The 57249-nt window shown below is 72.1% G+C and carries 48 protein-coding genes and 2 pseudogenes (1 of these 50 only partly in view); 29 read left to right on the top strand and 21 right to left on the bottom strand.

Going from position 1 to position 57249, the window contains the following annotated elements:
• Positions 1 to 123: the start of a DHA2 family efflux MFS transporter permease subunit gene (locus ACW9TB_RS34020; RefSeq protein ID WP_472752215.1), read on the bottom strand. 1335 nt of this gene lie to the left of the window's left edge; the window shows 123 of its 1458 coding nt (coding positions 1-123); its start codon is at positions 121 to 123; its stop codon lies off the left edge, out of view.
• A gap of 170 nt (positions 124 to 293) precedes the next feature.
• On the opposite strand from ACW9TB_RS34020, the gene ACW9TB_RS34015 reads away from it, so the two are divergent.
• The 3 genes from ACW9TB_RS34015 to ACW9TB_RS34005 all read left to right on the top strand — a co-directional run bounded on the left by ACW9TB_RS34015 (position 294) and on the right by ACW9TB_RS34005 (position 3886).
• Positions 294 to 1031 (top strand): TetR/AcrR family transcriptional regulator, encoded by a 738-nt coding sequence (locus ACW9TB_RS34015; RefSeq protein ID WP_472752214.1) that lies wholly within the window; start codon positions 294 to 296, stop codon positions 1029 to 1031.
• A 49-nt stretch (positions 1032 to 1080) separates the two neighbouring features.
• Positions 1081 to 2574, top strand: coding sequence for an MFS transporter (locus ACW9TB_RS34010; protein ID WP_472752213.1), 1494 nt, complete (start codon positions 1081 to 1083; stop codon positions 2572 to 2574).
• Between the two features lie 298 nt (positions 2575 to 2872).
• The gene (locus tag ACW9TB_RS34005) at positions 2873 to 3886 is read left to right on the top strand and encodes an enolase C-terminal domain-like protein (RefSeq protein WP_472752212.1); all 1014 of its coding nucleotides are present in this window, start codon (positions 2873 to 2875) and stop codon (positions 3884 to 3886) included.
• A 99-nt stretch (positions 3887 to 3985) separates the two neighbouring features.
• Here the strand turns inward: ACW9TB_RS34005 and ACW9TB_RS34000 are convergent, their stop codons facing one another.
• Together ACW9TB_RS34000 and ACW9TB_RS33995 are read right to left on the bottom strand one after the other, a co-directional pair.
• The gene (locus tag ACW9TB_RS34000; RefSeq protein ID WP_472752211.1) at positions 3986 to 5455 is read right to left on the bottom strand and encodes an LCP family protein; all 1470 of its coding nucleotides are present in this window, start codon (positions 5453 to 5455) and stop codon (positions 3986 to 3988) included.
• A 261-nt stretch (positions 5456 to 5716) separates the two neighbouring features.
• Entirely contained in the window at positions 5717 to 6829 is a 1113-nt protein-coding gene (locus tag ACW9TB_RS33995; protein WP_472752210.1) for an ABC transporter substrate-binding protein, read from the bottom strand.
• 214 nt (positions 6830 to 7043) lie between these two features.
• Here ACW9TB_RS33995 and ACW9TB_RS33990 point away from each other — a divergent pair, with 214 nt between their 5' ends.
• From ACW9TB_RS33990 to ACW9TB_RS33970, 5 genes are all read left to right on the top strand, one after another.
• On the top strand, positions 7044 to 7982 hold the full coding sequence (locus ACW9TB_RS33990) for an alpha/beta hydrolase (RefSeq protein ID WP_472752209.1): 939 nt from the start codon (positions 7044 to 7046) through the stop codon (positions 7980 to 7982).
• A 100-nt stretch (positions 7983 to 8082) separates the two neighbouring features.
• Positions 8083 to 8703, top strand: a complete 621-nt coding sequence (locus ACW9TB_RS33985; protein ID WP_472752208.1) for an RNA polymerase sigma factor — start codon at positions 8083 to 8085, stop codon at positions 8701 to 8703.
• Complete coding sequence (locus tag ACW9TB_RS33980) at positions 8696 to 9751, top strand: CU044_5270 family protein (RefSeq protein ID WP_472752207.1); 1056 nt, start codon at positions 8696 to 8698, stop codon at positions 9749 to 9751. The genes ACW9TB_RS33985 and ACW9TB_RS33980 overlap by 8 nt, the downstream gene beginning before the upstream one ends.
• A complete protein-coding gene (locus ACW9TB_RS33975) occupies positions 9748 to 10665 on the top strand; it encodes a hypothetical protein (protein WP_472752206.1) in 918 nt (305 codons plus the stop codon). Before ACW9TB_RS33980 ends, ACW9TB_RS33975 begins: the two co-directional genes overlap by 4 nt.
• Before the next feature lie 79 nt (positions 10666 to 10744).
• Entirely contained in the window at positions 10745 to 11494 is a 750-nt protein-coding gene (locus ACW9TB_RS33970) for a S8 family serine peptidase (protein WP_472752205.1), read from the top strand.
• Between the two features lie 85 nt (positions 11495 to 11579).
• Here the strand turns inward: ACW9TB_RS33970 and ACW9TB_RS33965 are convergent, their stop codons facing one another.
• Positions 11580 to 13067, bottom strand: coding sequence for an alpha/beta hydrolase family protein (locus ACW9TB_RS33965; protein ID WP_472752204.1), 1488 nt, complete (start codon positions 13065 to 13067; stop codon positions 11580 to 11582).
• Positions 13068 to 13238: 171 nt separating this feature from the next.
• Here ACW9TB_RS33965 and ACW9TB_RS33960 point away from each other — a divergent pair, with 171 nt between their 5' ends.
• The gene (locus ACW9TB_RS33960; RefSeq protein WP_472752203.1) at positions 13239 to 14366 is read left to right on the top strand and encodes an exonuclease SbcCD subunit D; all 1128 of its coding nucleotides are present in this window, start codon (positions 13239 to 13241) and stop codon (positions 14364 to 14366) included.
• A complete protein-coding gene (locus tag ACW9TB_RS33955; protein ID WP_472752202.1) occupies positions 14367 to 18500 on the top strand; it encodes an AAA family ATPase in 4134 nt (1377 codons plus the stop codon).
• An 81-nt stretch (positions 18501 to 18581) separates the two neighbouring features.
• On the opposite strand, the gene ACW9TB_RS33950 is transcribed toward ACW9TB_RS33955, so the two are convergent.
• Positions 18582 to 19097, bottom strand: a complete 516-nt coding sequence (locus ACW9TB_RS33950) for a MarR family winged helix-turn-helix transcriptional regulator (RefSeq protein WP_472752201.1) — start codon at positions 19095 to 19097, stop codon at positions 18582 to 18584.
• On the opposite strand from ACW9TB_RS33950, the pseudogene ACW9TB_RS33945 reads away from it, so the two are divergent.
• A pseudogene (locus tag ACW9TB_RS33945) lies at positions 19077 to 19952 on the top strand (EamA family transporter); the annotation flags it as partial. The gene ACW9TB_RS33950 and the pseudogene ACW9TB_RS33945 overlap by 21 nt on opposite strands.
• Positions 19953 to 20015: 63 nt before the next feature.
• Here the strand turns inward: ACW9TB_RS33945 and ACW9TB_RS33940 are convergent.
• Positions 20016 to 21059, bottom strand: a complete 1044-nt coding sequence (locus ACW9TB_RS33940; RefSeq protein WP_472752200.1) for a DUF418 domain-containing protein — start codon at positions 21057 to 21059, stop codon at positions 20016 to 20018.
• Positions 21060 to 21568: 509 nt separating this feature from the next.
• Between ACW9TB_RS33940 and ACW9TB_RS33935 the strand changes: the two genes are divergently transcribed.
• From ACW9TB_RS33935 to ACW9TB_RS33920, 4 genes are all read left to right on the top strand, one after another.
• Complete coding sequence (locus ACW9TB_RS33935) at positions 21569 to 22618, top strand: sensor histidine kinase (RefSeq protein ID WP_472752199.1); 1050 nt, start codon at positions 21569 to 21571, stop codon at positions 22616 to 22618.
• 46 nt (positions 22619 to 22664) lie between these two features.
• Complete coding sequence (locus tag ACW9TB_RS33930; protein ID WP_472752198.1) at positions 22665 to 23336, top strand: response regulator; 672 nt, start codon at positions 22665 to 22667, stop codon at positions 23334 to 23336.
• Between the two features lie 106 nt (positions 23337 to 23442).
• Positions 23443 to 24792: a serine/threonine-protein kinase gene (locus ACW9TB_RS33925; protein WP_472752197.1), complete on the top strand. Its 1350-nt coding sequence runs from the start codon at positions 23443 to 23445 to the stop codon at positions 24790 to 24792.
• Between the two features lie 154 nt (positions 24793 to 24946).
• Positions 24947 to 25768, top strand: a complete 822-nt coding sequence (locus ACW9TB_RS33920) for a hypothetical protein (protein ID WP_472752196.1) — start codon at positions 24947 to 24949, stop codon at positions 25766 to 25768.
• 157 nt (positions 25769 to 25925) lie between these two features.
• On the opposite strand, the gene ACW9TB_RS33915 is transcribed toward ACW9TB_RS33920, so the two are convergent.
• Genes ACW9TB_RS33915 through ACW9TB_RS33905 form a run of 3 tightly spaced genes read right to left on the bottom strand, consistent with a single transcriptional unit; the run spans position 25926 to position 27183 of the window.
• Entirely contained in the window at positions 25926 to 26135 is a 210-nt protein-coding gene (locus ACW9TB_RS33915) for a DUF397 domain-containing protein (protein WP_472752195.1), read from the bottom strand.
• Positions 26136 to 26152: 17 nt separating this feature from the next.
• Positions 26153 to 26362 (bottom strand): DUF397 domain-containing protein, encoded by a 210-nt coding sequence (locus tag ACW9TB_RS33910; protein WP_472752194.1) that lies wholly within the window; start codon positions 26360 to 26362, stop codon positions 26153 to 26155.
• A complete protein-coding gene (locus ACW9TB_RS33905) occupies positions 26353 to 27183 on the bottom strand; it encodes a helix-turn-helix domain-containing protein (protein ID WP_472752193.1) in 831 nt (276 codons plus the stop codon). Before ACW9TB_RS33905 ends, ACW9TB_RS33910 begins: the two co-directional genes overlap by 10 nt.
• A gap of 12 nt (positions 27184 to 27195) precedes the next feature.
• On the opposite strand from ACW9TB_RS33905, the gene ACW9TB_RS33900 reads away from it, so the two are divergent.
• From ACW9TB_RS33900 to ACW9TB_RS33885, 4 genes are all read left to right on the top strand, one after another.
• Positions 27196 to 27828, top strand: a complete 633-nt coding sequence (locus tag ACW9TB_RS33900) for an ATP-binding protein (RefSeq protein WP_472752192.1) — start codon at positions 27196 to 27198, stop codon at positions 27826 to 27828.
• A 365-nt stretch (positions 27829 to 28193) separates the two neighbouring features.
• On the top strand, positions 28194 to 28766 hold the full coding sequence (locus ACW9TB_RS33895; RefSeq protein ID WP_472752191.1) for a hypothetical protein: 573 nt from the start codon (positions 28194 to 28196) through the stop codon (positions 28764 to 28766).
• 132 nt (positions 28767 to 28898) lie between these two features.
• Positions 28899 to 29465, top strand: coding sequence for a hypothetical protein (locus ACW9TB_RS33890; RefSeq protein ID WP_472752190.1), 567 nt, complete (start codon positions 28899 to 28901; stop codon positions 29463 to 29465).
• A 410-nt stretch (positions 29466 to 29875) separates the two neighbouring features.
• Entirely contained in the window at positions 29876 to 30841 is a 966-nt protein-coding gene (locus tag ACW9TB_RS33885) for a DNA-3-methyladenine glycosylase family protein (protein ID WP_472752189.1), read from the top strand.
• A gap of 41 nt (positions 30842 to 30882) precedes the next feature.
• Here ACW9TB_RS33885 and ACW9TB_RS33880 read toward each other — a convergent pair whose 3' ends face one another.
• Both ACW9TB_RS33880 and ACW9TB_RS33875 read right to left on the bottom strand, forming a co-directional pair.
• On the bottom strand, positions 30883 to 31299 hold the full coding sequence (locus tag ACW9TB_RS33880) for a VOC family protein (protein WP_472752188.1): 417 nt from the start codon (positions 31297 to 31299) through the stop codon (positions 30883 to 30885).
• A 161-nt stretch (positions 31300 to 31460) separates the two neighbouring features.
• On the bottom strand, positions 31461 to 32354 hold the full coding sequence (locus ACW9TB_RS33875; RefSeq protein WP_472752187.1) for a LysR family transcriptional regulator: 894 nt from the start codon (positions 32352 to 32354) through the stop codon (positions 31461 to 31463).
• A gap of 79 nt (positions 32355 to 32433) precedes the next feature.
• Between ACW9TB_RS33875 and ACW9TB_RS33870 the strand changes: the two genes are divergently transcribed.
• Positions 32434 to 33690, top strand: a complete 1257-nt coding sequence (locus tag ACW9TB_RS33870; RefSeq protein WP_472752186.1) for an MFS transporter — start codon at positions 32434 to 32436, stop codon at positions 33688 to 33690.
• 56 nt (positions 33691 to 33746) lie between these two features.
• On the opposite strand, the gene ACW9TB_RS33865 is transcribed toward ACW9TB_RS33870, so the two are convergent.
• Entirely contained in the window at positions 33747 to 33884 is a 138-nt protein-coding gene (locus ACW9TB_RS33865) for a hypothetical protein (protein WP_472752185.1), read from the bottom strand.
• A gap of 21 nt (positions 33885 to 33905) precedes the next feature.
• Here ACW9TB_RS33865 and ACW9TB_RS33860 point away from each other — a divergent pair, with 21 nt between their 5' ends.
• From ACW9TB_RS33860 to ACW9TB_RS33850, 3 genes are all read left to right on the top strand, one after another.
• Positions 33906 to 34790 (top strand): SDR family oxidoreductase, encoded by an 885-nt coding sequence (locus tag ACW9TB_RS33860; RefSeq protein WP_472752184.1) that lies wholly within the window; start codon positions 33906 to 33908, stop codon positions 34788 to 34790.
• Between the two features lie 58 nt (positions 34791 to 34848).
• A complete protein-coding gene (locus tag ACW9TB_RS33855) occupies positions 34849 to 35724 on the top strand; it encodes an SDR family oxidoreductase (protein WP_472752183.1) in 876 nt (291 codons plus the stop codon).
• Positions 35725 to 35978: 254 nt separating this feature from the next.
• Positions 35979 to 36671: a maleylpyruvate isomerase family mycothiol-dependent enzyme gene (locus ACW9TB_RS33850; RefSeq protein ID WP_472752182.1), complete on the top strand. Its 693-nt coding sequence runs from the start codon at positions 35979 to 35981 to the stop codon at positions 36669 to 36671.
• A 49-nt stretch (positions 36672 to 36720) separates the two neighbouring features.
• Here the strand turns inward: ACW9TB_RS33850 and ACW9TB_RS33845 are convergent.
• Both ACW9TB_RS33845 and ACW9TB_RS33840 read right to left on the bottom strand, forming a co-directional pair.
• A pseudogene (locus ACW9TB_RS33845) lies at positions 36721 to 36882 on the bottom strand (response regulator transcription factor); the annotation flags it as partial.
• A complete protein-coding gene (locus tag ACW9TB_RS33840) occupies positions 36843 to 37907 on the bottom strand; it encodes a LysR family transcriptional regulator (RefSeq protein ID WP_472752181.1) in 1065 nt (354 codons plus the stop codon). The gene ACW9TB_RS33840 and the pseudogene ACW9TB_RS33845, both read right to left, overlap by 40 nt.
• A 71-nt stretch (positions 37908 to 37978) precedes the next feature.
• On the opposite strand from ACW9TB_RS33840, the gene ACW9TB_RS33835 reads away from it, so the two are divergent.
• From ACW9TB_RS33835 to ACW9TB_RS33820, 4 genes are all read left to right on the top strand, one after another.
• A complete protein-coding gene (locus ACW9TB_RS33835) occupies positions 37979 to 38848 on the top strand; it encodes a dihydrodipicolinate synthase family protein (RefSeq protein WP_472752180.1) in 870 nt (289 codons plus the stop codon).
• A gap of 308 nt (positions 38849 to 39156) precedes the next feature.
• The gene (locus tag ACW9TB_RS33830; RefSeq protein ID WP_472752179.1) at positions 39157 to 41151 is read left to right on the top strand and encodes a hypothetical protein; all 1995 of its coding nucleotides are present in this window, start codon (positions 39157 to 39159) and stop codon (positions 41149 to 41151) included.
• Between the two features lie 260 nt (positions 41152 to 41411).
• Positions 41412 to 42014 (top strand): class I SAM-dependent methyltransferase, encoded by a 603-nt coding sequence (locus tag ACW9TB_RS33825; protein ID WP_472752178.1) that lies wholly within the window; start codon positions 41412 to 41414, stop codon positions 42012 to 42014.
• A gap of 104 nt (positions 42015 to 42118) precedes the next feature.
• A complete protein-coding gene (locus tag ACW9TB_RS33820) occupies positions 42119 to 42619 on the top strand; it encodes an NUDIX hydrolase (RefSeq protein WP_472752177.1) in 501 nt (166 codons plus the stop codon).
• A gap of 88 nt (positions 42620 to 42707) precedes the next feature.
• On the opposite strand, the gene ACW9TB_RS33815 is transcribed toward ACW9TB_RS33820, so the two are convergent.
• The 3 genes from ACW9TB_RS33815 to ACW9TB_RS33805 form a co-directional block, all read right to left on the bottom strand.
• Positions 42708 to 44513 (bottom strand): glycoside hydrolase family 99 protein, encoded by a 1806-nt coding sequence (locus ACW9TB_RS33815; protein ID WP_472752176.1) that lies wholly within the window; start codon positions 44511 to 44513, stop codon positions 42708 to 42710.
• 374 nt (positions 44514 to 44887) lie between these two features.
• Positions 44888 to 46108 carry an ROK family transcriptional regulator gene (locus ACW9TB_RS33810; RefSeq protein ID WP_472752175.1) on the bottom strand — a complete coding sequence of 407 codons (1221 nt, stop codon included), beginning with the start codon at positions 46106 to 46108 and terminating at the stop codon, positions 44888 to 44890.
• Positions 46109 to 46659: 551 nt separating this feature from the next.
• A complete protein-coding gene (locus ACW9TB_RS33805) occupies positions 46660 to 47250 on the bottom strand; it encodes a TetR/AcrR family transcriptional regulator (protein ID WP_472752174.1) in 591 nt (196 codons plus the stop codon).
• 116 nt (positions 47251 to 47366) lie between these two features.
• On the opposite strand from ACW9TB_RS33805, the gene ACW9TB_RS33800 reads away from it, so the two are divergent.
• The gene (locus tag ACW9TB_RS33800) at positions 47367 to 48326 is read left to right on the top strand and encodes an NmrA/HSCARG family protein (protein WP_472752173.1); all 960 of its coding nucleotides are present in this window, start codon (positions 47367 to 47369) and stop codon (positions 48324 to 48326) included.
• A gap of 10 nt (positions 48327 to 48336) precedes the next feature.
• Here the strand turns inward: ACW9TB_RS33800 and pdxR are convergent, their stop codons facing one another.
• The 3 genes from pdxR to ACW9TB_RS33785 all read right to left on the bottom strand — a co-directional run bounded on the left by pdxR (position 48337) and on the right by ACW9TB_RS33785 (position 50966).
• Positions 48337 to 49758 carry a MocR-like pyridoxine biosynthesis transcription factor PdxR gene (pdxR, locus tag ACW9TB_RS33795; protein ID WP_472752172.1) on the bottom strand — a complete coding sequence of 474 codons (1422 nt, stop codon included), beginning with the start codon at positions 49756 to 49758 and terminating at the stop codon, positions 48337 to 48339.
• Positions 49759 to 49923: 165 nt separating this feature from the next.
• Positions 49924 to 50772 carry an EamA family transporter gene (locus ACW9TB_RS33790; protein WP_472752171.1) on the bottom strand — a complete coding sequence of 283 codons (849 nt, stop codon included), beginning with the start codon at positions 50770 to 50772 and terminating at the stop codon, positions 49924 to 49926.
• A 5-nt stretch (positions 50773 to 50777) separates the two neighbouring features.
• Positions 50778 to 50966, bottom strand: a complete 189-nt coding sequence (locus ACW9TB_RS33785) for a hypothetical protein (protein ID WP_472752170.1) — start codon at positions 50964 to 50966, stop codon at positions 50778 to 50780.
• Between the two features lie 631 nt (positions 50967 to 51597).
• Between ACW9TB_RS33785 and ACW9TB_RS33780 the strand changes: the two genes are divergently transcribed.
• Positions 51598 to 53721, top strand: a complete 2124-nt coding sequence (locus ACW9TB_RS33780) for an alpha-L-fucosidase (RefSeq protein ID WP_472752169.1) — start codon at positions 51598 to 51600, stop codon at positions 53719 to 53721.
• A gap of 407 nt (positions 53722 to 54128) precedes the next feature.
• Here ACW9TB_RS33780 and ACW9TB_RS33775 read toward each other — a convergent pair whose 3' ends face one another.
• Positions 54129 to 57110: a coiled-coil domain-containing protein gene (locus ACW9TB_RS33775; RefSeq protein ID WP_472752168.1), complete on the bottom strand. Its 2982-nt coding sequence runs from the start codon at positions 57108 to 57110 to the stop codon at positions 54129 to 54131.
• Positions 57111 to 57249 lie beyond the last annotated feature (139 nt).

Below are 57249 nucleotides of genomic sequence, written 5' to 3'. Positions count from 1 at the left end.
CGTGATCATGGCGTCCATCAGGTCCATCACCTCGGCGGCGAGGACCACGAAGAGGGCGGCCCAGCGCCACCGGTACGGCTCCGGGCCGGTGTGCGCGGGGCCGGTCTCGACCGTGTGTGTCACGGGGGACTCCGATCGGGGGTTCGACGTTCGAAGAACGGTGTTCGTCCTTCGCGAACACTGTTTTATATACGAACAATGTTTGCATCAAGTACGTTGTTCGTAAAGACGAACAGTGTTCGCAGAAAGTACAGTGTTCGCGACCGTGATCCGGTGCGGTATAGGATCGGCGCGTGACCGAGATCCCCGTCCCGCCGTGGCGCAAGACCCGCAAGGTGAGCGCTCCGCGAACCGTCCTGAGCAGGGATCTCATCGTCGCCACCGGGCTGCGTCTCATCGACGCCGAGGGGCTGGACGCGCTGAGCATGCGCCGCGTCGCCCAGGAGCTCGGCACCGGCCCCGCCTCGCTCTACGCCCACGTGGCGAACAAGGAGGAGCTGCTCGACCTGATGTACGACGAGGTCGTCAGCGAGATCCACATACCCGAGCCGGAGCCGGAGCGCTGGCTGGAGCAGATCAGGGAGCTGGTCCTCGACGCCTTCCGGGTGTTCAGCGCCCACGCCGACATCGCCAGAGTCGGCCTGGCCGGAATCCCGACCGGGCCCAACGCGCTGCGGGTGGCCGAGGGGCAGCTGGCCATCATGCTCGCGGGCGGTGTGCCGCCCAGGGCCGCCGCCCTGATGATCGACCGCCTCGGTCTGTACGTCTGCTCGGACGCCTACGAGGGCTCGCTCTACGCCAACCGGCAGCGCGGCAGCGGCAAGGACCTGGCGAGCTTCCTGAATGAATTCTTCGGTCAGATCGCCACGTTCTACCGCAGCCTGCCCGTCGACCGGTTCCCCAACATCGTCGCCCAGGTCGACACCTTGATGGCCGCCAACGGCACCGAGCGGTTCGAGTTCGGGCTCGACCTGCTCCTGCGGGGCCTGGCCTCCCACGTCCAGGACGCCGGTCCTACGACCAAGGGCTGATCCGGAGGCCCGATGCGGGTCGCCGCGCGCCCGCCGTACCGTCGATCCCATGACTACCGTGACGATCGAGAAGCCTCCCGCCGGGATATTCGCCCGGAGTCACCGTGCCCTGACGGTCGGGATGGTGGCCCTCATCTCCCTGGCCGCCTTCGAGTACCTCGCGGTGGCCACCGCGATGCCGGTCGTGGCCGACGAGCTGGACGGTCACGCGCTGTACGGGCTGGCGTTCAGCGGGGCGCTGGCGGCCGGGGTGATCGCGACGGTGCTGGGCGGCTGGTGGGGCGACCTCAGGGGGCCGGTCGCGCCGCTCTGGACCGGGGTGGCGATCTTCGGCGTCGGGCTGGTCGTCGCCGGGGTGGCGCCGACGATGGACGTGTTCATCGCGGGCCGGTTCGTCCAGGGCTTCGGCGCGGGCATCCTTCAGGTCTCGATGTACGTGCTGGTCTCGCGGTCCTACCCGGCGGAGCTCCATCCCCGGGTGTTCTCGATCTTCGCGACCGCATGGGTGGTGCCCTCCATGGTGGGACCCGCGATCACCGGCGTCGTGGTGGAGAGCGCGGGCTGGCGCTGGGTCTTCATCGGGGTGACGGCGATCCTCCTCCCGGCGGCGCTGCTGCTCTGGCGCGGGCTCGCCTCCGCGCCGACGACGAAGCCCGACAGGACGGAAAAGCCGGGCGCGGTGCCGGGTGCGGGCGCGGTTTCGGTGGTGGAGGCGGGGTCGCGGGGAGGCGCGGGGTCGGTGATGGGGCCGGGGGCGACGGCGGAGCGGCCGTTCGGTGTCCGTTCCTCGATCGCGCGCCGACTGGGCTGGGCGCTGCTCGTCGCGGCCGGAGCGGCGCTCATGCAGTACGGCGCGTCGGCGCTCACGCAGTCCGGCACCGGGGCGTCCGGCACCGGGTTCGTCCTGCTCGCCGCCGGTCTGGCCATGCTGGTCGCGGCGCTGCCCCGGCTGCTCCCGCCGGGAACCCTGCGCGCGGCCCGCGGCCTGCCCTCGGTGATCTCCCTGCGGGGGATCGCGGCGGGCGCGGCCATCGGCGGCGAGGCGTTCCTGCCGCTGATGCTCAACGAGGAACGCGGCCTGTCGCTGACCATGGCCGGGCTCACCCTGACCGGTGGCGCGCTGAGCTGGTCGTTCGGTTCCTGGGTGGTGGGCCGCAGACGGTTCGACCGGGTCCTGGTGCTGCGTTCCGGCTCGGTGCTGATCGCCGTGGGCCTCGCGCTGATGGGCCTGACCGTCTTCGCCGTCGTCCCGGTCGCCACCGCCTTCCTTGGCGAGATGGCCCTGGGGCTCGGCATGGGCATCGTGTACCCGACGCTGTCGGTGCTCATCCTGGAGCTGTCGCCTCCGGGTGAGGAGGGGGAGAACAGTGCGTCGCTCGGTGTCGCCGAGTCGGTCTACACGGTCGTCGCGGTAGCGGTCACGGGGGTGCTCCTGGCGGCCCTGGGGGCCTCCGTCGCCGTCTACGTCCTCTGCTTCGGGCTGACGGCGCTGATGGCGGCAACCGGAGCCCTGGTCGCCGGACGCGTCCTGCCCAGGATGTGAGCTTTCCTCGTCTCTCCAAGAACCTCCGGGACCTCCAGAGCTTCCAGAACCTTCGGGCCGGGGGCGCCAGGAGTGCCGAGGCCCCGGGGGCGCCGGGGCCTCAGGCCGAATTACCCCTCCGTGCCGGAGGCATTCACGGGCCACCGTGGCACCATGGGAAGAACGCCGTTCTTCGCGGTGTTGAGGGGGGAGTCCCGCCTTCGGGCGGGATTCGCGTTTCCAGGGCCCGGGTTCTCCGAGCCGGGAAAGTCGTCGGAGCCCGGGGTTTCCCGAGGCTCGGAGAGATCGAGGGGGGTCCATGCCGCGCGTCCGTGAGCTTGAGGTGTTCCGGCTGGTCCTGCCGTACGGCAGACGGCCGGAGAGCATCCTCGTCCGGCTCACCGACTACGGCGGCATGACCGGGTGGGGCGAGGTCGTCGACGCCGACCCCAAGACCTGGGTCGCGCTGGAGGAGGGACTCGCGCAGGCGCTGATCGGCGTCGACTGGGAGCATCCCGACGAGCTGGGCCCCGTCCCCGGAGGGTCCGCCGCCGACATGGCCTGCTGGGACCTGTGGACGAAGATGCGCGGGGTGCCGCTGGCCCACGCGCTCGGCGGCACCCGCACCTCCCTCATGGCCACCGTCAGGATCGGCGCCGACCGCAATCTGGAGAGCCTGGTCGCGCGGGTGAACCGGCACGTCTGCGCCGGGTACGCCCACGTCACCCTGGACGTCCACCCCGGCTGGGACATCGAGCCGCTGCGCGCCGTCCGCCAGGCGTACCCCGCGCTGGGCATCGGCGTGGACGCCCTCGGCGCCTACACCGACGTCGACGCCCTGGAGGCGCTGGACGCCTACACGCTCTCCGTCATCGAACGCCCCTTCACCGGCCTCGCGAGTCTCGGCGACCACGCCGACCTGCAGGAGCGCGTCGCCGCCCCGGTGCTGCTCGAGGTCTCCTCGGCCGCCGAGCTGGAGGAGGCCGTCACCGCGAGGGCGGGCCGGGCGCTGCTGCTCCGTCCCGCGGCCCTGGGCTCCCTGCGCGAGGTACGGCGGGTGCACGACCGCGCGGTACGCGCCGGTTGGGAGATCGCCTGCGCCGGGGGCAAGGGCACCGGGCTGGCCCGCGCGGCCACCGTCGCCGCGGCCAGCCTGCCCGGCTGCGGCCTGCCCTGCGACGTGGCCGAGCCGCCGCGCAGCGCGCAGATCGTCGACCCGCCGGTCGGCGCCTCGGGCGGCGTGGTGGCCGTGCCGCTCACCCAGGCGGGCCTCGGCCACCGCATCGACGAGGACCGGGTCCGCCGCCTGGCCAAGGAGTCGTACTCGGTCTAGCGGACCGCGATCTCCCGGTCGGCGAGGTCGATCCACGGTCGCCTCGGACGGGGCTGCCGGTTGTGCGCGGCGCCGGGCAGACGCGGTGGCTGCCCGGGGTCAGCCGCAGCCGTCCGTGATGCCCTTGGGAGCGTCGGGATCCGCCGTCCGGGGGCTCGCGGTGGCCTTCGAGGTCGCCTTGGGGGTGGCCTTCGGCGTGGCGGTGGCGGTGGGGGCCGCGGTGGCGGTGAGGGGGCGCCGGGTGACGGCCGAGGAGCGCAGGGCCTTGGCGGTGACCGTGCGGATCTTGCTCCAGTCGGGGTAACCGGTGTTGATCAGCGGCGGGACGAACTGGACGCTGGTCACCTTCGCGTTCTTGACCTTCAGCGCCAGCGGGACCAGGTGCTCCAGCATCGGGCGCGGGATGTCGGTCCGCAGCAGTTCCTTGGTGGCCAGCGCGACCTTGTTGAACCGGGACAGCACGGTCGCCGGGTCCGACTGGGAGAGCAGGGCGCCCAGCACGCAGCGCTGGCGTCCCATCCGGGTGTAGTCGTCGCTGTTGGTGCGCGAGCGGGCGAACCACATCGCGTCGGCGCCGCGCAGCTTGCGGGTCCCGGCCTTGACCAGGCCCTCGTTGTACTTGCCGAAGACCACGTCCTGGGGAACCGTCAGCATCACGCCCCCGATCGCGTCGATCAGCCGGGCGAAGCCCCACATGTTGACCAGGGCGTACCAGTCGATCTTCAGGCCCAGCGTGTAGCCGACCGTGTCGATGAGCGTCTTGGTGCCCTGGTTCTTGCGGCCCCCGAAGATCTCCGGGTGCGAGTCGGCGTACTCCCAGACCGCGAAGAGCAGGTCCTCACGCGAGCCGTCGGCGTTGGCCGGGAGCCGGAAGCCGCTGGGGAAGCGTTTCGCCATGGGGGAGCCGGGGACGAAACGGACGTTCTCCAGGTTGCGCGGCAGGCTGAGCAGCACGGTGTTGCCGGACTTGACGTCCACGCTGGCCACGTTGATGCTGTCGGTCCGCACGCCCACCCGGTGGGTGTCGGCGTCGCCGCCGAGCAGCAGGATGTTCACCCGGTTGCGGCCCGCCCACGGATCCTCCTCGCCGCCGTCCTTGCCCCCGCCGCTCACGGGACGCGGTGTGGACGGGGCGCTGAAGACGTCGTCCAGCGCCGACTGCGAGACCGCCGCGTACTGCCCGACCAGGCCGAACGGCAGGAGTACGGCCACCGCGAGCGTTCCCGCCACGCCTCCGGCGAGCGCCTGTCCCCTGCTGGGCAGCGTGCCGGGGTTCATCACCACGAACGAGTGCACGATCAGCACGAACCAGGCGACGCCGAGCGCCAGGGAGGCCACCGTGACGACGGTCAGCCAGGAGGAGGCGACCAGCTGCCCGGCGAGTTCGGCGAGGTCGGAGGTGAGCGCGACCCAGAGCAGGGCCAGCAGCAGCGCCGTGTACACGCACAGGATCGCCAGGCCCGTCCTGCGCCATCCGGCGCGCAGGTGCGCGGCGCCCGGGGCGATGGCGGCCAGTGCCGTCCAGCCGATGACCGCGCCGACGCCGGGCGGCTTTGATCTGTCCCGCAACTGCTCCCCGTTTCCTCGCGCTTGACCGCCGCAGGGAGATGGTAGGCGGGCGAAACCAGGTCGCGGGCGACAAGTTGGTGAACAACTCGGGAAGCTAATGTGCCTACATCGCATCATTTCTACTGCAATAGGTCTTGACCACGGCTTTCCCGGAGCTCGAAGCCGACGTGACCGTGACCGGCACCGGTTCGTCCTCCGGCCTGATCGCCGGGCCGGTGCGGGTGGGCGGCGTGGAGGTCAAGTCCGGGCAGGTCCGTGCTCTCAGCCGACGTGCAGGATCCGAAGGCGATCGGGTCGCGCCGGATCTCGGTCAACGACCTGGACCGGCGGCCAGGCCCACTGCCAGACGCCGATGCCCGGCGTGCGGGAGAACCGGATCTGCCCGCGGGTGCCTTCGACCGCGACGCGCGGCCAGGATCCGGCGGTCCGCGCCCGGTCCGCGCCGTGAGAACGCAGCACCTCGGCGAGGACGGCGATCGTGTCGTAGCCCTCGAAGGCGACGAAGGAGGGCGCTTCGGCCAGCCGTTCGCGGAGGGCCGTCTCGACGCGTGCGCCGAGTGGGCCGAGGCGTTCGGGCAGGTAGCGCAGGAACGGGATCGCGGCGCCGTCGTCGCCCAGCGACGTCGCCCATCCGGCGAACTCCGGTTGCCCTGCCGGAGCACCGATCATGATCCCGGCGAGGCGCTGGTCGCGGCGGACGGACCTGACGATCGACACCGCCGGTTCCGGGTGGCCGACCAGAAGGAGGAGGGCTGTCGCGCGGTCGCTGGCGAGTTCGTCGCACACGGCCGCGGGGGTGAGCGCGCGCGTGTCGAGTTCGGTGACGGTGCCGCCGCGTGGAGCGAGGTGGTCCCGCAGCACGCGGGCCCCGGACGCCCAGTAGACACTCGGCTCGGTTGCCACGGCGATGCGGCTGTGGCCCGCGCCGAGGAGGAAGTCCGCGTAGATCCGCCAGCCGTGGGACTGCGCCGGGGCGAGGCGCGCGACCCGTTCCGTCGGCTGTTCGGTGAGCGCGTCGAGAACCGCCGACGAGCAGAGGAACGGCAGGCCGAGGGCGTCGGCCCTGGTGGCGGCGGCGCGGGCGACGACGCTGTGATACTCCCCCGCCAGGGCGGCCACGCCCAGGCGAGCCAGTTCGTCCACGGCCGCCTCGGCCCTTCGCGGATCGGCCGCGGTGTCCCGGACCACGAGCCCGAGTGGTCTTCCCGCGATCCCCCCGGCGTCGTTGACCTCGCGAACGGCCAGTTCGAGCCCGGCGAGCAGGTGTCGGCCCGCCTCGACCCAGCCGGGCCGGGTCAGCGGGACGAGAGCGCCGATCTGGACGGATGATCCGTCGGTCCGCTCCGCTTCAGGTGACGATGGTGGCGTGTTCATGTGATGGCATCTCCCATATGACGATTCGGGGGCGGTTTGTCCGGATCGCCGAGTGGCAAGGCTCGATGGTACGCGTTCGTCTCGTCTCACCGTGGCGAGGTCCGCGTCGGCCGCGCCCCCGCCGCCCGGCTCTCCTCGGCGAGGTCCCGATACGGCGGGCCCTCCGGGAGGCCCCGATGCGACCGGACAATTCATACGAACTACCCTGACCGTTATGCCCGACGTTCTCGGCCCCGACTACGAGCTCACGGTCCTGCCGATGGCCGATGACGACGAGGGCGCGGTGGTGGCCTCGCTGGTGCGGCGGCGGGCCGCCGAGCCCGCCCGCGGGGCCGTGCTCTACGTGCACGGCTTCACCGACTACTTCTTCCAGACCCACCTGGCCGACCACTTCGTCGCCAGGGGCTTCGACTTCTACGGTCTCGACCTGCGCAAGTACGGCCGCTCGCTGCTGCCGCACCAGACCCGCGGGTTCGTGCGCAGCGTCACCGAGTACTTCCCGGAGATCGACGAGGCGGTACGGATCATCCGTGAGCGGGACGGGCACGACCACGTCGTCCTCAACGCCCACTCCACCGGCGGCCTGATCGCCCCGCTCTGGGCCGACCGGGTCCGTGGCCGGGGGCTGGTCCAGGCGCTGGTGCTCAACAGCCCCTTCCTCGACCTCAACGTCCCCGCCCCCGTACGGGCCGCCGCCGACCTGCTGCGCGGCCCGCTGTCCCTGCTGCCCGTCCGCGCCGTGCTGCCCATGGTGGCCGCCACCGCGTACGGCGCGAGCCTGCACCGCAGTCACCACGGCGAGTGGGACTTCGACCTGGAGTGGAAGCCCATCGGCGGGTTCGCGGTGCACGCGGCCTGGCTGGGGGCGATCCGCCGGGCGCAGCGCAGGCTGCACGACGGCCTCCGGGTGGACGTGCCGGTGCTGGTGCTCTGCGCGGAGAAGGGCCTGCGGCTGCGCGCCTTCATGCCCGAGGCCCGGGAGGCGGACGTCGTGCTCGACCCCCGGCGGATCGCCCGCTGGTCGACCAGTATCGGCTCGCACGTGACGTGCGTCCGGGTGCCGGGCGGCATCCACGACCTGGTGCTGTCCCCCGAGCCGGTCCGCGAGCGCGTTTTCGCCGAGATGGACCGCTGGCTCGACGGCCGCCTCTAGACCGGTCCGTCCCCAACGAACCGGTCCCTGACGGTGCCGGGTGCCCCGGCGGTGGGAAACGGCCGTGAAAGCAGAACGCCCCATCGGTTGAGTAGAGGGCGTGACTGCCAACGTGACTGGTCTGTTCGGCCACGCCGATCCGCCGGGGGAGATCAGCGACGCGGCCCTGCTTGAGCTGTCGCGCCGCAGGCCCGAACGGTTCGGTGAGATCTACGACCGGTACTTCCGCGAGATCCACGGCTACCTGGGCAGGCGGCTCGACCGGCAGGTCGCCGACGACCTCGCCGCCGAGGTGTTCCTCACGGCGTTCAGGAAGCGCGAGCGGTTCGATCCCGAACGCGGCGAGGTGCGCCCCTGGCTGTACGGCATCGCCACCAACCTGATCGGGCTGCACCGCCGTACCGAGAACCGGAGGCTCGCGGCGCTGCGGCGCAGCGCGGCGGCGCAGCCCAGCGCGGAACACGGTCACGAGGAGCGGGTGGCGACCCGCGTCGACGCCGTGAACGCCCAGGAGCGGCTCGCGGGGGAGCTGCTGGCCCTGTCCGACGGCGACCGGGACGTGCTGATGCTGAGCGCGCTGGGCGAGCTGAGCCATGAAGAGGTCTCCAAGGCACTCGGCATCCCGTACGGCACCGTCGGATCCCGGTTGTCGCGGGTGCGCAAGAAGCTCCGTGCCGCCCTGGGCGGCGTCAATCCCCTGCATGGAGGTTCCAATGGATGACTACCAGGCGGTGCGGGAGCTGTTGTCCGTGCCGCCGTTGTCGCCCGGGGTGGAGCGGGCCGGACGCGAGCGGCTGGGCGCCGCGTTCGCCCGGGAACGGGCACGGTCGCGCCGCAGGCTGGCCGGGTGGAGCGCGCTGGGGCTCGGGCTGGCGGGCGCGGCGGCGGCGGCCCTGGTCGTCACCTCCGCGGCCCCCCCGAACCCGCCCGCCACGCGGGACGTGGTCGCCGCGCAGGACGGCAAGCGGTTCCTGCTGGCCGCCGCCACCTCGATGGCCTCCGTACCCGACGACGGCACGTGGTGGGGAACCACGCTGATCAGGGGCGAGCAGTTCCGCGCCCCCGGCGGTGGCTACACGCTGCGCCAGACCAGGTCGGAGGAGAGCTGGATCCCCGCGGACCCCGAGGCGAGCACCTGGTACCGCTGGACGTATCTGGGAGCCAGGCCCGTGACCTCCCGGGACGAGGAGACCTGGCGCGCGGAGGGGGCACCGGCGTCGTGGACCTACGAGGGCCCCCCTCCGGGGATGCTGTCGCTCTACGAGCCGCCGGGCGTCGTACGGGTGGCGCCGGGGAAACCGAACACGTTCTCCAGCGAGGACTGGGACTTCCGCGTCGTGATGGCGGGCAGGCCGCTGACCAAGCTGGACGAGCTGCCCGGCACCCCCGAGGGCCTGCGGGGGCTCCTCAAGGGCTCCGACGACCGGTCGACCGTCGACAACGTCGTCCGCCTGCTCTTCTTCGCGCCGGTGACGAGCGAGACCAGGGCCGCCGCCTACCGGCTGCTGGCCTCGACGCCCGAGGCCGTCGCCGCCGGACAGGTCACCGACGCGCTGGGCCGCACCGGGCAGGCGATCGAGTACCGGTCCGGTGAGTTCCCCGTGAAGCCGCACACCGGTGAGACGCGGACGCGGCTGGTGTTCGACCCGGGGAGCGGAACGCCCCTTTCCCTGGAGACCCGCTCCGTGGCGGACGGCGTGCTCCTGGAGTTCATCGCCGTCCAGGAAAGCCACTGGGCCGACGACAACCCACTGAAGGAGAAGAAATGAGATACCCGGTAACCGTACTCGCGGGACTGCTCCTCACCGGCCTGCTCGCGGCCCCCGCCGGGGCCGTCACGCCACCCCAGGGCGACTACTGGCGCATCGAGGTGGTCGAGACCAGGGATCATCCGCGTCCGGTCGGCAGCGGTTACACCCTGACGGAGCGGTCGGCCAGCGCCGAATGGCGGACGCCGAAGGGCGAGATGTGGAGCGCCTACCGCGAGCTGGGCGCCCGGCCCAAGAGCGAGAAGGACAGGGCGGCCTGGAAGGCCGACGGGTCGCCGACCTCGTGGACCTATCGCACGGAGGGCATGAAGATCTCCCTGTCCACCGAGCCCGCCAAGGGGTCCGTGGGGCGGTCGCCGAACTGGCCCGGCGGCTTCCAGTTGGGCGGCGAGCATCGGTTCGTCACGTACCAGCAGCTCCAGTCGCTGCCCGCCGATCCCGCTGCGCTGCGGGCGTACGCCCTCAAGGACGTGAGGGCCTGGATCGACTCGGCCGTCGAGGAGGCCAAGACCACCTCTCCGAATTCCACGATCGACGACTGGCTGGTCAACCTGGATCGGTACGTGGCCGAGTACATGACCCGGCTGTTCTACGAGAACCCGGTGCCGCTCAAGGTCAGGTCCGCCGCCTACCAGGTGCTGAGGACCACCAAGGGCGTCAAGGACCTCGGCACGGTCAAGGACCCGCTGAACCGCTCCGGCCACGGATTCGCCCTGCCGACCCTCCGGCAGAAAGCGCAGAAAGCCCCGAAGGGTCAGAAGGACTGGAAGCTCGACGAGCGGTTCGTCGTGGACACCACCACGATGACGCTGCTGGCCCACTACGTCGAATCCACCCATCCCGGCAAGAGCCGGGTCGACACCTACAAGGTCGGCTGGACGAACGACAAGCCCGCCATTCCGGCCGCCGGTTGACCCCGTACCTCGCACATCACCCCGGCAGCGCGCTCCCGGCGACGGAGAAGCCTCGCCGGACCACCTACGGAAGGAAAACGTGAGAACCAGAGGAAACCCAGGACGCGACGGGATGGCCGTACGGGCGCCGAGAAAGGAGCGCGTCCGGTTCTGGAACGAGGCGGTGGGCGACGCCCGCGCCCGCTCCGGCGGCGTGAGGAAGATATGGCTGGACGGCCTGCGCAAGCCGTCGCTGGACACCAGCGTCGCGCAGATCGGCGCGCCCGCGGCCTGGGAGAACGGCCACACCGGCAGCGGCGTGAAGGTCGCGGTGCTGGACACCGGCGTCGACGCCACCCACCCCGACCTGGCCGACCGGATGGGCGCGCAGGCGAACTTCACCGCCGAGCCCGGCACCGGCGACCCCGTCGGGCACGGCACCCACGTGGCCTCCACCATCGCCGGCAGCGGCGCCGCCTCCGGGGGAAAGTACAGGGGCGTGGCCCCCGGAGCCGAGATCCTCAACGGCAGGGTCTGCGGGGAGGTCTGGTGTGAGGAGTCGGCGATCCTGGCGGGCATGCAGTGGGCCGGTGAGCAGGGCGCCAAGGTGGCGAACATGAGCCTGGGCGGCCCGGACGCCCCCGGGACCGACCCGCTGGAACTGGCGGTGGCCACGGTCACCGAACGCTACGGCACGCTCTTCGAGGTCTTCTACGACGACGGCGCCACCTGGAGCAGGGCGAAGGTCCACAAGGGTGAGGCGTCCCTGCGGGCCACGTCCACCGACACCTCGGGCAACACCGTCGAGCAGACCGTGATCCGCGCCTACCGGATCGCCCCGGCGAACTGACCGGAGGCACACCCCGCGCGGCCCGGCCGGAAGACCTTTCCGGCCGGGCCGTTCTCCGTGACGGTGCGTCCTTCGGCCCGGAGCACTACCAGGGGAACGAGAACAGGCCGTAGTAGGCCGCGGCCACCAGCAGCAGGCCGGTGCTGCCCAGCACCCCGGCGATCGCGAAGCTCTGCGGGCGCGAGGGCTGCCACCCCTCGCGCAGCCCCGACACCACGGCCGCCACGCCCGTGACCTCCTGCAGCAGCATCAGCAGCGCCAGGATCCTGATGACCAGCCACCCGGCGAGCACCGCGGGCCACGCCCCGGCCTGGTTCACCGAGAACAGCACGAGCAGCGTGATGAACGCCACCACCGAGAGGAGCAGCCCGACCCCGGTCCACGCCATCCGGCGGAACCTCCGCCGGATCGGCGGCCAGACCAGGGCGTTGGCCTCCGCGGCCGCCGCCCGGCCCCGCAGCCGCGCGGCCATCTCCGCCACCGGCCCGACCACGTAACCGACCACGGCCAGGCAGAGCGTCAGGCCGATCACCGTACCCCCGGCGTACCAGGGGGCGGCGGGAACGTCGCTCGCCTCCAGGCGCTGGACCGGCGTGGCGCCCGCGATGTGCACCGAGGGCGTGGCCGTGCCCGGCAGGCCGATGACCCAGTTGGCCAGCGTCCGCAGGTAGTCGGGGACGAGGGGGCCGCCGTGGAAGCGCATGCCGTGGTCGGCGCGGTCGAGGTAGCGGATCGTGTAGTCGCCGTTGCGGCTCTCGGCGAGCGCGCCGGTCAGCGCCTTGCTGCTCTCCACGAACGGGATCGAGGGATCGCGCGTGCCGTACAGGGCCAGGACCGGCTGGCGCATCTCGCGCAGCGCGGGCAGGCCGTCGTAGCGCAGGAAGTCGGCGTCGAAGGCGCCGATCGCGCGGATGAGCAGCTCGCGCACCCCGCTGGGCGCGTACAGCCGCTGGAGCTGCTCGCCCAGCGCCCACGTCACCTGCCGCATGGGGGAGACGTTGGGTGCCGACACCAGCACGGTGAACCCGACGGCGCCGCTCTCGTTGGCGGCGAGGGGCACCACCCAGCTGCCCTCGCTCACCCCCCAGAGCCCCACCCTGGCCGGGTCGACGTCCTCGCGCGAGCGCAGCTCCCCCAGGACGCGCAGGGCGTCGCGGGCGAGGAGGCCGAAGTCGCGCTTGAGGAAGTCGTAGCCCACGGTCCGCTTGTCGTAGACGAGGGTGACGACCCCGGCCCTGGCCAGCCACTCGGCCTGGGTCGTGAACTCGCCCCTGACCCCGGGACCCGCCCCCTGCACGAAGACCAGCGCCGGGTGCCGCCCCGGGGCCACCGGCGCGCGGATCGTCGCCCCCAGCGGTACGCCGTCCTCGGCCGTGACGGTGATGTCCTGCGTGGTGATCTGCCGGTCCGAGGGGACGTACCGGAGCTCGGACGGTGGTTGGGGGGGAAGGGTCTGGAAGACCGGATCGACGTTCAGAGGGGTCGGGTCGAACGGCGGCGGCAGGGTGTAGCCCACCGTCGCCAGGACCACCAGGATCAGGCCGGAGGCGACGCTCAGGACACCACGGCCCACCTGGACACCGACGCGATCCCCGATGGTGACTCGCCTCCGTGATCGTCGTTGTTCCGGTATCGTTCCCTCCGATCTTCAAGCCTACTCACCGCCGGAAGCCCCGAACAGAGCGGGGATTCGCGTGACGTGAGTGGCCACATTTGTCGCTGAGTCCTGTTAGCTTCGTGCGACATGCGGGTGCTGCACACATCGGACTGGCACCTGGGCCGCTCGTTCCACCGGGAGAGTCTCCTGGCCGCCCAGGGTGTCTTCGTCGACCACCTGATCGAGACGGTCAGGTCGGAGCGGATCGACGTGGTCGCGGTCTCCGGTGACGTCTACGACCGGGCGCTGCCCTCGGTCGACGCGGTCGACCTGTGCAACCAGGCGCTGCGAAGGCTGGTCGACGCCCGCGTACGCACCGTGCTGATCAGCGGCAACCACGACTCGGCCCGACGCCTCGGTTTCGGCGCCGACCTCATCGACGCGGCGGGCGTCCACCTGCGCACCGACCCCGCGCGGGTCGGCGAGCCGGTCGTCGTCGGCGACGTCGCCTTCTACGGCATCCCCTACCTGGAGCCGGAGCTGGTACGCGTCCCCTGGGAGCTGCCCGAGCGCACCCACACCGCCGCGATCGAGCACGCCATGTCCCTGGTCCGCGCCGACCTCGGGCGGCGCGGGCCCCGGTCGGTGGTCCTCGCCCACGCGTTCGTGACCGGGGGGCGGGGCAGCGACAGCGAGCGCGACATCAGCGTGGGAGGCGTCGCGCACGTCCCGGTGCGCGCCTTCGACGGCGTCGACTACGTGGCGCTCGGCCACCTGCACGGCCGCCAGCGGATGAGCGAGACCGCCCGCTACTCCGGCTCCCCGATCGCCTACTCCTTCTCCGAGTCCGGCCAGACGAAGGGCTCCTGGGTGGTCGACATCGGTCCCGGCGGGTACGAGGGCGCCGAGTTCGTCGAGGCCCCGGTGCCCCGGCCGGTCAGCCGCCTCACCGGCCGCATCGACGACCTGCTGGCCGCGCCCGAGCACGCCCGCCACGAGGACCACTGGCTCCAGGTGACGCTCGTCGACCGGATCAGGCCCAAGGGCGCGATGGAGCGCCTCCGGTCCCGCTTCCCGCACACGCTCGCCCTGTCCTTCGAACCCGAGGGCGGGGTCCACGAGACCGTGACCCGCGCCAGGGCGGCCGGGCGCCCCGAGATCGACGTCGCCCTCGACTTCGTCCGCGAGGTGCGCGGCGAGGCCGCCGATCCCGACGAGACCCGGCTGCTGCGGGAGGCCGTGGAGTTCTCCCGCATGAAGGAGGCGAAGGCGTAGATGCGCCCGCACCGTCTGTGGATCACCGCGTTCGGCTCGTTCCCCGGTGAGGAGCAGGTCGATTTCGACGCCCTCGCCGAGGCGGGGCTGTTCTTGATCCACGGCCCCACCGGCGCGGGCAAGACCACCGTGCTCGACGCGCTCTGCTACGCCCTGTACGGCAGGGTGCCCGGCAGGCGCGACAGCGCCAAGAGCCTGCGCTGCGACCACGCGCCCCCGGGCCGGGGGCCCAGCGTGGCCCTGGAGGTCACCGTCAGGGGCCGCAGGCTGAAGATCACCCGGTCACCGGCCTGGCAGCGTCCCAAGCTCAGGGGCACCGGCACGACCAGGGAGAACGAGAAGGCCCTGCTCCAGGAGCTCGCGCCCTCCGGGGAGTGGGTGGGGCTGACGACCAGGGTCGACGAGGCCGGGGAGTTCATCGGCACGTTGCTCGGCATGAACGCCGAGCAGTTCCTCCAGGTCGCGATGCTGCCCCAGGGAGACTTCGCCAAGTTCCTGCGCGCCGACGGTGAGGATCGCCGCAGGGTCCTGGAGCGCCTGTTCTCGGTGAAGATCTACGCCACCGCCGAGTCCTGGCTCGCCGAGCAGCGCACCGAGGCGTACCGCGAGCAGCAGACCCTCCGCAAGGAGGTCGACTTCGCCGTCAAGCGCCTGGAGGAGGCCGCGGGTCCCGCCCTGCTGTCCGCACTGTCCGCGCCGACCGCGCTGACCGGGCCGACCGCGCCGATTGAGTCGACCGGGCCGACCGCGCCGACCGCGTCGACCGGGGCGGCTACAGCGGCCGATCTTCCTGGGCCCGGGGTCTCCGCGGAGGACGACCCGCAGGGGTGGGCGCGGGCGCTTGAGGACCTCGCGCGCCGGGAGGCCGCGCGGCTGGACGGAGAGGGAGCCGAGGGCGAGGCCGTCGTACGGCGGGCGCGCGAGAGCCTGGAGCGCGGCGCCGCGCTGGCCGACCGGCGACGGCGCCACGCCGAGGCGCTGACCAGGAGCCGGGCGCTGGAGGAGACGGCCGAAGAGCGGGCTGACCTGGAGACCATCCTGGAGGAGGCCGCGGCGGCCGACCGGGTGCTGCCGCTGATCCAGGGCGCCGAGCAGCGCGCCGAGGCCGCGTCCAAGGCCCACCACCTGGCCGCCGACGCCGTCGCCCGCGCCCTCCCCCTCCTCGGGGTCCCCCTCGACCGAGATCGCGGTCACGCCGTGCTCGGCCACCTGGAGGCGCTGGAGCGCGACCGGCAGAGCGAGATCACCCGCCTGGGCGAGCTGCGCGCGGAGGAGTCACGCCTGGCGGGAATCGTCCGGGAGCGGGAGCGGACCGCTCGCGAGATCGTCGAGCTGACCGCCGCGCAGGCGGAGGCCGACGCCCGCCTGGAGGTCCTCCCCGGTCTCCGCCGCGAGCTGGACGAACGTCTCACCGCCGCCCGCCTGGACGCCGCCCGCGTCCCCGCCGCCGAGTCGGCGCTGGAGGGCGCCGCGACCCGCCTCCGGGCGGCCGAGCAGCGCGACCGCCTCGCCGCCGACCTGTCCGCCGCCCGCGCCGACCTCGCCGCCAGGCTGGCCGCCCTTCCCCAGGAGGTTCGCGAGGTCCTTCCCTGGGGGACGCGCGACGACTTCCCGGCCGGGGCTCACGACGCTCCCGGAGCCGGTTTCCGCGACGGGCTTTCCGGCCGGGCCCACGACACGCCCGGAGCCGGTTTCCGCCACGACGACGCTCATGACGGCACCCGCGACGATGCCCATGACGGCGTCCGTGACAATGCCCGTGACGATGCTTATGACAGTGCCCATGACGGCGCCGGGGCCGACCGGGGTGTCGGTCTCGACGGGGCCCGCGAGGTCCTCGACCCCGGTGAGATCCGCGAGATTCTCTCCGCCAGGGAGAGGGAGTGCGGGCACGAGCTGGCCGGGCTGGAGGGGCTGCGGGTCGAGGAGGCCCGGCTGGCCGAGCTCGACGGGCTGATCTCCGCGCTCGACACCGAGCTCCCCGAGGTGGCCCGGCAGGAGGCCGAGGTTCGCGAGACCCTGGAGGTGCTGCCCGCCGCGTCGGCGGAGGCGTCCGCCAGGCTCGGCGAGGCCAGGGCCGCCGAGGCGGGGATCCCGGAGGCGCGGGCGAGCGCCGACACCGCCACCTCGGTGCTCGCCGCGGCACGGCGCCGCGAGATTCTCCGTGTCGAGCTGGAGTCCGCCCGCGCCGCGCAGACCGAGGCCACCGACTTCGCCCAGACGCTCCGCGACCGGCACCTGGACATCCGGCAGTCCAGGATCGACGGCATGGCCGCGGAGCTAGCCGCCAAGCTCACCCCCGGCCACCCCTGCGCGGTCTGCGGCTCACCCGACCACCCCGCTCCCGCCGCCCCGGCCGACCGGGCGCCCACCGCCGACGACGAGCGCGCCGCCCAGGGGGCCTACGAGGCGGCCACGGAACGACGTCAGGCCGCGGGAAACACCGTCACAGCCCTGGTCTCCCGTCTCGACGAGGCCCTCGCCCTCGCGGGAGACGTGGCCGGGGAGGAGGCGGGGGAGATCCTCGCCGAGGCGGGCCGGAGGCTGGCGGCGCTGACCTCAGCCGCGAGCGCCGGGGAGGCACTCGCCGCCGAGGTGGAGCGGATCGCCGCCGAGCTGGACGGCGCGAGGACCCGGGCCGCGGAGATCGCCCGTCGGCTCGCCGAGGGCCACGCCCGCCGTACGGGCTGGCAGGCCGAGCGCGAGCGTCTCACCGCCCGCCTGGACGGCGCCCGGGGCGCCGACCCCACGGTGCGGGCCCGCCGCGACCGGCTGACGCGGGAGGCCGCGCACCTGTCCTCCGCGCTCGCCGCCGCGACCCGCGCGATCGAGGTCGCCGCGGCCCACCGCGAGGCGAGCGACAGGACCGGCCTGACCGTACGGGACGCCGAGGGCGAGCTTGCCGAGACGGAGCGGGCGCTGGCCGCGCTCCGCGAGTCGGCGGGGGCGGAGCCGGTGCTGGCGGCCGAGGCCGGGCGGTTCGCCGCCGAGTCCGAGCGGCTCGGGGAGCGCTCGCGCGAGCTCGCCGTCGGGCTCGCCTCCCGCCGTACGAACGTCGAAAGGCTCGGCGCCGACGCCGAGCGGCTGGCCGGGCGCGTCGACGAGGCGCGGGGCCAGGACCCGACGCTGGCCGCCAGGCTGGAGCGGCTGGCCGACGAGGCGGAGCTGCTGCGGGAGGCCGTCGAGGCGGTCAGGGACGAGCGGGTCACCGCCGCCGAGCTTCTGACGGCCCGCGACCGGGCCCTGGGCGCCGTGGTCGAGGCGGGCTTCCTCGGGCTCGACGACGCCCGCGCGGCTGTCCGCTCTCCCTCGGAACGGGAGGAGAAGGCCACCCGGCTCCGCGAGCTCGCCCGGGAGAGCGCCGCGGTCGCCGCGGCGCTCGCCGACCCCGAGCTGGTCGCCGCCGCGGCCGAGCCGGAACCCGACCTCGTGGGGCTGCGCGACGCGCGGGACGCGGCCGACGCCGCGCACGCCCGCCTGCTGTCCGAGCTCGACCGGGGGGAGGCCCGGCTGGCCCGGCTGGCCGCGCTCCGCGTCGAGCTGGCCACCTGCCTGCGACGCTGGGAGCCCGCCGACGAGCGGCACCGCCTGACCGAACGGCTCGCCGCCCTGACCGGCGGAAACTCCACCGACAACCGGTGGAGGATGCGGCTGTCGTCCTTCGTGCTGGGTGAGCGTCTCAGCCAGGTGGTCGAGTCGGCCAACGAGCGGCTCGACCACATGTCGGGCGGGCGCTATCTCCTGGAGCACAACCGCGACCGCTCCGCCGGAGACCGGAGCAGGTCCGGCGGCGGGCTCGGCCTGCACGTCCTGGACAGCTGGACCGGCGTGGGCCGCGACCCGGCGACCCTCTCCGGCGGCGAGAGCTTCATCACCTCGCTCGCCCTCGCCCTCGGCCTGGCCGACGTGGTCAGCGCCGAGGCCGGGGGAGTGGACCTCGGCACGCTCTTCGTCGACGAGGGCTTCGGCACCCTGGACGAGGACACCCTCGACGGGGTGCTCGACATCCTCGACGGCCTGCGCGACGGCGGCCGGGCGGTCGGCATCGTCAGCCACGTCGCCGAGCTGCGCACCCGGGTGCCCGCGCAACTGCACATCCGCAAGGAACGCAAGGGCTCGACCATCCGCCAGTGACCCGCCCGCACACCGGCCCCGGACCATGACCGGGCCGTCGCTCTTCGGGCGGGGGCTCGCTCCCGTCCGTCCGCGAGCGGCTCAGGCATCTGTCCGCAGAGGGGTTTCGAAGCGGGTCAGCCAGATGGTGAGGAGCGATTCGAGATGTGCGGCCTCCTCGGGGGGCAGCTCGTCGAGGAGGCGGCGTTCGTTGCGCATGTGCTCGGTGAACGCCCGGTCGATCAGTTCCCTGCCCGCGGCGGTGAGCGCGACCACCCGTCCGCGGCCGTCGCTCTCGCTCGGGCGGCGGGCGACGAGCCCGTCGCGTTCGAGCCGGTCGATACGTTTGGTCATCGCACCGGTGGTGACCATGGTGAAGGCGGCCAGCTCTCCGGGGGCGCGCTCGAAGGGCGGGCCGCCGCGTCGCAGGGTGGCGAGGACGTCGAACTCCCCCTCCCCGAGCCCGTACCGCCGGTAGACGACACAGAGTTGTTCGGTGAGGTGTCCGGCGAGGCGGTGCAGGCGCCCGATCACGCCCTGCGGGCTCACGTCCAGGTCCGGCCGCTCGCGAGCCCACTCCTGCTGGATGCGGGCCACATGATCCAAGGGTTCGCTCATGCCTGGAGTGTAGCTTCCAGGGAAGCTATATTGCCTTCCATGGAAGCTACTTTTCGCTGGGTGTCGATCACGGCGATGGCGCCGATCGCGTGGGGGACGACCTACTTCGTCACCCACCAGTTCCTCCCGTCCGGCTACCCGCTGTACGGGGCGGCCATCAGGGCGCTGCCCGCGGGACTCCTGCTCCTCCTCGTCCGCAGGAGGCTTCCCCGGGGGGCGTGGTGGTGGAGATCCCTCGTCCTCGGAATCTTCAACATGAGCGCGTTCTTCGCGCTGATCTACCTGGCGGCTCAGCTACTCCCGACGAGCGTCGCCTCGACGGTCATGGCGATGTCGCCCGTCGTGATGATGCTGCTGGCCTGGTCGCTGCTCTCGGAGCGCCCGCGGATCCCGCACCTGGCCGGAGCCGGTGTCGGCGTCGCGGGGGTGTACCTCATGCTGTTCACCGGCGCGGCCGACGTCGACGTCCTCGGTGTGCTCGCGTCCGTCGCGGCCATGGTGATGTCGTCGTTCGGTTACGTGCTGGCCAAGAGATGGAGCGCGGACGTCGACGTACTGTCGTCGACCTCGTGGCAGCTCATCGCCGGGGGAGTCGTCCTGCTGCCCTTCGCCGTCGCGGTGGAGGGTCCGCCGCCGAGCCTGGGGGGACCCGCGATCCTCGGGTTCGGTTATGTCGGCGTCGTCGCGACGGCTCTCGCCTTCGCCGCATGGTTCACCGGACTGCGGCACCTGTCGGCGGGAACGGTGGGCCTCGTCGGGTTGCTGAACCCGGTGACCGGGGTGCTGCTCGGCACGACGATCGCCGGAGAGGTGCTCACCGCGCGACAGCTCTGCGGGCTGGTGCTGACCCTCCTCGGAATTCTCCTCGGACAGCCCGTCGCGGCCCGCCTCCTCGCGATCAGGCGCCACCGAGGCCGGTCAGGGGGTACGGCGCAGGGGCGGGCGGCGGGCCCAGGTGGCCCAGCGCCAGAGCCATTCCAGTGGGCCCTGGCGGTGGTGGCGCAGCCAGAGGGTGGACGCCAGCCACTGGGGGACGAGGACGGCTCCCGCGATCAGGAGTACCGTCGACGAGGACCAGCCGTCCGGAGAGTCGCCGATGAGGCGGGCGGCCAGCAGGACGAGGACCGTGGCCGACAGGTAGTTGGTCAGCGCCATCCGGCCCAGCGGTGCGAAGATCCGCTGTAGCACCGGCCGGAGTGGCGTTCTGAGCAGGAGCAGCAGGCCGCACACGTAGACGCCCGCCATCAGCAGCCCGGCGAGGCCGAACCAGGTGTTGAAGTACGGGTCACCGGCCGGTGTCCCGACCTGCAGCCACACGGCGGGCACCGCCCCCGCCGCGAAGAGCAGGGCCAGTACGGCAGGAACGCGGACGGAGCGCTCCATCCGGTCGATCACCCCGTACCGGGTCAGCGCCGAGCCCAGCAGGAACAGTCCGGGCACCAGGGGCACCCCGTTGGTGTCGAGGATGAGCGGCGCCGCGACGAGGACGGCGGCGAGCCCCGCGACGGCCCGGCGCGGCAGCCAGGTCGAGGGCAGCAGCACCACCAGGCCGACGACGGCGTAGATGGTCAGGATGTCGCCCCGCCACAGTAGAAACATGTGGGCCAGGCCCACGGCGAGCAGGACCAGGAGGCGGCGCAGCAGGAGCACCCTCGGGCGGGCGGCGCGCTCCGTGGCGGAGGTCAGCAGCAGCGAGAACCCGACGCCGAACAGCAGGGAGAAGATCGGGAAGAAGCGCTGGTCGACGAAGAGTCCCAGCCCCAGCCAGTCGCCGTCCTGCCCCGGGGGCACCACCACGGACCGCGTGACCTGGGTGGCGTGGAGCATGTGGGCGATCGGCTTGACGTTGGCCAGCAGGATCCCGCACAGGGCGAACCCGCGCAGCACGTCGAGCGCGGCGACCCGTGGCCGTCTGGAGAAGGTCGTGGCGTCCGGCGCCGGGGGGAGCGTTTCAGGTGGCATGGGACCTGATCCTGCGGACTCCGGCCCGCTCCCACATCGGCGGAAAGCAGGGGAGGGACAGTACTTTCGGCCGGTACAGGCCGGTGGGGCCCCTCACCTAGCCTGGACGCCGTGGGTGTTCCCGATCGATTCAGGGTGGCGGCCGACGCTGTGCGTGCTCGTGGTCGGTTCGGGGTGGCGGCTGAGGCCGTGAGGGTTCCCGATCAGCTCGGGGTGGTGGCTGACTCTGTGAGTGCTTCCGGTCGGTTCGGGATGGCGGCCGACGTTGTGCGTGCTCTCGGCCGGTTCGGGGTGGTGGTCGATGTTGTGCGTGCTCTTGGTCGGTTCAGGAGGGTGGTCGACGTTGTGCGTGCTCTCGGTCGGTTCGGGGTGGCGGCTGATGCTGCGCGTGCTCCCATCAGGTCGAGGTGGTGGCCGACGCCGTGAGTGCTCCTGATCGGTTCGATGCTGTGCGTGCTCCCGGTTGGTTCGGGGTGGCGGCCGATGCCGGGGTTGGCGTTGTGTTCGCGGTGGCCGTGATCTTTCAGGCGTACCAGGTCGCCGGGAGCTGGGGCGCCGGGTACTGGCCGTTCGGCGCGGGGGTCGCCGCCGGGGTGTGCGCGCTCGCCCTGGTACGCCGCCGCAGCCCGCTGTGGACCGCCGTCGCCGGGCTGGCCGTGGCCGCGCTCGCCGTCCTCGTCGCCCGCCTCGTCCACCTGCCCGCCGAATCCAGTCCGGCCGCGTCCCTGGGGCTGGCGGTGCTCGCCGGTTCCGCGGTCAGGACGCTGCCCGTCCGTACGGCCTGCGCGGTGGCCGTCGCGGGATCGGCCCTGGTGGCGGCCGGTTTCCTCGCCAGTCCCGGCTCGGCCGTGCCGGTGCTGAGCGGCCTGTGCTGGCTCGCCGCCCTGGTGGCCGGGGTCGGCCTCCGGCTGCTCGCGGTCCGTCGCCGTACGGTCACCGAGCGGGTGCGGCGTGCCGAACGCCTTGAGCTGGCCAGGGAGCTGCACGACGTCGTCGCCCACCACATCACCAGCATCGTGCTCCAGGCCCAGGCCGCCCAGCTCGTCACCGCCAGGCACCCGGAGAGGGCGGCCGGGTCCCTCGCCGACATCGAGACCGCGGGCTCGGAGGCCCTCGCCGCCACCCGCCGCGCGGTCGGCCTCCTGCGCGACGCCGCTCCCGCCGCCGAGGGCCACGAACGGCTCGGCGAGCTGATCGAGAGCTTCGAGAGCCACGGCCGCCGGGCGCACCTGCGGCTGGACGCCGAGCCGTCCGGCTGGCCGCCCCAGGTGAGCAGCACCGTGTACCGGGTCGTGCGGGAGGCGCTGACCAACGTCTCCCGGCACGCCCCGAACGCCCGTACGGTCACCGTCGGCATCACCCAGCACGAGCGGGCCGTCACGGTCGAGGTCGAGGACGACGCCCCGCGGACGCCCGCCCGCCGTTACCGCCGCGCCGGGTACGGCCTCGTCGGGATGCGCGAACGCCTCGAGGCCCTCGGCGGCACCCTGGCCGTCGGCCCCCGCGACGGCTCCGGCTGGTCCGTCCACGCCACCATCCCCACCGGCGACCACCGATGACGCCGGTGACCCGGATGACGCCGCCCACGTCGCTCGGGGAGCGGCGATGACGATCCGGGTGCTGCTGGCCGACGACCAGGCGATGATCCGGGCCAGCCTGCGGATCATCCTTGAGGACCAGCCCGACATCACCGTGGTCGCAGAGGCGGGCGACGGTGTCGAGGCGATCGAGCAGGCCCGCAGGACGCGCCCCGACGTGTGCCTGGTGGACATCCAGATGCCCCGGCTCGACGGGATCGAGGTCGCCCGCGCGCTGGCCGACGCCCCGCCCAGGGTGGTCATGGTCACCACGTTCGACCTGGACGAGTACGTCTACGGCGCGCTGCGCTGCGGCGCGGCCGGGTTCGTGCTGAAGGACGCGGGTCCCGCACTGCTGGTCGAGGCCGTGCGGGCCGCGTACACGGGAGACGCGCTCATCTCGCCGTCCATCACGCTGCGGCTGCTGCGCCACCTCACCAGCCGCGAAACCGGCCGCGAAACCGACCGGGGAGCCCGGACCGGGGCCCGCGTACCCGCGCATCCCCTGACCGCGCGGGAGACCGAGGTCGTCCAGGCGATCGGCAGGGGGCGCACCAACCAGGAGATCGCCGACCAGCTGTTCATCTCGCTGAGCACGGTCAAGGGTTACGTGTCGGGCATCATGACCAAGCTCGGCCTGCGCAACCGGGTCGAGATCGTGGCCTGGGCCTGGGAGAGCGGCATGATCAGCGCGGGATGACGGCCGGTGGCGTCGGGCGCCTCCGAAGGGTGGTCCGGTAACCGGTGGGCATCAGATGCGGCGATATCGGCGACATGCGGGATCGATCATCGGGTAGGCATGTCCCATGTCTTCTTTGCGGTACGAAGGGTGGCTGCTGGCGGGGAGATACCGTCTCGTGGCGGGGCTGGGCAGAGGCGGCATGGCGACGGTGTGGCACGCCCGTGACGAGCTTCTCGGCCGTGAGGTCGCGGTCAAGGAGGCCGCGATCCCGGATCACCTGTCCGGGCCGGAACGCGAGGTCCTGCTGGAGCGCACCATGCGGGAGGCACGCCTCGCCGCGCGGCTGAGCCACCCCAACATCGCCGCGGTGTACGACGTGGTGCGGGCCGACGGCCGCCTGTGGATCGTGATGCAGTTCGTCCGCTCACGCAACCTCGCCGAGGTGGTCGCCGAGGAGGGGCCGCTGCCCGCGCCCGCCGTCGCGCGCGTCGGGCTGGAGGTGCTGTCGGCGCTGGAGGCCGCCCACGCGGCCGGGGTCATGCACCGCGACGTCAAACCCGCCAACATCCTGCTCACCGACGACGGGCACGCGATCCTGACCGACTTCGGGCTGGCCACCGCCGTCGACGAGGACGTGTCCCTCACCAGGACGGGGATGGTGGTGGGCACGCCCGCCTACATCGCCCCCGAGCGCGCCGGTGGCGTCGCCTCCAGCGCGGAGAGCGACCTGTGGTCCTTCGGGGCCACCCTGTACGCCGCAGCGGAGGGCCGCTCCGCGTTCGGACGCGACACCGCGCTGGCCACCCTCGCCGCCGTACTGACGGCCGACCCCGAACCGTTCCGGCACGCCGGGCCCCTGGCGTCCGTCATCACCGGCCTGCTCGACAAGGATCCCGCCCGGCGCACCGGTGCCGTCCGCGCCCGGAGGCAGCTGGAGGAGGTGGCCACGCTGTGGGAGCGGGGCGCGGACAGCACCGTGACGCCCTTCCCGGCCGCCGACCGGGACCCCGCCGGGCCCTTCGAGGCCGACCGGCGTTCCACGGGGGAGGCCAGGCGTCGGCGGGACATCGGGCGTGGGCGCCGGTCGGCGGGTGTCGCGGCTCTGGCCGTCGGCGTTCTCGTCGCCGTCACCGCCACCTTCGCCGCCGGATGGTGGGGTGACGAGCCGGGTTCACCGGGGCGGGGCGCTCTTTCAGGGGCCGTGCCCGTCGTGACGCCGCAGCCCGCCCGTACCCCCGAGACCTCCGAGACCCCCGAGGCGCGGCAGGTGAGCGACGAGCGGCGTTCCACCGCCACGCCGCACCGAGGAGGGCGGGCCCATGCCGCCCCCAGGGCGGTGGCCACCGGATCCTCCGGGACCGGCACGTCCGGAACCGGCGTGAAGGAGGCCAATCCCAACTCCAACAAGTACAAGACCAAGAAGTACAAGCCGACGCAGAACGGCAACGGCCAGGGGAACAGTAAGAAGAACTAGCCGCGAACGCCCGTTCCCGGTCTCACCGATCCGGCGGGGGCCCGGAAAGCTCCGGGGTGGCCGTGAATATGGGCCTCGACGAGGTCAGGTGATTGTTCTAGCGTGAAGGGCGCCCACCCCCCTCCGAGGCTTGGAACGTTCCATGGTGACTCAGGTGACACTCGACGACGCCGACTACGGCGAGGACCAGTCCCGCGACGCGTGGTTGATGCGCGAGGGGGGTGAGATCTCGGCGAAGCGCAACATCGCCACCTTCCACCTCGTCCCCCGGCCCAACCTGTCCGGCCAGGCGAAGAAGGCGGACGCCATGTACCTCATCGGGGCGAGCAGTGGCGTCGCCACCTACGTGGAGGTGGGCTCCAAGGTGGTGAGCGAGGTGCGCATCAACCTCAGCCACTCGGAACACCTGATAATCGAGGACACGGACGAGGGCATCAAGAAGCTCATCGCCGACAAGGTCTATCCCGGCGAGTACGTCATCGACTGGATCTACACCGAGCGTCCCGCCTGCCCGGACGTGTGGGCGAAGGGCAAGAAGGTGCACGACGGATGCCTGAGCGAGATCGAGAGGCTCGAAAGGTTCCAGCGGCAGCGGGTTCACGACGTCGGCCCCGAGGGCGTCGATCCCTACGAGGGCCGCACCGGTCTCGGCATCATCGTCTACAGCTCGTTCGGCTCGGCCGCAGAGATCAAGCTCGCCCACGGGTTCGCCGCGATCAGGCGGAGTGTCGTCCTGGAGCTGGCGGGCAAACTCACCGAGATTTACCAGAAGAGCTACGAGATGGACACCTCTGAGGATTACGACGTCGAGCTGTACGACAAGGGGTACGCCAAGCAGGCGAAGGCGTTCGCCGAAAAGAATCTCGCGACCTGGCACGACTACACGTTCACCCCGAAGCAGCACGTCGCGTTCGCCAAGGAGCTGCGGAAGCACGCCGACGAGCTCTACGCGAAGGAGAAGGAGAAGGCGCGCTGACGGCCCCTGTCCGAGGGGCGCTCTCGGAGCGGAAGCACGCCGACGAGCTTTTACGTGAAGGAGAAGGCGTGCTGACGGCTCCCGTCCGAGTCTCGGACGGGAGCCGGGGGCCGGACCCCGAGCCCGCGTGGGGCCCGGCCTCGACGGCTCGGACTGGTCAGCCGAATTCGCCGTTCTTGACGCCGTCGATGAAGGTGGTCCATTCGGTGGCGGTGAAGACGAGTGCGGGGCCGGTGGTGTTCTTGCTGTCGCGGACGGCTCGGCGTCCGCCGGAGAGTCCGGCGACCTCGACGCATTCGCCGCCGTTGTTTGACGAGCGGGTGGACTTGGTCCACGTCGCCTCTGCCAGTTCCCGGTTCAGGTCCATCGCGTTCGTCTCCCTGGTCAGCCGAATTCGCCGTTCTTGACGCCGTCGATGAAGGTGGTCCATTCGGTGGCGGTGAAGACGAGTGCGGGGCCGGTGGTGTTCTTGCTGTCGCGGACGGCTCGGCGTCCGCCGGAGAGTCCGGCGACCTCGACGCAGTTACCGCCGTTGTTTCCCGATCGGGTGGACTTGGTCCACGTCGCCTCTGCCAGTTCCCGGTTCAGGTCCATTTCTTGGTCGTCTCCTTGATCAGCTTCAACGACTCGCGCTGGGACAGCGCCTCGGCGCGGATCGCCTCGTACCGCAATGCTAGAGCGGCGACCTCGTCGGGGCGATCGGTTACCTGACCCGCACCGGCCGACTCGATGTAGGCCGCGTTGACCACGCCCCTGCGCGCGTGCGCGATGACGAAGCCCCCGGTGAGGCCGGTCGTCGCGCGGGACTCGATGGGGAGGATCTGGATCACGATGTCGGGGCGCTCGCCCATCTCGGTGAGGTGGCGGAGCTGCTCCGCCATCACGCTGTCCGTGCCGACGGGACGGAGCAGGACGCTCTCGTCGAAAACCGCCCAGAGCATGGGACGGTTCGCCCGGTCGAGGATGTCCTGGCGCTCCATCCGTGCCACGACGTACTCCTCCAGCTGCTCGGGGGTGATGCGGGGCTTGCTCCGCAGGATCGCCTCGGCGTAGGCGCGGGTCTGGAGCAGGCCGGGAACGATGAGCGGCTCCCAGCTTCGCAGGGTCTCGGCCTCGCGCTCGATCTCGATCCAGGGCCTGAACCAGTCGGGCAGCTGGCTGCCCACGTGGCTGACGAGATCCCACAGGTTCGTCAGGGCGCCGTCGAGCTTGAGGACCTTGTCGATCTGCTGGGTCATCTCGCGGGGGGCCTTGCGGTGGGTGAGCTCCACCATGCTCACCAGGCTGACCGACCACCCGATGCGGTCGGCCAGTTCCTTTTGACTGAGTCCTGCCTCTTTGCGACGTCTGCGGAATTCTGCGGCGAAGTATTCCTTTGGGGAGACCGTGGAGCTAATGCCCGGGGGGATGGTCATTTTTGTCCTCTCATGAATACACACTCCGCTCCACACATCGGTGGAGTGACCGTGCGTTCGGATTCACTACCGAGAGTAGTGGTTGTTTGGGATTCTTGGAATACTCGGCGGGCGGTCGCCGGAACTCGGTCAATGAGGCGAGGAAGCCCAGAAGGCGAAAGGGCGTTCACCATGCAACCGGCCAGAAAGCTCGGGGAAATCTTCCTGCGGAGAGAACCCGAATCAGTTTCACGTGCACGCGCGATGGTGCGCGATCTCCTCGGCCCGGATCACCCCGCCTACGAACAGGTGCGGCTGGCCGTCTCCGAGATCACCACGAACGCCGTCGAACACTCCACCCCCGGCCCGGTGGGAGACCTGGTCATGGTCGTTCTGAAAGTGGTCAACGACTTCATCTACGTGGAGGTCACCGACCCCGGTTCCGCGTCCAGCAAGCCGCAGCTCCGGGACGACCCGTCCCCGGACGCGGAGGACGGGCGAGGGCTGTTCATCGTCGACGAACTCTCGGCGGGAAACTGGGGCGTCCGCGACTTCGGGGCGGTCGGCCGTACGGTGTGGTGCGCCATTCCGGCCGACCCCGCGACCTCCGAGGCTCCTGCGGCTTCCGCGGAGGAAGCCACGATTCTCGCCGTACACCCGGAATAACGGGCACGGCACCCTGCGATATGTGCCAATCAGCGGAAAACCCGATCCGCACACTCCACAAGCACCGCGTGTATGCCTTACGCGTTTTTACTCGTCCACGTGGAGGCAGAACGGGTGCCCGGCGAGGTCGAGAAACACCCGGACATTGTCCCGCGACCGGTGGGCGGCGATTGTCGCACCCGTCTCGACCGCGTGGCCGACCGCGCACGCCCGCGTACCGACCGGAGAAGTGTGCGGATCACGGCCCGGTGCCCCGGGGACGCGCCCGGCCGCCGCTGCAACCGAGACACAAGTGGATCACCAGTGCGCCCTGTGAGCATCCACGAGGTAAGCGAAAACACGTCGTAGTCGTAGGAGAGACACACATGAGGAAGAAGGCGTTGTCCGCCGCGGCGGCCGCCCTGACCGCCCTGGCGGCCGTGACCGTGGCGGCCCCCGCGCCCGCGTCCGCCGCGGCTGTGACGATCGAGGTCGAGCGCGCCTACGCCGAGACGGTGCAGGAGTGGATAGGCATCCACTTCACCTGCCCGACGAACACGGTGCTCACCGGCCGCTCGCACTACGGCGACGAGAACAAGCCGACCACCTACCACTGCAGCTTCATCCTCGTCAACGGCGAGCAGGCACAGGTGCACCTCGGCGACTGGACCTCCGGCCAGAAGGAGAGCAGGTCCGACTACAGCGCCCCCGACCACCAGGCGGTCGCCGGAAGGTGGCACAAGGGCGACGAGAACGGCTACACGAGTTACCGCCCCGCCAGCATCTACTGGCAGGGCCAGCGGGTGCTGCTGACCAACGGGGACATCAGCGGTGAGTACAAGGAGAGCGGCCACGCCTGGCTGGCGGACGAGAACAAGGTCATGACCGGTCGTCTGCACAAGGGGGACGAGAACGGCAAGACCTGGTACCGGTTCGCCACCGTGACCCTCGCGGGCTGACCCCGCCGGTCGCCGCCGACTGTCACTGACCTTGGAGCGGTGGCGAGCCACCGAACGTCACTGGCCTTGGAGCGGTGGTGATCCGCCGACCGTGCCTCGCGCGTGATCGCACTTCGAAAGGAACCAAAACCAATGAGAACGTACAGCAAGGCCCTGTCCGTCGTCGCCGTGGCCGCCGCCCTGTCGGCCACCACCATGGTCTCCCCCGCCTCGGCGGCGGTGGAGATCGAGACGGAACGCATCTACACGGAGGCCGTGTGGGAGTCGATGGGCGTCCAGTTCACCTGCCCGGCGAACACGGTGCTCACCGGCCGTTCGCACTACGGCGACGAGAACAAGCAGACCACCTACCACTGCAGCCGGATCATGATCAACGGCGAGCGGGTCCAGGTGCACACCGGAGACTGGACCTCCCCCCAGAGGGAGAGCAGGGCCGACTACAGCGCCCCCAACAACCAGGTGGTCGTCGGCAGATGGCACCAGGACGACGAGAACGGCGACACGAGGTACCGCAGTGCCGCGCTGTACTGGCAGGGGCGGCAGGTGCGGCTGAAGGACGGGCAGACCAGCGGTGAGTACAAGGAGAGCAGTCACAGCTGGCTGGCGGACGACAACAAGGTCATGACCGGCCGTATCCACAAGGGGGACGAGAACGGCAAGACCTGGTATCGGTTCGCCACCCTGTCGTTCGAGGGCTGACCTCCCGCGCCGCGTCGGCCGCCGTCTGAGCCCCGGTGAGGCCGGGCCCGGGGCCGGTCACCTGACGACGGGCCGGTAGCCCCTGGTTCACTCACGGGCTACCGGCGACGCTCGTGATCCCCGGAGCCGCGTCCTCGGTCCTCGCGTCACGTTCTGTTGCGTTGCGTTGCGTTGTGCCGGGGTCGTGTCGATGACCGCCGACGACCTGGGTGCCGCCGGGGGCTACAGGACGGTGCTCGTCAGGCCGAGGGCGAGGTAGTCGTCGCCGAGCACGCCGTGCGGGTGCTGTCGCGTCGGCCGGAGCCTTCACCGAACCCCCGCCGACGAACGGCACCTGAGTTCGAGTATCTGCGTCCCGCCGAGGGGTGTGCGGGGCGGGCCCGGTCGTCGCTCTCCTGGAGACTGCAGGTATGCATGACGAGAACTCCCAGCCGAGGGGACCCGCCGGTGAGGGGCACGCCTTTCCCGGCCCGGGGCTGGTCGACGGCCGGACGGTGTCGGTGCGGTTGCCGTTCCGGGCTCCGCTGTGTCCCGGCAACCTGTTCGGGCATCTCGCCGCGACCGCCGTACCCGGGGTGGAGGAGTGGCGCGACGGCGCGTACCGCCGGACGCTGCGCCTGCCGCACGGCCACGGCGTCGCCACCCTGTGGCCGATGCCCGACCACGTCGGCTGCCGCCTGACCCTCAGCGACCCTCGTGACCTCTCCACCGCGATCGACCGGTGCCGGAACCTGCTCGACCTCGACGCCGACCCCATCGCCATCGGAGACGTCCTGCGCGCCGACCCGGTGCTCGCCCCCTTCGTGGACGAGGAGCCCGGCCGCCGGGTGCCCCGTACCGTCGACGCGTTCGAGCTGGCGGTACGCGCGGTGCTCGGGCAGCAGGTGTCCACCGCCGCCGCCCGCACCCACGCCGCCCGGCTGGTCGTCGCCCACGGCGAACCGATCACGGATCCCGGCGGGGGCCTCACCCACCTCTTCCCCACCCCCGGAGCGCTGGCCTCGCTGGATCCGGAGAAGCTCGCCCTTCCCCGGGCACGACGCGCGACGCTCACCGGCCTGATCACCGCCCTGGCGGACGGCGAGATCGACCTCGGCGCCGGAGCCGACCGGGACCGGGCCCGCGCGCGGCTCCTGGCGCTTCCCGGACTCGGGCCCTGGACCGTCGAGACCATCGCGATGCGCGCCCTCGGCGACCCCGACGCCTTCATCCCCACCGACCTCGGGATCCGCGCCGCCGCCCGCAGGCTCGGCCTCCCCGTCACCCCCTCGGCGCTCACCCGCCGCTCCGCCGCCTGGCGGCCCTGGCGTGCCTACGCCGTCCAGTATCTCTGGGCCACCGGCGACCACCCCGTCAACCGGCTCCCCGCCACCTGACACCGGCCGGAGCCGTCCCGCCGGTACCCGTACTCGCGTCGCTAGCCGTCCCCGTCCCCGTCCCCGTCACTGTCACTGTCACTGTCCAGATAGAGGCAGAACGGGTGTCCGGCGGGGTCGAGGAGCACCCGGACGTCGTCCTGCGGCTGGTGGGCGGCGACCGTCGCACCCGTCTCGACCGCGTGCGCGACCGCGCCGTAGAGGTCGTCGACCTCCAGGTCGAGGTGCAGCATCATCTGCTGCGAGCCGTCGGCGGACGGCCAGACCGGGCGTACGTAGTCAGGGGAGGTCTGGAAACCCAGGTACGCGACCCCGTCGGCCGGTGCGACCGTGGCCCAGCCGGGCTCGTCCTTGGTGACCTTCCAGTCGAGCAGGCGCGCGTAGAACCGCGCGAGTTCCTGTGCGTCGGGGGCGTCGAGCACCACGCCCCAGTAGTGAGAGTCCGTTCGTCCGCGCATGCCCGCGTCCTGCCCTGAAAAACGGTCAGATCACGTCGAACGCGGGCATCCCCGGAGCACCTCGCGGCCGACACCGGACCGAGGTCGCCGACGGCCGGGATGCCCGAGATGGCCGGGGTGACCGGGATGACTGGACTCCGGCTCGCCGGAGGCGCCTGGGGTCACGGGTCCGGCGATCCCGCGTGTTCCGTGACACCGAGGACGGACAGGAACGCCGCAGCGGCGGGGGACGGGGGAAAGCGGCTCCAGACCAGGTGCTCCATGCGGGCGGGGGCGTCGCGAAGCCGCAGGACGGGCAGGTCGGGGAGCTCGGACACGAAGGCGGCGGGCAGCATCCCGATGCCCAGGCCCTGCCGGATCAGGCGAGCCATGAAGTCCATGTTCGTCACCTCGAAGGCGACCTCGCGGCGGACCCCGGCCGTCGCGAACGCCTCGTCCGTCTGGGCCCGCGCGGCCGTACCCGGGGGGAAGTCGACGAACGGTTCGTCCGACAGCCGACGCAGGTCCACCAGCTCCCTGCCCGCGAGCGGGTGGCCCGGCGCCACTGCGGCGACGAGATCGCCGCGCGCCAGCTCGCGACCTCGGACACCCTTGGGCCGTACGCCCACCGGCAGCCCAAGGAACGCGGCGTCCAGGGTGCCCTGCCGCACCTGTTCGGCCAGCTCGTCGCTCGCGCCCGAGCGGAGGCTGATCCGTACCTGCCGGTGCCGCAGGTGGAAACGCTCCAGCGCGGTCGGGAGGTCGACCGCCGCGACGGTGGGAATGGCGCCGACGGCGAGCCTGCCCCGGATCTCCCCGGCGGCGGCGGCCACCTCGGCGCGGGCTCGTTCGGCGGCGTCGAGAGCCTGGCGGGCCGCCGGGAGGAACGCCTCACCGGCGGGGGTGAGCCGGACGCGGCGGCTGGTGCGCTCGAACAGCTTGGCGCCCAGCTCGCGTTCCAGGCGGGCGATCTGGTGACTCAGCGCGGACTGGACGACCAGGCACCGCTCGGCGGCCCGGGTGAAGTTGCTCGTCTCGGCGACGGCGACGACATAGCGCATCTGCTGAAGCTCCACGGATCAATCGTGATGCACGATCAGTCCGATGACAAATATGCGTTGGACTCATTGATCGTTCGTCGTCGAGGCTGGGCGCATGACGAAACCTCGCACGGACGGCGGCCTGTCGCGCGGGCTGCTGCTGCTCATGTCGGCGGCGACCGGGCTGGCGGTCGCGGGAAACTACTTCGCGCAGCCGCTGCTCGACCTGATCGGCCGGGAGCTGGGGATCGGGCCGTCGTCGGCGGCGCTGGTGGTGACGGCCGCGCAGGGCGGGTACGCGCTGGGGCTGATCCTGCTGGTGCCGCTCGGCGACCTGATGGAGCGGCGGCGGCTGGCGGTGTCGCTCTACGCGGCGACCGGGCTGCTCCTGCTGGTGTCGGCCGTCGCCCCCAACGGCACGGTGCTCCTGGTCAGTACGGCTCTGACCGCGCTGACCTCGGTCGGGGCGCAGGTGGTGGTGCCGTTCGCGACGACGCTGGCGGACCCGGCCGAGCGCGGCCGGGTGGTCGGCACGGTGATGACCGGGCTGATGCTCGGCCTGTTGCTGGCGCGGACCGCCGCCGGGGCGCTGTCCGAGCTGGGCGGGTGGCGGACGGTCTACTGGGTGAACGCGGTTCTGATGGTGCTGATGGCCGTACTGCTGCGGGTCTTCCTGCCCCGGCTCGGCGGAGACGGCGGACGCCTGTCCTACCCCGGGCTGCTGCGCTCGACGGTCGCGATGTTCCGGTACGAGCCGCTGTTGCGCTGGCGGGCGGGTATCGGCGCGTTGAGCCTCGCCTCGTTCAGCGTGCTGTGGACGGCGCTGACCTTCCTGCTGGTGCGGTCGCCGTACGGCTGGTCGGAGTCGGCCATCGGCCTGTTCGCCCTGGTCGGCGTCGTCGGCGCGCTGACCGCCACGGTGGCGGGGCGGCTGGCCGACCGGGGGTACGTCCAGATCGTGACCGGTGCCGGGACGGTCCTGCTGCTGGCGTCCTGGGCGGCGATCGCGGCGGGGGCCCACACGCTGGTCTGGCTGCTCGTCGGCGTGATCGTGCTGGACCTGGCGCACCAGGCGGTGCTCAACAGCAGTCAGAACGTCATCTACGCGCTCCGGCCCGAGGCCCGCAACCGGATCAACTCCGCCTTCATGACCACCCTGTTCCTCGGCGGCGCGGTGGGATCCGCGCTGACGTCGGTGGTCTGGGTACACGGCGGCTGGACCGGCGTGTGCGTCCTGGGCGCCACCTTCTCTGCCGGGACCGTCGTGCTCTGGGCCCTGGAGCGCGTCACCGTCGGCCGGTCGGCGGGCAGCCCCCCGAACACCCCGGCTCACCACGGCGACACCCCGGCCCCGGCCGCCTCGACCAGCTGATCCCCCGCAGGCGGTACCGGCCATCTTGACCAGCTCGGTCGCCTTGACCGGCTGATCTACCCGTAGGCGGCACCGGCCCCCTTGACCGGTTCGACCAGCTGCTCCACCCGCAGACGGCGTACGACGCGGGAGGCCGCGTGGTGGCCGGGGTGTCCGCCCGAGACCGCCGGGTCGCCGCCGTAGTACCACTCCACCCTCACCAAAGGAGAACGAGCGTGTCACGTACCGTCCTGATCACCGGAGCCACCGGAACCGTGTCCACCGCGCTGATGGACGCGCTGGAGGGGACCGACGTGGACCTTCGCGCCCTCGTCCGCGAAGGGTCCAGAGCGGACGGCCCGCGCGAGCGGGGCGCAGAGGTATTCGTCGGCGACCTCGACGACCCCCGGTCGCTGCCGCCCGCCTTCGAGGGCGTACAGGACGTGTGGCTGCTCACCCCGAACAGCCCGCGCGCCCCCGAGAACGCCATGAACGCCCTGTGGGCCGCACGCCAGGCCGGTGTGGAGCGCGTCGTGCGCCTGTCCGTCGTCGGCGCGGCACACGACGCGCCGAACCGCAGCGGCAGGTTGCACGCGCTGTCCGACCGGGAGATCGAACAGTGCGGCATGCGCTGGACGATCCTGCGTCCCCACTGGTTCATGCAGAACCTGCTGAACGAGGCGGGCGACATCTCCGCCACCGGCACGTTCTCGCTGAACCTGGCCTCGGCGCGGGTCGGCATGATCGACGTACGCGACATCGCCGAGTGTGCCGCCCGCGTGCTCCTCGACGACCCGGACCGTCACCACGGCCGGACGTACACCCTCACCGGCCCGCGCTCGCTGGCGTTCGACGAGGTCGCCGCCCGGTTGAGCCTCGCCCTCGGCAGGCCCATCACGTACCTGCCGGTCGGTGACGACGTCAAGCGCAAGACACTGCTCGGCTACGGCGTTCCGGTGTGGATCGTCGACATGCTTGAGGAGTACGCGCGGGCGTACGTCTCCGGCTGGGGAGACTTCACCACCGACACGCTCACCGACCTTCTCGGCCGCGCTCCGCGCGACGTCGCGGACTTCGCCCGCGACCACGCCACGGCGTTCACCCCGGCCGACGGCACCTGAGAACGCGGTCCGCCGACCGGCTTGACTTCAACAAAGGTTCAAGTTCGAGCATGGGCGCATGAACACATCAGAGAAGATCTTGGTGACCGGCGCCACCGGGAACATCGGCGGACACCTGGTGCCCCTGCTCGTCGAGGCCGGGGTTCCGGTGCGGGCGCTGACCCGCGACCCGCGACGGGCCCGCCTGCCCGGCGGCGTCGAGGCGGCGCGCGGGGACCTGACCGACCCCCGGACCGTGGAGGCGGCGCTGGAGGGCGTGGGCACGGTGTTCCTGCTCTGGCCGTCCTTCTCGGCCGCCGGGGCGGAACCCGTCGTCGAGGCGATCGCCCGGCACGCCCGCCGGGTCGTCTACGTCTCCGCCCTCTCCGTACAGGACGGGCGCGAGGCGGCGCAGAACGGGGTGTGGAGCGAGATCGAGGAGCTGGTACGGCGCTCGGGGGTGGAGTGGACGTTCCTGCGGGCGGGCGGGTTCGCCACCAACACCCTCGGCTGGGCCGACGAGATCAGGACCGGCGGCGTGGTGCGCGCGCCGTACGCGGGCGCGGCGCGCTCGCTCATCCACGAGGCCGACATCGCGGCCGTGGCCCTGCGGGCGCTGACGGAGGACGGACACGGCGGCCGGAGCTACGCGCTCACCGGGCCGGAGATCATCACCCAGGCCGACCAGGTCCGCGTCATCGGCGAGGTCATCGGCCGCCCTCTGCGCTTCGAGGAGCAGCCGCGCGAGGAGGCCCGCGAGGAGATGATCGCCGCCTGGGGCGACCCCGAGGTGGTGGACGGCGCCCTCGATTACTGGGCCGCCATCGTGACCGCCCCCGAGCCTGTCACCACGACCGTCGAGGAGGTGACCGGCCGCCCCGCCCGCACATTCCGCGAATGGGCACACGACCACGCGGCCCAATTTCGGACGGTACGGGACGTCGCCGACGCCTAGGCGGTAGCGTCCCGGCTGAGACGGCCTGGCGTCTGGTTGCACCTCTGGCACCCCCGGGAGCATCGGGCACCGCCGGTACGGTGTGGCGCCGCTGGCACCCCCGGAGGCATCGGACGCGGCGTGATCGCCGATGGCTCCGGGGGCGCCACGATAACCAGGATCATCTGCGATGATGTCGCTCACGAGCGACGATTCCACCCCGTGGCGGGAGTCTCACCCTCTGACCGTTGTTACCGGCTGCCGCGAGGACTCCCATGACCCACGACGACACACCGCCCGAGACGACCGGCCCGGAGCCGAGGGCGAATCCGCGCCGTGCGTCCGAGGTGTGGCCACTGATCCACGCCGAACGGGCGGCCCTCGCTGCCGACCTGGCGAACCTGACCGACGAGCGGTGGGCGACGCCGTCGCTGTGCGCCGGGCTGACCGTGCGCGAGGTGCTGGCGCACATCACCTCGGCGGCGACCCTCACCCCGGTACGGTGGCTCGCGGGCGTGATCCGCTGCCGGTTCGACTTCGACAAGCAGGTCGCCATGCGGCTCGCCGAGGAACTGGGCGCGAACCCGGCCGAGACGTACGACAGGTTCCGCCGCGTCGTCACGAACACGACCACGCCACTTCTGTCGACCGTGGTGATGCTGGGCGAGACGATCGTGCACGGGGAGGACATCCGGCGACCGCTGGGCATTCGCCGCGACTACCCGATCACGACCGTCACCCGCCTGGCCGAGTACTACGGGGGCTCCGACCTCGTCGTCCCCGCCAGGAAACGGATCGTCGGCCTGCGGCTCGTCGCGAACGACGGCCCCTTCGCGACCGGCTCCGGCCCGCTCGTGTCCGGTACCACCCTGGCGCTCACGATGGCCATGACCGGGCGTACGGCGTACTGCGACGACCTCGACGGCGACGGCGTCGCGACCCTGCGCGACCGCATGCGGATGACCTGACCCGGGGCGGCGGATCCGGCGCGGGCGATCATCCACCGGTCCCCGCGTCTCAGGAGGTGTGCGGGACCACCAGGCCGGATTCGTAGGCGAGGACCACGAGCTGGGCGCGGTCACGGGCGTGGAGCTTGGCCATGGCCCGGTTGGTGTGGGTTTTCGCGGTCAGCGAGCCGATCACCATGCGGTCGGCGACCTGGTCGTTGGACAGGCCCCGCCGACCTGGGCCCTCGGCAGGTAGTCCTCGGTCGCGGCGCGGATGGCGCGGACGCACGCGGCGACCGCGGGATGCTCACCGGCTCCTCGGCGGTAGGCGATCCGGGTCCTGCGCCGCGCCGGTAGCGGCAGGAGGCGCACACCGTCCGGAAGCCGGACGGCGCCGAGCAGCGGTACCAGGGCGACCCCCTGACCGGCCGCGACCAGCGTCAGCACGGCGGTGAAGTCGTCCATGTGGTGGCGTACCCGCGGTGTGAATCCCGCGGCCAGGCAGGCGCGCACGGCCACGGTGTGGCAGAGGGTACCCGGCGAGGCCACGATCCAGTCCGCGTCCCGGAACCCGCCGACCGGATCCGCGGGCGCTGTGGCATCGGCCGAGCCAGGGACGACGGGAACGGCGGGGGAGTCCGTCGTACCGGGGAGCACGGGAGGGTCCGTCGCGCCGGGAGCCGTGGGGGAGTCGGCCGCGCCGGGGGCCAGGGAAGAGTCCGCCGCGCCGGGTACCGCGAGGAAGACTGTTTCCTCCAGCAGGGGTGTCGAGTCGAGCGTCGGGTCGGGTTCGACGGGGGCCAGGTCGTAGTCGTGCAGCAGCGCCACGTCGAGCCGTCGTTCCCGCAGCGCTTCGGGGACGGCGGCCGGGTCCAGTTCGGTGACCATCAGGTCGAGTCCCGGATGGTCGCGGCCCAGCGAGACCAGTGCGGCGGGCAGCAGGGTGTGCACGGCGGTCGGGAACGCCCCGATGTGCACGGTCCCGCTCAGGCCGGTCCGGGCGGCGGCGAGGGTCGCCGAGGCCGCCTCCAGCGCGGCGAGCACGGTCTCGGTGTGCTCGACCAGCGCGACGCCCGCCGGGGTGAGGGCGACGCCGCGGCCGGTCCGCTCCAGCAGCGGCACCCCGGCCTCCCGTTGCAGCGCCGTGAGCTGCTGGGACACGGCCGACGGCGTGTAGGTGTGGGCCTGGGCGACCGCGGCGATGGTGCCGAGCCTGGCCAGATCGCGGAGCAGCCGCAGGCGGCGGACATCAAGCATAAGTTCAGCTTACGTATACCCTCATGAATCGGAACTGGTTCTTCACCTTTGATCACGTGACGATGGTTCCCATGACACTCAACGGTCTTTACGTCCCACTGATCACCCCGTTCGAGACCTCCGGTGAGGTGGCCCTCGGCGCGCTGGAGTCGCTCGCGCGGCGGTTGCTCGCCGACGGCGCGACGGGCCTGGTCGCGCTCGGCACCACCGGGGAACCCGGCGCGCTCACGGACGCGGAGAAGCGGGCCGTGATCGAGGTGGCGGCCCGGGTCTGCCGGGAACGGTCGGCGCCGCTCGTGGTGGGCGCCGACACGGCCGGGGCGCTGCGGCGGCTGGGCGGCCACCCGGAGGTCGTCGCCGCGCTGACGGTGGTGCCCCCGTTCGTCCGCCCCGGTGAGGAGGGGGTGCTCGCGCACTTCGCGCACCTCGCCGAGCTGAGCCCGGTGCCTCTCGTCGCCTACGACATCCCGTACCGCACGGGCCAGTACCTGTCGGCAGGGGCGCTGCGGAGGCTCGCCGCGATCCCCGGGGTCGCCGGGGTGAAGTTCTCGCCCGGCGGGATCAACGGCGACGCCATCGATCTGCTCGCCGACCCGCCTCCCGGGTTCGTGATCCTCGGCGGCGACGATGCGTACATCTCGCCGCTGCTGGCGCTCGGCGCGCACGGCGGCGTCCTGGCCTCGGCGCTGGTCGCCACCGCCGACTTCGCGCGGCTCGTCGCCGCGTGGCGGACCGGTGACGTGTTCGAGGCGCGCGCCCTCGGGCACCGCCTCGCGCCGCTCTCGCTCCGGCTGTTCGCGGAGCCGAACCCCACGGTGATCAAAGCCGTACTGCACGCGCGGGGTGACATCCCCACCCCCGCCGTACGGCTGCCGCTGCTCGCCGCGTCCCCGGCCACGGTGGCGGCGGCCCTGGAGCCCCGGGGGAGATCCGCCGCCTGAACAGGTGAGCGGGACGCGGAAACCGCGATGGACAGGGGCTTGTCGCGTCCCCCGCGGACATGATTCACTGACGTCACCCTCGAAACTGTAAGCAAACTTTCCAATAAAGGACTTTTCGGTTTGGCGGCTTCCGTGGCACAACCGCTCTCGTTCGGACAGGAACGGTCCAGGTTCCGGTCCCTCCGCCGGTCCGGCCCCTGTCGCGTACACCGGCCGCGCGGCGTTCCCGGTGGTCTTCCCGGCAGCGCGGAGCGGTGCCCGGGGTACGCCGGGCGGACATGGACCGGCGTCCTGCCGAAGGGCGCCCCGTGACCGTCGTCGCGCGTTTCTCCGGTCTACCGGCACGCCAGGGCCCCTTGACGACGGGCCAGGCCAACATGGTCCGCTGCATGCTCATCGACCCGCCGGAGCACATGAACTACCGCGTCGTACGGGCCCTCCAGCCGGGTACGACGCTCGCCGTGGTCACCGAGGCCGTGGTCCAGCTGGTGACCCGGCACGAGTCCCTGCGCACGACCTTCCACGACGACCTCCAGCGGGTCATGGCCGCCGGGGACGTGCCCGTCGAGGTCCACGACACCGGCGGGGACCTCGGCGACGCCCCGGTGAGCGGAGAGGTCGAAGGACCGGAGGGCGCCGAAGGGCCGGGAGTCGGGGGGTCGGTTCGAGGCGGTGTCGGTGCTGAGGGTGAGGGGTCGGTTCGGGCCGCTGCCGGTGTCGGTGTTGAGGGTGGGGGGTTGGTTCGGGGCGGTGCCGAGACGCGTGACGCCGACCTCGCGGAGGAGGTCGCGCGGCGGCTCCAGGGGACGTGCTTCGCGCTGGAGGCGGAGATCCCTCTCCGGGTCGCCGTGATCACCTCCGGTGGCGTGCCACGGCAGGTCGTTCTGGTGACCACGCACAGCGCCATGGACGCGGCCGGGCTCGCCGTACTGCTCACCGAGTGGGACGAACTCCTCCTCGGCAAGCCGCTCGCGCCGGTGGCCGCGCCGCAGCCGCTCGATGTCGCGGCGGCCGAGCGCACCCCGGCCGGTCTGCGGCGGGCCGAGTCGGCGCTCCGCTACTGGGAGGGCCACCTGCGCGGGGTGCCCCGGTCCACGCTGACCGTCCCGGTGGACGGCGAGACGGACTGGGTGCTTCCCCGGCTGCGCGTGCGCTCGGTCCCGGCGGCCAGGGCGCTGGGGCGGATCTCCGCGCGTACCGGGGCGAGCCCGTCGGCGGCGGTGCTCGCGGCCCTGGCGGTGCTCGCCGGAGTACGGGCCGACCTGCGGACGGTCGTCGTACTGTCCATCTCGGCGAACCGGTTCCGGCCCGAGCTGCGCGAGTACGTCGGGCCGCTCGCCCAGGACGCGCTGATCCCCGTGGAGGTCGGCGGAGACGGCTTCGACGCCGTGTTGCGCGGCGCGCGCTCGGCGACGATGGCCGCGTACCAGAACAGCCGGTTCGACTCGGACGCCCTCATCCGGATCATGGAGGACGTCCAGCGGGAGCGCGGGCTCTTCTTCGCCAGGGACATCGTGTTCAACGACATGAGCGTCCCCGGCCGGGGCACGCGGGTCAGCCGTACCGGCGAGGACGTTCACTCGGTCTGGCTTCCGCCGGGGACCCTGCCCACGCGCACCTCGCTCTGGGTCCACCGGCTGCACGGCGAGCTCGACGTCACCCTGTGGGCCGACCCGCGCTGCCTGCCGCGCGACGACACGCTGGCCCTCGGCGAGGGGATCGCCCGGCTGCTCATCGAGGCGGGCGATCGGAACGTGCCACTGAGCGAGCTGACCGCCCTCACCGGTGTCGTCCCGGTTCCCCGGGACGACGGCTGGCTGTCGATCGACGGCTGCTGGGTCCACCTCCCCGAGGTCGAACGCCTGACGACGGACGCGCTCGCACGGCTGACCGGCGACGCCGAGGCAGCCCTTAACGTCGAGGCACCCCTCGACGTTGAAACGACCTTCACCGCCGAGGGACCCCTCACCGCCGGAACGACCCTCACCACCGAAGCACCCCTCACCGCCGGAACGGCTCTCGCCGCCGAGGCAGCTTCAACCGCCGGAACGGTCCTCGCCCCCGGAGCGGCTCTCGCCGGTACGGCCGTCATCGCCGAGGCCGACGGGCGGCTCGGGCATCGGCTGGTGTGCTTCACCTCGGCCGACACCACCCCGGAGGCGCTGCACTCCGCCTGTCTGAGCCTGTTGTTCGGCCGCATGTCGGCGATGACCCCGCACCACTACGTCGTCTGCGCGACCGCCACGCCCCCGGGCGCCTCCTGGCAGGACATGCCGAGAGTCGCCGAGGGCTCCGGACGCTGACACCCCGCCGGGCACCCCCGCTGGACCGGGCCGGGCCTGGCCGGGTCTTCCGGGGATGCGGGGAGCCCCGCGCGGGACCGGGAGCGTTCTCCAAGCCGGACCCCGACCGGACCCCGGCCGGGCCTCAACCGGACCCCGGGCCGGACCTCGACCGGGTCCCGGCCGTCAACCGGCCGGACAGTCCCGATCTCGGGAGTCGCGGCCCCGCGCAAGCGGAAAGCGGAAAGAGGTCACGGCCGGATGTTCGGCAGGATGCTCCCATGACAGTGGAGAACGACAGGCGATGGAACCACAACATCCATTACCACCCCCGCATCCTCCGCGCGGTCCCCGACGGCGCCCGGCACGCCCTCGACGTCGGTTGTGGCGAGGGCATGCTCGCCCGTGAACTGCGGCGGGTCGTGCCGCACGTCACCGGCATCGACCTCGACGCGCCGAGCGTCGACCGGGCCCGCGAGCACCCGGACGACATCGACCACATCCTCGGCGACTTCCTCACCCACCCCTTCGAGCCCGCCTCGTTCGACGTCGTCGCGTCCGTGGCCACCTTGCACCACATGGACGCCGCCACCGGGCTGGCCCGCATGCGCGACCTGCTGCGTCCCGGCGGCGTCCTGGCCGTCGTCGGCCTCGCCCGCAGCACCATGCCCAACGACCTGCCGCGCGACCTGGCCGGAGTCGTCGTCGGCACCTTCCACCGCGCCGCGAAGGGCTACTGGGAGCACGCGTCCCCCATAGTGTGGCCGCCGCCGGTGACGTACCCGCAGATGCGAGCGCTGGCCGCCGAGATCCTGCCCGGCTCCCGCTACCGCCGCCATCTGCTGCTGCGCTACAGCATCGTCTGGCACAAGCCCCGGGACTGAGGACCTGGCCGATGGCGACGAGACCGGCCGTGCGTACCCCGGAAGGCGTCCTGTCGCGGCCGAGGTGTCTCGCGTTCGCGAACGCGGGCGCTCATCATGGACGCATGGATCGAGCCCTGGTCCGGGACGCGAAGGGGAACGCGCTGACGGCGTTCCTGCCGGTCGCCCGCGTCGCCGACGTGCCGGACGAGGTGCCGGACGACGCGCCGATGCCCGCGGCCCTGGTCGCGGTCTGGTGCGGCCGGTACCTGCTGCTGGTCTTCGACCGCTTCCGTGGCCAGTGGGAACTCCCCGGCGGCGGGATCGACCCCGGCGAGACACCTCTCCAGGCCGCCGTACGGGAACTCCACGAGGAGAGCGGCCTGCGCCTGCCCACCCTCACCCTCGCCGGGTACGCGCGCTTCCGGCTCGTCGGCCCGCCACGCGACGAGTACGCCGCGATCTACACCGCACGCGTCCCCGCCCTCCACCACGCCTTCACCCCCAACCGGGAGATCGGCGCGATCCGCTGGTGGGACACCGCCGAAGCCCCGCCCGGCGACACCCAGGTCATCGACGTGGCCCTGGCGCGGCACACCCGCCTCCACCGGCACCCGGACGACTGAGACGTCCCGCGCCTCTGCTCGGCCGGTGACACGACTCGGCCGGGGTACGGTGCCGCGACGGGCGCCGTACCCCGGCCGAGGTCGGGAATCAGGAGTTGGTGATGGTGAGATCGTCGATGTAGGCGGTGAAGGCACCGGCCGTGCCGCTGCGGTCGTAGCCGACGAGGATCTTGTCGATGGTCTTGCCGTTCAGCGCGGAGCCGAAGTCGCTCTGGATCCGCGACCACGAGCCGATCGTGCCCTTGGCCGTACCCGGGTGCATGTCGGCGCCGGTGGTCGTGACGGCGGCGCTGTCGCGGAGCGTGGTGCCGTCCGTCATCGCGAAGTCCACCGAGACGTTACGGCCGCCCGCGTCCTTCGGCAGGAAGGAGTACTGCAGTTTGGTCGCGGCGGTCACCGGGATGTTCACGTCGAACACCTGGTAGTAGACGTGCGAGGCGGCGGCGGAGGCGGCGGTGCCCCGGATGCGCAGGGCGGACGAACCGATCTGGTTGTCCTCGTTGGCCGCGACCGCGAGCGACTGCCCGGTGACGTTGGTGGTACCGCCGCCGCCCGGCGTGTTCGTCCACGTCGGCTGGGCGTCGGTCCCCTGCTCCACGCTGGTGCGGAAGAAGACCGGACCGGCGCTGAGCGGGATGGGCACCGCGGTCACCAGCGGGTCGAGGCCGGTGATCATGCGGGTGGCCCTGCCCGCCAGGCGCAGGTAGAAGTCCGACGACACGTACTTGCCGTCGGCGCTGTTGGTCAGGAAGTACTGGTTGGTCGGCACCTGCGAGGAGTCCTCGGCGCCCGGCGCGAGGGCCGTGCCCTCGTCGTACTCGTCGAACATCGCGATGAACGCCTGCGGCACCCCCGCCCGGCGCACGCTGGCGGCCTGCTCCCACATGAAGTCGCCGGACCGGCGCGGGATCATGTTGCGCGCGCCGCCGTTCCAGTTGGACCAGGCGAAGCCCGGGTAGATGACCGGCTGGTACGCCTGGCCGGTCGCGTTCAGCGCGTCACGGTCGCCGTTGAGCAGGCCGCTCGTGTCGCCGACGTATCCCACCATCCACGGCGAGATCATGTCGAACGCCCGGTACACCGAGGCGAACCCGGCCTTGCCGCCGCCCGTGCGCCACTCGCGCGGCACGCCGCCGATGACGTACAGGCCGCGGTCCTTGAACCAGCGCACGATGCGCTCGGCCTGGGCGGCCGTGCCGGGCCGGTCCTCGAAGCCGAAGCCCCAGATCTCGACCACGGGCTTGCCGTTCTCCCTGGCGTACGCCGGGGAGTCGGTGAGGTGGAGCTGACCTGTGATCACGTCGGTCCAGTCCCGGGTGAGGACCTGCTCCACGTTGGCGTCGGTCAGGCCGCTGACGTCGTACTCGACGTAGAACCCGCGGCCGTACTTCTCGGCGGCGTCCCTGGCCCTGGAGGTGATCGTGTTGCGGACCTGGGCGTTGGCCGAGCCGGGGGTGGAGACGTCGCTGCCGAAGCGCTGGATCGCGGCGCCGTCGATGCCGTGCTGGCTCATCCACTGGAAGTGCTGGTCGACCACGGCCGTCGGATAGGAGGAGAAGAGCGTCGCGGGCTGGCCGTTGCCGAGCGCCGCGTACCCGGTCTGGTACTTGGCCGAGGCGGGGTACTTGCTCATGTCCGGGTAGAGCTCGAAGGTCTGGTTGCCCGGGGACGGCTGTGTCCCGCGCGACCAGTGCCGCCAGTTGTTGAGCGGCGAGCCGTCGCCCTGGGCGTTGAACCAGCCCTGGTAGCCCGCGTAGACCTTGTTCTTCACGGTGGGGGGTGCGGCGGCGGCCTGCGCGCCGAGGGCCGGGGTCGTGGCCGACCAGCTCAGGGCGGTGGCGAGGAGGGAGACGGCCAGCGTCGCTCTCAGGAGGGGTTTGTACCGGTTGTTCACGATTGGCCTTTGATGGGGGGTGATGTAGGTTACGGATATGTAAATCCATTGGATTGACTATGTCAATCCGTGTTGAATCCGGTCACCGTCTCTGTAAAGTCCCGCGCTGTCGGCGGGCCCAGGTCACACGCCCCTGTGATGTCCTGTGTTGTCGGTGGGGACAGGTCACACAGTCTCTGTGAAGTCCCGTGTTGCCGGTGGGCGCGGTTCACGGGGCTTCTGTGGTGTCCCGCCCTGTCGGTGCGGCGCGGATCCACATGGCCTCTGTGAAGTCTCGTGCTGTCGGTGCGGCGCGGATCCACATGGCCTCTGTGAAGTCTCGTGCTGTCGGTGCGGCGCGGATTCACACGGTCTCTGTGAAGTCCCGCGCCGGGTTACACGGCGTCCGGGTGCGCCGTCCGCGTCCGGGAGCCCAGGCTGGGCGTGAACACCTCGTGGAACACGCTGGACGCGGCCCCCACCGCCGCCGCGGCCCGGTTGAGGCGCGACTGGGCGACCTTCACCTCGCGCAGGTGCCTGGCCATCGGGAACCCGTTGACGGCGGCGGCGATCTGCCGGTGGTAGATGTCGGCCACGGCGGGCAGGACGGCGGGACCGCCGATGATGAGCAGCTCGACGTCCAGCAGGTCGATGAGCCCGGCGGCACCCAGGCCGATCACGCGGGCCACCTCCTCGATCACCGTGACCGCCCGCAGGTCGCCGCGCGCCGCGGCCTCGCAGACCCACTCGTAGGCGCTGTCACCCGGCGGGACCACCATGCCCGCGGCACCGGCGCGATCCACCACCGCGGACGTCGGGGCGCACTCGGGGACGAGCTTGGGACCGCCCTCCGGGGTGAGCCAGCCGGTCGCGATCGCGCACAGCTGGCCGACCTCGCCCGCGTTGCCCGTACGTCCCCGGTAGACGTCGCCGTTGAGGAAGGCGCCGCTGCCGACACCGGCGCCCAGGTAGAGGTAGACGAAGTCGTCGGCGCGGTCGGCCGCGCCCAGCCAGCGCTCGCCGATCGCCGCCGCCGTGGAGTCCTTCTCGACGGTGACGGTGACGTCCAGCCGGGCGGCCAGCTCGGCCTTGAGCGCCACGTGCTTCCAGTCCCGGAACAGCGGCGGGTCGAGCAGCAGCCCGGCGTGGGGGTCGAGCGGGCCCGGCACGGCGACACCCACCCCCAGCAGGGCCTCGGAGGCGGGGCGCGCGGCCTTGGCCGACTCCAGCGCCAGGCGGGTCATCTGCGCCAGGCACCACTGCGGGTCGGGCTGTTCCGGCAGGGGCAGGTGCCGCTGGTCGAGCAGGTCGCCGCACAGGTCGACGGCCACCACAGTGATCATCTTCGGGTCGAGGTGCACGCCGATGGCCGAACCGGCGTCGGGACGCAGCCGCAGTGGCACCCTCGGCTTGCCCGCGCCCGCCGACTGGCGGGCGTCCTCGGTCAGCAGGCCCGAGGTCAGCAGGTTACGGGTGATCCGCGACACCGCCTGTGGCGTGAGGCCGGTGCGCTCGGCGATCTCCACCCTGCTCGTGGAGACGGCCTGCCGGATGCTCTCGATCACCAGCTTCTCGTTGTAGGAGCCGAGGGCGAGCTGGTTGAAGGCGCGAAGCACCGGGCGCGTCTCGGCCTGCGGCCGGAGCAGACCTTCCCCACTCTCACGCCGACGCTCGCGTGGGCTCTCATGTCGGCCCTCGCGTGGGCTTTCACGTCGGCCCTCGCGCGGGCTCTCGCGTCGGGCCTCGTTTTGGCTCTCGCGTCGGCCCTCGTGCCGGTTCGGCATCGGCTCGGCCTGGGGCGGGCGCCCGGCGCGCGAGCGGCGCTCGGGACCGGCTCCGGGGGGCTGCCGCGTACCCGGGCCGCTCACACCGGGAGCGGGGGTCCCGCCCGGCGTGCCACGGGTGAGGCGCCACCCCGCGTCGCGGGCGTGGGGCGGGCGTGACGGCGCGCTCCACGGTGAGGTGGACGGGCTCTCCGAATCCGCCGCCGTCCGCGCCGGCTCGCCCTCTCCGTCCGCTTCACGCATGCACTCATCCAACACCCTCCCCGTGTCAACGAAAAGCACTGCCTCCCCACGGGCCACCCGTACGTTTCCGGCGTGTCCCGGCCGGTGTGGCCGGGTGACGCGAATCCCGTGTCACACCGCCGATGGCTCCCGGCGGGTGCTCATCGGGGGCCTACCCCGGTCAGCGCGAGGGTGAGCAACCGGTCGGCCTGGGCCGCGCCGTCGGGCTCCCGTTCGGTGGCCAGGGAGATGGCGTTGACGAGCTTGAGCAGGTCCGCGATCGAGACATCCGGCCGTACGGCGTTCGCGTGGCGGGCGCGGGCCAGCAGGTCCGCCCCGGCATCGGTGATCATCGTGTGGCAGGTGGCGCCCAGCGTGGGGTCGCCGTCCCGGGCGCCGCGCATCAGCGAGGCGGCCAGGCCCCGGTTCGACACGGCGTGCCCGGCGACGGCCCGGAGCCAGGTCGTCAGCGCGAGCCAGGGGTCGGGGTCGGCGGCCAGCTCACCGGCGGTGGCGCACAGGACCTCGACCTTGTCCCGGAAGACGGCCTCCAGCAGTCGCTGCCGGGAGGGGAAGTGCCGGTGCAGGGTGGCCGAGCCGACGCCCGCGCGCCGGGCGATCTCCTCCAGGGACGCCTCGGCCCCCTGCTCGGCGACGGCCTCGGCGGCCGAGGCCAGGATGCGGTCGTAGTTGCGGCGCGCGTCCGCGCGCATCGGCCGCGCGGGTGACGTCGTACGGCTGCGCTGCGGCATGTGATCTCCAACGGGCTTGCAAAACCGGGGTGGCCCTCCATATCGTACTCAACCAGAACCGGAGGGCAACCCCACTTTGGGATGGTCTCCGCACGCCTACCGACTGGAGACACATCGTGAAGACCATCGTGGTGGTGGGGGCGACCGGCATGCAGGGCCGGCCGGTGACCGCGCGCCTGATCGCCGACGGCTGGCGGGTACGGGCGGTGACGCGCGATCCGGACGCCCCGGCGGCCAGGGGGCTGGCGCGGGCGGGCGCGCGGCTCGTCCGCGCCGAGATGGACGACGTCGCCTCACTCGTCGCCGCGGCCGAAGGCGCCCACGGCCTGTTCAGCGTGCAGCCCACCGTCGGCTCCCCGGGCACCCCGGCCGGGTTCTCCGCCGAGGACGAGGTCCGCTGGGGCCGCAACGTCGCCGACGCGGCACACGCCGCCGGGGTACGGCACCTGGTCTACGCCTCACTGGCCGGCGCGGGCCGCCACACCACCGAGAGGCTGCCGCAGAACACGGTGAACAAATGGCACATCGAACAGCACATCACCCGGCTGGGCCTGCCCGCGACCTTCCTGCGCCCGGTCTCCTTCATGGAGAACTACACCGGCGCCTACCACCTGCACGACGGCACCGTGGCCACCGCGTTCGCGCCCGACGTGCCGCAGCAGATCATGGCCGTCGACGACGTCGGCGCCTTCGCCGCCCTGGCCTTCGCCCAGCCGAGTCACTGGATCGGCCGGGCGGTGGACCTGGCCGGGGACGAACTGACCCCGCTCCAGATCGCCGCCGCCATCTCCGAGGCCGTCGGCCGTCCGCTGCCCTACGTCCAGATCCCGATCGAGGCGATCGCCCGGGTCGGCGAGGATTTCGCCTTCGCCTACACCTGGCTCAACGAACGCGGCTACCGCGCCGACGTCGCCCTCACCCGCTCGCTGCACCCCGGCCTGATGGACCTGCGCACCTGGCTGACACGGACCGGATCCGCCCGGATCGCCGACTTCCTGACCGCCCAGGACACCGCCGGGCGGGACCGGCCCGTCCCGGGTGGACCCCCGCGCGAGGCGGACGGTACGTCGCGGTGAGCCGCAGGCCCTAAAGCCGGTCCCGGGTCCCTCGCGTGCGGCGGACCGCCGCCGCCAGCGCCGCGACCCCTTCGACGATGCGGTCGTCGTTCAGGCTCGCGTAGCCGAGGATGAGGCCCTGGCGCCCCGGTGCCGTCAACCGGTAGGGGCCGACACCGGCGACGCGGACGCCGTGGGCGGCGGCCTCCGTGACCACGTCGTCCTCCCGGAGGCCGTCCGGCAGCCAGACGACGACGTGCAGGCCGGCCGCGATCCCGGTGGGTTCGAAGTCGGGCAGGAGCTCGGCCAGCCGGGTGAGGAGGAGGTCGCGGCGGCGCCGGTAAAGGGGGCGCATGCGGCGCAGGTGACGGTCGAACTCACCGCGCAGGAGGAAGTCGGCGAAGGCGAGCTGTTCGATGGCGGGTGAACCGCGGTCGGCCAGCAGCTTGGCCTGGGCGACCGCGTCGGCCAGGTGCGGAGGGAGCACGAGCCAGCCGAGACGGAGGCCGGGGGCGAGGGTCTTGCTGACCGAACCGGCGTACATGACCACGTCGGGGGCGAGGCCCTGCATGGCGCCGATCGGGGCGCGGTCGTAGCGGTACTCGGCGTCGTAGTCGTCCTCCAGGATGAGCGCGCCCCGGGCGCGGGCCCACTGGACCGCTCGCACGCGGGTCTGGGCGGGCAGGACGCCGCCGAGCGGCCACTGGTGGGAGGGAGTGAGGACGACCAGGTCGGCGTCGCCGCGTTCGAGGTCGTCCGGGTCGATGCCGTCGTCGGAGACCGGCAGGGGGAGGAGCCCGAGCTTGTGGGCGTACGCGTGCTGCCAGATGTCGTCGTTGGAGGAGGGGTCCTCCACGGCGACCCGGCGCGCGCCGCGCCGGGCCAGTACGTCGATGACCAGCGCGGTGGCCTGGGCGAACCCGCTGGTGATGACCACCTGTGAGGGATCGGCGCCGGTGCCGCGGGCACGGTTGAGGTAGTCGGCCAGGGCCGTGCGCAGCTCGGGCAGGCCGTACCCGTCGGTGTAGTCGAGCCGGTCGTGCGGCGCGCCGGTGACCACCCGCCGCAGGGAGCGCAGCCAGGCGGCGCGGGGGAAGCTCGCCGGGTCCGTACGGCCGTACCCGAAGTCGACGAGCGGGCCGGGGGACGGCGGCGGGCCGGGGGCGGGGGCGGTCCGCCCGGACAGGGAGGCCACGCGGGTGTAGGAGCCGGGCGTGCTGGACAGGTAGCCCTCGGCGGCGAGCTGGTCGTAGGCCTCGACCACGACGCCCCGCGACACTCCGAGCTCGGCGGCCAGGCGGCGGGAGGAGGGCAGCGAGGCGCCACGGCGAAGGCGGCCCGCGCGGATGGCGTCGCGCAGGGCCGCCTCGATCTGCCGGTGCAGCGGGGCGCCCACGGCCTTGTCGAGGCCCACGAGCAGGTCGTGTACCAGGCTTGAGTTCACCGTGCTCACCGTCGCAGGGTAACGGCCGACGGCGCCCGGTCACCTTGTACGCCCATCCGGGTCCGCTCGTCCGGCGCGCTCATCCGGGTCTGCTTGTTTGGCGCGCTCATTCGGGCCCGCTTGTCCGGCGCGCTCGTCTGGGCCCGCTTGTCCGGGCCCGCTCGTACGGCGTGCTCATCCGGCGGCGAACGCGCCGACCGCGACGGCGCACAGCAGGAGCCCCGCCGCGTGGGCCAGGTTGGTGCGCTCGCGCAGGACGACGGCGGCCAGCGCGACGGTGAAGGCCGGATACAGCGAGGTGATGACGGCGGAGATCGCGAGGGTGCCCTGGTTGGTGGCGAGGAAGTACAGGAGCGTGGCGCAGACTCCCATGACTCCCGGCCAGAGCGCGGTCCACGTCGGCCTCCAGGAGAGTGTGGTGTGGCCCCCGTCGCGCTCGCCCGCCAGCGCGAACACCGCCAGCGCCACCGCCAGGACGGCGGCGCCCGCCACCTGGCTCGCCGCCACCGGCCACAGGCCCCCCTGGTCACCGGCCCGGTCGAGGCAGATGAACAGGGCGGCGAAGCCCAGCCCGGCGAGCATGCCGGGAACGACGCCGCCGGGGCCTCGCGCGCCCGACTGCGTGGAGACCAGCCAGATCCCGGGGATGGCCAGGCCCAGGCCGAGAACGGCGAGTGGGGTGAACGCGTGACCGAGCATCAGGTCCACGAGAACGGGCAGGCCCGCCGCGCCGACGGCGGAGAGCGGCCCGGCCACGTTCATCCGCCCCTGTGAAAGGCCCCGGTAGAGCGCCAGCGTGCCGATCGCGCCGCCGACTCCGGCGGCCATCCCCCACGCGATCGCGCCCGGGGTGGGGTGGACGCCCATGGCGAGGGCGGCGGCCAGGCCACCGGCCGCCGCGGCGCACTGCCCGACGAGCCCGACCAGCCCGTAGTGGGTTCGGCGGGAGAGCAGGCCGCCGAGGAAGTCGCTGGCGCCGTACAGGGCGGCGGCGGCGAGAGCGAGGAGGATCGCGGTTCGCACGCCGATCACCGGCCCGCGCGGCAGGTGAGACGAAAGGCGCTGGGGCTCGGCGCCGCGCCCACCGGCTCCAGCCCGAAAGATCCGAGAGGTCCGAGAGATCCAAGAGGGGAGGCGGTGCCTACCGGCACCCTGACGCCGTCACCGGCGACGTAGCCGTCCGGGGATGGGCTGATGTCCACGACGGTCTGTCCCATGATCCGTTCCTTTCGATCTCATCGACGTGCGCGAGTCCTATCCTCGGCGGCGAACGGACGTCTCGACAGAACCGATTCGAGGGTGGAATTCAGGTCCGATTCTCAGCCACCCAGGGCTTTCCGTCTGGCCCGCCCGGTCCGTGCCGGGGGTGTCTGGCCTTTCACCCAGGGCCGTGTCACGAGCCCCCGCGCCGTTACCGCGACAGAACGGGGCGCGCGATCTCCGCGCGTTCCGCGATGGCCGAGCCCCGGGCGGCGATCGCCACGAACATGTGACCGGGCGTTGGAGGACGCCGGGCGCGGCGGGATAAATCAGGACATGCCGGTCGGGCGGCCCGCGCTCTCGGGCATGCCGCGGAGGAGGCCGGGACCTGTTTAAGAAGAGCACTCATCGGACGTGAAGACATCCCATGTGTACCCAAAGCACGGTCACGGTCGATGCCCGGTCAGGGCCTGATCAGTCGAGGATAAGTGCTTACACGCCTCCCTAACAATCCCGGTTTTGCACTTGACAGGTCGGATGTTTCAGGAGATCAATCAATGCACCACACATTTCGTCCGGCTCACCGCGGCCTGTAGCGGCGTGCACGCGGCGGCGAGCCGGTCGAATCCAGCCACGAGAGAGGACTCCATGCGGTCAACCTCCGTACGGGCAGCACTGTCACTGCTCATCGCACTGGCGGCGACGGTCATCATGCCGCCGGCACCGGCCGCCGCCGGGCCGGGCGACAACTACGTCGCCGATGACGCGCTGACCTCATCGCGCACCCGCTGGTTCGACGAGGCGCGCTTCGGCATGTTCATCCACTTCGGCACGTACGCCATGTACAAGGGCCAGTACAACGCGTGCCGCGAGGTCGAGTGGATCAAACGGCAGTGCAACATCCCGTGGAACGAGTACGAGGCGAAGGCCGCCACCTTCAACCCCACCTCGTTCGACGCCAACGCCATCGTGCAGCTGGCCAAGCAGGCAGGCCAGAAGTACATCGTCATCACCGCGAAGCATCACGACGGATTCGCGATGTGGCCCACCGCCGTCAACCGCTGGAACATCCGCGACCATTCCGGCTTCTCCCGCGACCTCCTGCGCGAGCTCAAGACCGCCGCCACCGCCAACGGCATCAAGCTCGGCTTCTACTACTCGATCTGGGACTGGCACGACCCGGACTTCGTCGGCAACTTCCCGGCCTACGTCAACAAGATGAAGGCGCAGCTCCGGGAGCTGGTGACCGGCTACGACCCCGCGGTGCTGTGGTTCGACGGCGAATGGGCCGAGACCAACCCCACCAACCCGTGGTCGGCCCAGGACGGCGAGGACCTGGAGCGGTTCGTCCGCGGCATCTCGCCGCAGGTCGTCATCAACAACCGGGTGGGCAAGCGCCGCGCCGTCGACGGTGACTTCGGCACCCCCGAGCAGGCGCTCGCCGGTTCCCCGCCCTCGATCCAACTGCAGGAATCCTGCATCACGATCAACAACACCTGGGGGTACGCGGCCTGGGACACCAACTTCAAGTCACCGACCACGATGGTGCGCGACCTGGCGACCCTGACGAGCAACGGCGCCAACCTGCTGCTCAACATCGGCCCCACCGACACCGGGGCGGTCACCACCGGGCAGGCCGACGGCCTGCGCGGCATCGGGACGTGGATGGCCACCAACGGCGCGGCCATCACCGGCGCCGGTCACACGGGCCTGGTCAACCAGCCGTCCTGGGGCCGCGTCACGCGTAAGGGCAACAAGCTCTACCTGATCGTCAACAACTGGGCCGGCACCCTGCACCTCAGCCAGCGTTCGCCGTTCACGGTCACCGGCGCGCGGGTGCTCGGCAGCGCGTCACCCGTGACCGTACGGGCCGCCGGAGACGGCTACGACTTCCTGCCCAGCGGCGGTACCACCAACGCCATCGCCACCGTCATCGAGGCCGACATCACCACCACCGCGCCCACGGCGGCCGGAACCGGCACCGGGCTCAAGGCGGAGTTCTGGAACAACACCACCTTCACCGGCACACCGGCGGTCACCCGGACGGATCCGACGGTCAACTACGCCTGGCGTTTCGGCGGCTCCCCGGCGCCGTCGATCGGCGTCGACAACTTCTCCGGCCGCTGGACCGGATCGATCGAGCCTCGCTACTCCGAGCGCTACACCTTCACCACCGCCTCCGACGACACCGTGCGGCTGTGGATCGACGGGCAGCTCGTCATCGACAACAACACCCCGCACACGGCGGCCGTCGACCAGGGCAGCGTGACGCTCGTCGCGGGCCGCCGCTACGACATCCGCCTGGAGCACACCGACCGGGGCAGCGAGGCGTTCATGAAGCTCGCCTGGGCCAGCCCCAACACCCCGGCCCAGATCGTGCCGCAGTCGCAGCTGTATCCCACGGTGAGCGCGGGCCAGCGGTTCAACGACAGCGCGGCCACCTACAGCACCGGCTGGTCGACCAGCAGCGGCCGGGGCTACGGCGACTACAACGACGACGTGCGGTACACGACCACCAACGGCGCGTCGTTCACCTTCACCTTCAACGGCACCGGCGTCGACTACCTGTCGGAACGTAACTCCGACCAGGGCCTCGTGGACATCTACGTCGACAACGTCCTCCGGGCCACCGTCGACACCAGCAACAGCACCCGTCTGGCCCAGCAGGTCGTCTACAGCGTCCGCGGGCTGTCACAGGGGTCACACACCCTGCGCGGCGTCAAACGATCGGGCACCTACATGCTCGTCGACCGCTTCGACGTCATCCCGTAGGCGTACCCGGCCACGACATCGGGTCGCTTGTTAGATGGGAGAACCTCCGGGGGTGGTGGGGATGTCCGTCCTCACCCTCCGGAGGTTCTCACGTCCCGCGCCGACGCGCGCCCGACCGTCCACGGCAGGCCCTTAACCGTCGAACGCTTCACGGCAGGGGGACACGGCAGGCCCTTGGCCGTCGAACGCTTCACGGCAGGGGTGACATCGCCGGGACGACAACCCTCGACCACGGCGCGATCCCCGCCGCCGCCCACCCGCTCACCGACTCACCGCTCACCTGCCTACCGGCCCACCGGCTCATCGCTCACCAGCTCGCCGGTTCACCTGCCTACTAGCCCACCACTCACCGACTCACCACTCACCGACTCACCACTCACCGACTCACCACTTACCGGTTCACCCGCTCATCGGCTCACTGCGGAGGCCAGCGCGCGCACCCGTTCGGCGTGACGGTCGTGGCCGATGACGATCGGCGGCTCGTTGTACGGCATGGCGTCGGAGGAGCGGCGCAGCTTGACGTACTGCCCGCAGGCGTCGACGGCGTAGGGCTCCATGTCGTCCTGGAGCGCGCCGATCACCGTGATCCCGTACGTCTCGCCGATCCGGCGGAACAGCGCCACCGCCTCCCTGCGGTGCTCCTTGCCGAGGTTGCGGCCCAGCTCGTCGAGGACCAGGCACAGGTGTCCGCCGCCCGAGGAGGCGATCGCCGCCGCGCAGACCAGTTTCACCGCCTTCTCGTCCATCAGCGCGGTGTTGGCCCGCCGGTTGTACGGCACGAAGCCCTGCCCCTCGCCCCTGCGCCACTTGGGCGTCACCCGCCACGCCCAGCGCTGCTCGGGGTCGGCGGGCGCGGGCGGGACGGGGAACTCCAGCGTCGCGCCGTAACCGCCGTAGGAGGTGTCGAGCTTGTCGAACTCCTCGGCCACCCGGGTCAGCCGCGCCCTGATCGCGGCCGTCAGCGCGGCCCGGTGCACGGCGGTGGACCGGGCGGCCTCTTCGGCACCCCTGGCGGCGGCCGTCAGGTCGCGCTGCCGGGTGACGATCTGCGTCTCGATCTGGCGGCGCCGGTGTCGCTCGTACTCCTCCTGACTCCGCAGGTAGGACGCGAGCGCCGAGCACACGCCGGGGAACGTCGCCTGCTCGCGGGCGGTGCGCCCGGCGCCGGGCGCGGTCCGCTCCCTGACCAGGAAGCCCAGCTCCTCGGGCATCTCCTCGTCCTCGCCGGGGAAGGTGTCGCGCAGCGCCTCGTCCAGGCGGCGCTCCGCGGCCCGCCACCACTCCTCGGACGTCAGCGGGCGCTCCTGCTCGTCCAGGGCGCCCAGCCATTCGCGGGCTCCGCCGACGGTGCCGCCCCAGTCACCGGCCAGCGCGTCCAGCCCGAGCGCGTCACGGTCGGCGGCGATCCTCGCCGCCTGCTCCGCGGCCTGGTCGCGGTCGGACTCGTGCCGGGCCCTGCGACCCTCCAGACGCTCGATCTCCATGCTTCTCGTACGGGCGCGGAAGTCCAGGGCGCTCGCCCGGCGCTCGGCCTCGTCGACCTTCGGCGCGATCCCGGCCAGCGCCTCGGACAGCCCGGTGAGCGCGCCCCGCCGCTCGGCCAGCCGCCGCTCGATGTCGGCCAGCTGCACGGACGCCTTCGCCCCCTCAAGCCTCCGGCCCGCCTCGGCCACGGCGTCCTCGGCGGCCCGTACGACCGCAGCCGCGCCCTCCTGCGCGTCGCGCGCCCGGTGCAGGCGCTGCTCGGCCGCCTTGATGCGGGCCTCCCTGCCGGTGACCGCGACCTCGAACGACCCCACGACGGTGACGCCCGCCGCGCTGACCAGCACCGATCCGGGCAACGCGCCCAGCGCCCGCGCCGCGGCCTCCAGGTCGGCCGCGTCGACGATCACCGCGTGCTCATGCGGCCACCCGCGAGACCCCAGCGCGGGTGGCGCCTGACCGCCTCGACGCGGTACGGCCTCGTCGTCGCGTGCCTGCTCGGCGACGTCGATCGCGTCGAGCAGGCCGGTCGCCCCGACACCCGCCTCGGCGAGCGCGTCGAGCTGGGCCGCCGCCGGGCCGCCCTCGGCGTCGTCCAGCGCGGCCTTCGCCCCCTCGGCCTCCCGGTCGGCCACGCCCAGCGCCTTCAACGCCTCGTTCAGCCGCGTCCTGGCCTCGGCCAGCTCGGCGCCCGCCGCCGTCACGTCGCGCCCGTCGGCCAGGCGGCGCTGCTCCTCAAGACCGGGGATCCAGCCGCGCAGCTCGTCGACCGAGTTCTCCGCCACCGCCCGGTCGGCGTCCAGCTTCGCCGCGCGTGCCTGCAGGGCGGTCAGCTCCCTGCGGGCCTCGGCCAGCCCGCGCTCAAGCGTGTCGTCTTTGAGCGTGGCGATCTCGGCCCTGACCTGGGCGATCGCCTCCGTGGCACGCGCGCCCGCCGCGTGGACCCGCTCCAGCTCGACCGCCATCGCCTCGTCCCGCTGCCCGGCGTCGGCCAGCCTGCGCGCCAGCCGCCCCCGCCAGCAGCGCAGCGCGTCGGCCAGCCGGACGCGGGCCCGGTCACGCCTGTCGAAGGTCTCCAGGAGCGTACGGGACTCGTCCTCGAACTCCCTGAGCAGCTCCACGGCCCTGCTCGCCCGCACCCGCCTGGCGTGCTCGTCGCGACGGGCCTCCCGCTCCTGGTCGAGCTCGGAGTCCAGGCCGGTCAGCGCGGCGATCGCCTCGAAGACCCGCTCGGGAGAGATCTCGTTGAGCGGCTGGGAGAGCAGATTGGTGGCGACCTTGCTCCGTACCGAGGTCGACAGGAACGACACGCACCTGACGCGGTCGCCGTACAGGAACCTGGTCAGGTCGCGCGCCACCACGTCGCGGCGTCCCGCCGAGCGGGGCAGTGCCGCCCACAGCTCGTCGGCCCGCGCCACCCGCTCCGCCTCCGAGGGCGCCGCCGCCAGGTGCACCCCCTGGATCCACCGGATCTCCAGGTGCGGGGCCTCCTGGTTGACCCGCAGCCACACGGTCACCGCGTCGTCCGGGGAACCGGTGCTCACGGAGCCGGTCTCCGGAGAGCCGTCGTCCATGGGGCCGGTATTCGTGGGACTGTCTTTCACGGGGCCGGTGTCTGCGGGGGCGGGATGTACGGAGCCGGTGTGTGGGGAGCTGGAGTGTACGGAACCGGCCGGTGCGAAGACGCCGATGATGTAGCCGTGGTCGGCGCTGGCCCACGTCCGGCCGCCGCCGCCCGCCGCGAGCTCGGCGTTGAACAGCAGCTCCGAGACGGACTTCGCGCCCGAGGCGAAACGCCACTGCTCGTCCCCGAGCAATGCGGTGATCATCGCGATGAACGACGACTTGCCCGCGCCGTTGGAGTCCTTCGGCCCCGCGCCCGCGACCACGATCAGCGTGCCCGGCACGGTCGGCACCGGATGGGTCGAGAGCCGCGAGATGTTGACCGGCTGCACGGGCGCTCGCCGTTCCGCGACCAAAAGTGATCTCGTGGCCCGGAGAAAGTTCGACGACGACCGGTCCGGCGCCAGAGCCCTCGGCTTGCAA

It is taken from the genome of Streptosporangium sp. H13245 (genome assembly GCF_055690525.1).
Note: the sequence above shows the minus strand (reverse complement) of the source record. Positions and strands in the feature narration are given on the sequence as shown.

Excerpts from the sequence above, each read along its gene's own strand:
- ACW9TB_RS34010 (WP_472752213.1), top strand. The coding sequence starts at position 1,081 with ATGACTACCGTGACGATCGAGAAGCCTCCCGCCGGGATATTCGCCCGG.
- ACW9TB_RS34005 (WP_472752212.1), top strand. The coding sequence starts at position 2,873 with ATGCCGCGCGTCCGTGAGCTTGAGGTGTTCCGGCTGGTCCTGCCGTAC.
- ACW9TB_RS33995 (WP_472752210.1), bottom strand. The coding sequence starts at position 6,829 with ATGAACACGCCACCATCGTCACCTGAAGCGGAGCGGACCGACGGATCA.
- ACW9TB_RS33990 (WP_472752209.1), top strand. The coding sequence starts at position 7,044 with ATGCCCGACGTTCTCGGCCCCGACTACGAGCTCACGGTCCTGCCGATG.
- ACW9TB_RS33980 (WP_472752207.1), top strand. The coding sequence starts at position 8,696 with ATGGATGACTACCAGGCGGTGCGGGAGCTGTTGTCCGTGCCGCCGTTG.
- ACW9TB_RS33975 (WP_472752206.1), top strand. The coding sequence starts at position 9,748 with ATGAGATACCCGGTAACCGTACTCGCGGGACTGCTCCTCACCGGCCTG.
- ACW9TB_RS33960 (WP_472752203.1), top strand. The coding sequence starts at position 13,239 with ATGCGGGTGCTGCACACATCGGACTGGCACCTGGGCCGCTCGTTCCAC.
- ACW9TB_RS33955 (WP_472752202.1), top strand. The coding sequence starts at position 14,367 with ATGCGCCCGCACCGTCTGTGGATCACCGCGTTCGGCTCGTTCCCCGGT.
- ACW9TB_RS33950 (WP_472752201.1), bottom strand. The coding sequence starts at position 19,097 with ATGAGCGAACCCTTGGATCATGTGGCCCGCATCCAGCAGGAGTGGGCT.
- ACW9TB_RS33940 (WP_472752200.1), bottom strand. The coding sequence starts at position 21,059 with ATGCCACCTGAAACGCTCCCCCCGGCGCCGGACGCCACGACCTTCTCC.
- ACW9TB_RS33930 (WP_472752198.1), top strand. The coding sequence starts at position 22,665 with ATGACGATCCGGGTGCTGCTGGCCGACGACCAGGCGATGATCCGGGCC.
- ACW9TB_RS33925 (WP_472752197.1), top strand. The coding sequence starts at position 23,443 with ATGTCTTCTTTGCGGTACGAAGGGTGGCTGCTGGCGGGGAGATACCGT.
- ACW9TB_RS33915 (WP_472752195.1), bottom strand. The coding sequence starts at position 26,135 with ATGGACCTGAACCGGGAACTGGCAGAGGCGACGTGGACCAAGTCCACC.
- ACW9TB_RS33910 (WP_472752194.1), bottom strand. The coding sequence starts at position 26,362 with ATGGACCTGAACCGGGAACTGGCAGAGGCGACGTGGACCAAGTCCACC.
- ACW9TB_RS33905 (WP_472752193.1), bottom strand. The coding sequence starts at position 27,183 with ATGACCATCCCCCCGGGCATTAGCTCCACGGTCTCCCCAAAGGAATAC.
- ACW9TB_RS33900 (WP_472752192.1), top strand. The coding sequence starts at position 27,196 with ATGAATACACACTCCGCTCCACACATCGGTGGAGTGACCGTGCGTTCG.
- ACW9TB_RS33895 (WP_472752191.1), top strand. The coding sequence starts at position 28,194 with ATGAGGAAGAAGGCGTTGTCCGCCGCGGCGGCCGCCCTGACCGCCCTG.
- ACW9TB_RS33890 (WP_472752190.1), top strand. The coding sequence starts at position 28,899 with ATGAGAACGTACAGCAAGGCCCTGTCCGTCGTCGCCGTGGCCGCCGCC.
- ACW9TB_RS33885 (WP_472752189.1), top strand. The coding sequence starts at position 29,876 with ATGCATGACGAGAACTCCCAGCCGAGGGGACCCGCCGGTGAGGGGCAC.
- ACW9TB_RS33880 (WP_472752188.1), bottom strand. The coding sequence starts at position 31,299 with ATGCGCGGACGAACGGACTCTCACTACTGGGGCGTGGTGCTCGACGCC.
- ACW9TB_RS33870 (WP_472752186.1), top strand. The coding sequence starts at position 32,434 with ATGACGAAACCTCGCACGGACGGCGGCCTGTCGCGCGGGCTGCTGCTG.
- ACW9TB_RS33855 (WP_472752183.1), top strand. The coding sequence starts at position 34,849 with ATGAACACATCAGAGAAGATCTTGGTGACCGGCGCCACCGGGAACATC.
- ACW9TB_RS33850 (WP_472752182.1), top strand. The coding sequence starts at position 35,979 with ATGACCCACGACGACACACCGCCCGAGACGACCGGCCCGGAGCCGAGG.
- ACW9TB_RS33840 (WP_472752181.1), bottom strand. The coding sequence starts at position 37,907 with ATGCTTGATGTCCGCCGCCTGCGGCTGCTCCGCGATCTGGCCAGGCTC.
- ACW9TB_RS33835 (WP_472752180.1), top strand. The coding sequence starts at position 37,979 with ATGACACTCAACGGTCTTTACGTCCCACTGATCACCCCGTTCGAGACC.
- ACW9TB_RS33825 (WP_472752178.1), top strand. The coding sequence starts at position 41,412 with ATGACAGTGGAGAACGACAGGCGATGGAACCACAACATCCATTACCAC.
- ACW9TB_RS33820 (WP_472752177.1), top strand. The coding sequence starts at position 42,119 with ATGGATCGAGCCCTGGTCCGGGACGCGAAGGGGAACGCGCTGACGGCG.
- ACW9TB_RS33805 (WP_472752174.1), bottom strand. The coding sequence starts at position 47,250 with ATGCCGCAGCGCAGCCGTACGACGTCACCCGCGCGGCCGATGCGCGCG.
- ACW9TB_RS33785 (WP_472752170.1), bottom strand. The coding sequence starts at position 50,966 with ATGGGACAGACCGTCGTGGACATCAGCCCATCCCCGGACGGCTACGTC.
- ACW9TB_RS33780 (WP_472752169.1), top strand. The coding sequence starts at position 51,598 with ATGCGGTCAACCTCCGTACGGGCAGCACTGTCACTGCTCATCGCACTG.